At 71.9% G+C, this 55,480-nt stretch carries 41 protein-coding genes and 3 pseudogenes; 31 read left to right on the top strand and 13 right to left on the bottom strand.

Going from position 1 to position 55,480, the window contains the following annotated elements; translation table 11 throughout:
- Positions 1-64: 64 nt before the first annotated feature.
- Complete coding sequence (locus IE294_RS39035; RefSeq protein ID WP_189894129.1) at positions 65-1,159, bottom strand: carboxylate-amine ligase; 1,095 nt, start codon at positions 1,157-1,159, stop codon at positions 65-67.
- A gap of 202 nt (positions 1,160-1,361) precedes the next feature.
- Here IE294_RS39035 and IE294_RS49915 point away from each other — a divergent pair, with 202 nt between their 5' ends.
- A complete protein-coding gene (locus IE294_RS49915; RefSeq protein WP_359836604.1) occupies positions 1,362-1,736 on the top strand; it encodes a multicopper oxidase domain-containing protein in 375 nt (124 codons plus the stop codon).
- 61 nt (positions 1,737-1,797) lie between these two features.
- On the opposite strand, the gene IE294_RS39025 is transcribed toward IE294_RS49915, so the two are convergent.
- Positions 1,798-3,018 (bottom strand): metallophosphoesterase, encoded by a 1,221-nt coding sequence (locus IE294_RS39025; protein WP_189894127.1) that lies wholly within the window; start codon positions 3,016-3,018, stop codon positions 1,798-1,800.
- Between the two features lie 550 nt (positions 3,019-3,568).
- Here IE294_RS39025 and IE294_RS39020 point away from each other — a divergent pair.
- Positions 3,569-4,789, top strand: coding sequence for a cytochrome P450 (locus IE294_RS39020; RefSeq protein WP_189894126.1), 1,221 nt, complete (start codon positions 3,569-3,571; stop codon positions 4,787-4,789).
- Complete coding sequence (locus IE294_RS39015) at positions 4,783-5,445, top strand: TetR/AcrR family transcriptional regulator (protein WP_306433514.1); 663 nt, start codon at positions 4,783-4,785, stop codon at positions 5,443-5,445. Before IE294_RS39020 ends, IE294_RS39015 begins: the two co-directional genes overlap by 7 nt.
- A gap of 20 nt (positions 5,446-5,465) precedes the next feature.
- Here the strand turns inward: IE294_RS39015 and IE294_RS49910 are convergent, their stop codons facing one another.
- The gene (locus tag IE294_RS49910) at positions 5,466-6,107 is read right to left on the bottom strand and encodes an MFS transporter (RefSeq protein WP_373315925.1); all 642 of its coding nucleotides are present in this window, start codon (positions 6,105-6,107) and stop codon (positions 5,466-5,468) included.
- 262 nt (positions 6,108-6,369) lie between these two features.
- On the opposite strand from IE294_RS49910, the gene IE294_RS49170 reads away from it, so the two are divergent.
- Both IE294_RS49170 and IE294_RS39005 read left to right on the top strand, forming a co-directional pair.
- Positions 6,370-6,492, top strand: a complete 123-nt coding sequence (locus tag IE294_RS49170) for a hypothetical protein (protein ID WP_268252837.1) — start codon at positions 6,370-6,372, stop codon at positions 6,490-6,492.
- Positions 6,493-6,626: 134 nt separating this feature from the next.
- On the top strand, positions 6,627-7,304 hold the full coding sequence (locus IE294_RS39005; RefSeq protein WP_189894125.1) for an HdeD family acid-resistance protein: 678 nt from the start codon (positions 6,627-6,629) through the stop codon (positions 7,302-7,304).
- Positions 7,305-7,494: 190 nt separating this feature from the next.
- On the opposite strand, the gene IE294_RS39000 is transcribed toward IE294_RS39005, so the two are convergent.
- Positions 7,495-8,598 (bottom strand): AI-2E family transporter, encoded by a 1,104-nt coding sequence (locus IE294_RS39000; RefSeq protein ID WP_189894124.1) that lies wholly within the window; start codon positions 8,596-8,598, stop codon positions 7,495-7,497.
- A 420-nt stretch (positions 8,599-9,018) separates the two neighbouring features.
- Here IE294_RS39000 and IE294_RS38995 point away from each other — a divergent pair, with 420 nt between their 5' ends.
- On the top strand, positions 9,019-9,972 hold the full coding sequence (locus tag IE294_RS38995) for a diacylglycerol/lipid kinase family protein (protein ID WP_306433513.1): 954 nt from the start codon (positions 9,019-9,021) through the stop codon (positions 9,970-9,972).
- An 801-nt stretch (positions 9,973-10,773) separates the two neighbouring features.
- Here IE294_RS38995 and IE294_RS38990 read toward each other — a convergent pair.
- Positions 10,774-12,360 (bottom strand): Na+/H+ antiporter, encoded by a 1,587-nt coding sequence (locus IE294_RS38990; RefSeq protein ID WP_189894123.1) that lies wholly within the window; start codon positions 12,358-12,360, stop codon positions 10,774-10,776.
- Between the two features lie 235 nt (positions 12,361-12,595).
- Between IE294_RS38990 and IE294_RS38985 the strand changes: the two genes are divergently transcribed.
- Together IE294_RS38985 and IE294_RS48220 are read left to right on the top strand one after the other, a co-directional pair.
- Positions 12,596-15,091, top strand: coding sequence for a sensor histidine kinase (locus IE294_RS38985; protein WP_189894122.1), 2,496 nt, complete (start codon positions 12,596-12,598; stop codon positions 15,089-15,091).
- Positions 15,092-15,438: 347 nt separating this feature from the next.
- Positions 15,439-15,933: a hypothetical protein gene (locus IE294_RS48220; RefSeq protein ID WP_229917773.1), complete on the top strand. Its 495-nt coding sequence runs from the start codon at positions 15,439-15,441 to the stop codon at positions 15,931-15,933.
- 3 nt (positions 15,934-15,936) lie between these two features.
- Here the strand turns inward: IE294_RS48220 and IE294_RS38975 are convergent, their stop codons facing one another.
- Entirely contained in the window at positions 15,937-16,503 is a 567-nt protein-coding gene (locus tag IE294_RS38975) for a hypothetical protein (RefSeq protein ID WP_229917771.1), read from the bottom strand.
- Positions 16,504-16,790: 287 nt separating this feature from the next.
- Between IE294_RS38975 and IE294_RS38970 the strand changes: the two genes are divergently transcribed.
- From IE294_RS38970 to IE294_RS38940, 7 genes are all read left to right on the top strand, one after another.
- On the top strand, positions 16,791-18,632 hold the full coding sequence (locus IE294_RS38970; RefSeq protein WP_189894121.1) for an APC family permease: 1,842 nt from the start codon (positions 16,791-16,793) through the stop codon (positions 18,630-18,632).
- A 257-nt stretch (positions 18,633-18,889) separates the two neighbouring features.
- Positions 18,890-18,979, top strand: a complete 90-nt coding sequence (kdpF, locus tag IE294_RS38965; RefSeq protein ID WP_016434100.1) for a K(+)-transporting ATPase subunit F — start codon at positions 18,890-18,892, stop codon at positions 18,977-18,979.
- 7 nt (positions 18,980-18,986) lie between these two features.
- On the top strand, positions 18,987-20,648 hold the full coding sequence (kdpA, locus tag IE294_RS38960) for a potassium-transporting ATPase subunit KdpA (protein WP_189894120.1): 1,662 nt from the start codon (positions 18,987-18,989) through the stop codon (positions 20,646-20,648).
- A 32-nt stretch (positions 20,649-20,680) separates the two neighbouring features.
- Positions 20,681-22,780: a potassium-transporting ATPase subunit KdpB gene (kdpB, locus tag IE294_RS38955; RefSeq protein ID WP_189894119.1), complete on the top strand. Its 2,100-nt coding sequence runs from the start codon at positions 20,681-20,683 to the stop codon at positions 22,778-22,780.
- A 5-nt stretch (positions 22,781-22,785) separates the two neighbouring features.
- Positions 22,786-23,454 carry a potassium-transporting ATPase subunit C gene (locus tag IE294_RS38950; protein WP_189894118.1) on the top strand — a complete coding sequence of 223 codons (669 nt, stop codon included), beginning with the start codon at positions 22,786-22,788 and terminating at the stop codon, positions 23,452-23,454.
- 133 nt (positions 23,455-23,587) lie between these two features.
- A complete protein-coding gene (locus IE294_RS38945; RefSeq protein ID WP_189894117.1) occupies positions 23,588-24,271 on the top strand; it encodes a response regulator in 684 nt (227 codons plus the stop codon).
- Position 24,272: 1 nt separating this feature from the next.
- Positions 24,273-26,813, top strand: coding sequence for a DUF4118 domain-containing protein (locus IE294_RS38940; protein WP_189894116.1), 2,541 nt, complete (start codon positions 24,273-24,275; stop codon positions 26,811-26,813).
- Positions 26,814-26,818: 5 nt separating this feature from the next.
- Here the strand turns inward: IE294_RS38940 and IE294_RS38935 are convergent.
- Positions 26,819-27,386 (bottom strand): annotated as a pseudogene (locus IE294_RS38935) (universal stress protein).
- A gap of 316 nt (positions 27,387-27,702) precedes the next feature.
- On the opposite strand from IE294_RS38935, the gene IE294_RS38930 reads away from it, so the two are divergent.
- From IE294_RS38930 to IE294_RS38915, 4 genes are all read left to right on the top strand, one after another.
- Positions 27,703-28,041, top strand: coding sequence for an SAV_915 family protein (locus tag IE294_RS38930; protein ID WP_189894115.1), 339 nt, complete (start codon positions 27,703-27,705; stop codon positions 28,039-28,041).
- Between the two features lie 14 nt (positions 28,042-28,055).
- Positions 28,056-29,384 carry a diaminopimelate decarboxylase gene (gene lysA, locus IE294_RS38925; RefSeq protein WP_189894114.1) on the top strand — a complete coding sequence of 443 codons (1,329 nt, stop codon included), beginning with the start codon at positions 28,056-28,058 and terminating at the stop codon, positions 29,382-29,384.
- A 625-nt stretch (positions 29,385-30,009) separates the two neighbouring features.
- Positions 30,010-31,131 (top strand): PP2C family protein-serine/threonine phosphatase, encoded by a 1,122-nt coding sequence (locus IE294_RS38920; protein WP_189894113.1) that lies wholly within the window; start codon positions 30,010-30,012, stop codon positions 31,129-31,131.
- 300 nt (positions 31,132-31,431) lie between these two features.
- Positions 31,432-32,163: a hypothetical protein gene (locus tag IE294_RS38915; protein ID WP_189894112.1), complete on the top strand. Its 732-nt coding sequence runs from the start codon at positions 31,432-31,434 to the stop codon at positions 32,161-32,163.
- Between the two features lie 230 nt (positions 32,164-32,393).
- On the opposite strand, the gene IE294_RS38910 is transcribed toward IE294_RS38915, so the two are convergent.
- On the bottom strand, positions 32,394-32,771 hold the full coding sequence (locus IE294_RS38910; protein ID WP_373315923.1) for a type 2 periplasmic-binding domain-containing protein: 378 nt from the start codon (positions 32,769-32,771) through the stop codon (positions 32,394-32,396).
- Positions 32,772-33,164: 393 nt separating this feature from the next.
- Between IE294_RS38910 and IE294_RS38905 the strand changes: the two genes are divergently transcribed.
- Positions 33,165-34,157 carry a YncE family protein gene (locus IE294_RS38905; protein ID WP_189894111.1) on the top strand — a complete coding sequence of 331 codons (993 nt, stop codon included), beginning with the start codon at positions 33,165-33,167 and terminating at the stop codon, positions 34,155-34,157.
- 244 nt (positions 34,158-34,401) lie between these two features.
- Here IE294_RS38905 and IE294_RS38900 read toward each other — a convergent pair.
- Positions 34,402-35,000: pseudogene (locus tag IE294_RS38900) on the bottom strand (transposase); the annotation flags it as partial.
- 262 nt (positions 35,001-35,262) lie between these two features.
- On the opposite strand from IE294_RS38900, the gene panD reads away from it, so the two are divergent.
- Complete coding sequence (panD, locus tag IE294_RS38895) at positions 35,263-35,685, top strand: aspartate 1-decarboxylase (protein WP_189894110.1); 423 nt, start codon at positions 35,263-35,265, stop codon at positions 35,683-35,685.
- A gap of 38 nt (positions 35,686-35,723) precedes the next feature.
- Positions 35,724-36,068, top strand: a complete 345-nt coding sequence (locus IE294_RS38890) for a GNAT family N-acetyltransferase (protein WP_189894109.1) — start codon at positions 35,724-35,726, stop codon at positions 36,066-36,068.
- 780 nt (positions 36,069-36,848) lie between these two features.
- On the opposite strand, the gene gnd is transcribed toward IE294_RS38890, so the two are convergent.
- On the bottom strand, positions 36,849-38,288 hold the full coding sequence (gnd, locus tag IE294_RS38885; RefSeq protein ID WP_189894108.1) for an NADP-dependent phosphogluconate dehydrogenase: 1,440 nt from the start codon (positions 38,286-38,288) through the stop codon (positions 36,849-36,851).
- A gap of 272 nt (positions 38,289-38,560) precedes the next feature.
- On the opposite strand from gnd, the gene IE294_RS38880 reads away from it, so the two are divergent.
- Positions 38,561-39,745 (top strand): transglycosylase family protein, encoded by a 1,185-nt coding sequence (locus IE294_RS38880; RefSeq protein ID WP_189894107.1) that lies wholly within the window; start codon positions 38,561-38,563, stop codon positions 39,743-39,745.
- Positions 39,746-40,251: 506 nt separating this feature from the next.
- On the opposite strand, the pseudogene IE294_RS49905 reads toward IE294_RS38880, so the two are convergent.
- Positions 40,252-41,376 (bottom strand): annotated as a pseudogene (locus IE294_RS49905) (DMT family transporter); the annotation flags it as partial.
- A gap of 228 nt (positions 41,377-41,604) precedes the next feature.
- Between IE294_RS49905 and IE294_RS38870 the strand changes: the two are divergent.
- The 6 genes from IE294_RS38870 (at position 41,605) to IE294_RS38845 (ending at position 50,491) form a co-directional block, all read left to right on the top strand.
- A complete protein-coding gene (locus IE294_RS38870) occupies positions 41,605-42,381 on the top strand; it encodes a (2Fe-2S)-binding protein (RefSeq protein WP_189894105.1) in 777 nt (258 codons plus the stop codon).
- 40 nt (positions 42,382-42,421) lie between these two features.
- Positions 42,422-43,573 (top strand): glycogen synthase, encoded by a 1,152-nt coding sequence (glgA, locus tag IE294_RS38865; protein WP_189894104.1) that lies wholly within the window; start codon positions 42,422-42,424, stop codon positions 43,571-43,573.
- Between the two features lie 50 nt (positions 43,574-43,623).
- Entirely contained in the window at positions 43,624-44,844 is a 1,221-nt protein-coding gene (gene glgC, locus IE294_RS38860) for a glucose-1-phosphate adenylyltransferase (RefSeq protein ID WP_189894103.1), read from the top strand.
- 126 nt (positions 44,845-44,970) lie between these two features.
- On the top strand, positions 44,971-47,292 hold the full coding sequence (locus tag IE294_RS38855; RefSeq protein ID WP_189894102.1) for a GH92 family glycosyl hydrolase: 2,322 nt from the start codon (positions 44,971-44,973) through the stop codon (positions 47,290-47,292).
- A gap of 147 nt (positions 47,293-47,439) precedes the next feature.
- The gene (locus tag IE294_RS38850; protein ID WP_189894101.1) at positions 47,440-48,771 is read left to right on the top strand and encodes a wax ester/triacylglycerol synthase family O-acyltransferase; all 1,332 of its coding nucleotides are present in this window, start codon (positions 47,440-47,442) and stop codon (positions 48,769-48,771) included.
- Positions 48,772-48,973: 202 nt separating this feature from the next.
- On the top strand, positions 48,974-50,491 hold the full coding sequence (locus tag IE294_RS38845) for an SDR family NAD(P)-dependent oxidoreductase (RefSeq protein WP_189894100.1): 1,518 nt from the start codon (positions 48,974-48,976) through the stop codon (positions 50,489-50,491).
- 60 nt (positions 50,492-50,551) lie between these two features.
- On the opposite strand, the gene IE294_RS38840 is transcribed toward IE294_RS38845, so the two are convergent.
- Positions 50,552-50,947: a hypothetical protein gene (locus IE294_RS38840; RefSeq protein WP_189894099.1), complete on the bottom strand. Its 396-nt coding sequence runs from the start codon at positions 50,945-50,947 to the stop codon at positions 50,552-50,554.
- 453 nt (positions 50,948-51,400) lie between these two features.
- Between IE294_RS38840 and IE294_RS38835 the strand changes: the two genes are divergently transcribed.
- The gene (locus tag IE294_RS38835; protein ID WP_189894098.1) at positions 51,401-51,574 is read left to right on the top strand and encodes a hypothetical protein; all 174 of its coding nucleotides are present in this window, start codon (positions 51,401-51,403) and stop codon (positions 51,572-51,574) included.
- A 146-nt stretch (positions 51,575-51,720) separates the two neighbouring features.
- On the opposite strand, the gene IE294_RS38830 is transcribed toward IE294_RS38835, so the two are convergent.
- Complete coding sequence (locus IE294_RS38830) at positions 51,721-53,094, bottom strand: amidase (protein ID WP_189894097.1); 1,374 nt, start codon at positions 53,092-53,094, stop codon at positions 51,721-51,723.
- Positions 53,095-53,270: 176 nt separating this feature from the next.
- Between IE294_RS38830 and IE294_RS38825 the strand changes: the two genes are divergently transcribed.
- Positions 53,271-55,307, top strand: a complete 2,037-nt coding sequence (locus IE294_RS38825; RefSeq protein WP_189894096.1) for an endo-beta-N-acetylglucosaminidase — start codon at positions 53,271-53,273, stop codon at positions 55,305-55,307.
- The last annotated feature ends 173 nt before the right edge of the window (positions 55,308-55,480 follow it).

The following is a 55,480-nucleotide window of genomic DNA, read 5'->3' as shown; positions in this document are numbered from 1 at the left end:
ACCCGTTCAAGATCCCTCAGCCGAGATCTGGCTCACCCGTCCACAACCTCCCGGCACAGAACAACTAGGGCATGGTGCTCTGGGCGAGGATCAGGTCGATGACTGCGGGCAGACCGCCTTCGGCAAGTGCGGCGCGCTGCCGGTCCGCGCCGGTGCCGCTTTGCAGAAGCCGGTGGACCAGGGCCGTCACCTGCCGGTTGTCGCCCGACGCGTCGAGCGCGGGAGCGACGTGGCGCAGCAGCTCGTACAGCATCTCGCCGGCCCGGCGTTGCTGGCCACCGGGGTCGACCAGGGTGCTGCTCAGTCCGTGGCGGGCCGCGTGCCACATGCTCGCCTGTAGCAGTTCCTGCTCGCAGTCGAGCGCGGGAGCGCCGACGGCGGCCTCCGCCAGCGCGGTCTCCACGAGGGCCCGTACCAGGCCCGTGAGCATCACGGCGTCGTCCGCGCGCAGCTGCACGTCCAGGCACCGGACCTCGATGGTGGGGTACCGCGCCGAGAGCCGGGCCTGCCAGTACAGCTGACCGGTGTCCGAGATCAGGCCGCTGTCCAGCAGCTGTTGCACGCGCCGGTCGTGGTCGGCGATGTCGGCGAAGTGCGGGGGCATGCCGCTGACCGGCCAGCGGCTGAAGATCACGGTGCGCCAGCTGGCGAATCCCGTGTCGTGACCGTCCCACAGCGGGGAGTTCGCGGACAGGGCGGTGAGGGCCGGCAGCCACACCCTGATCCGGTTCAGGACCTGCACGCCGGTCTCCCGGCTGGGGACGCCGACGTGCACGTGCATGCCGTTGACCAGCTGCTCCGCCACGAGCTGGGGCGCCTGGGTGAGCATGGCCCGGTACCGGGCCCGGTCGGTGACGGCCACGGGGTGGCCGTGGCGCAGTGGGGGAGTGGCGCAGGCGGCGATCCGGCAGCCGTGCGTCTCTGCGGCTGCCCCGAGGGCGTGCCGCAGCCGCAGCAGGTGCCCCCCGACCTCCTCCAGCGTGGCGCACACCGGCGTGGCCACCTCGACCTGCGCCTGCAACAGCTCGCACTGCACCTCCCGGTCGGCCACGAGGTGCCCCAGGCCCGCGGCTGCTCGCACCTTGTCCCCCAGAGGGACGGGCAGACCCGTGACCGGGTCGAGCAGCAGGTACTCCTCTTCGACACCGATCGTCGTCATCGATCGCCTCTGTTCCGCCCGGGTGCGCCGCCGGACTGGCTCCCGATGCGCCTGGCCGGTGCATCGCACGGCGATGACTCGTCGGAAGAGTCACTCGCGATGCCCGAGTGCCGCACCCACGTCGCGGTAAACCGTCACTTATCGCCGAGCATCACGACATGAGCGGATATCCCGCCCCAATGCCTCATGCGCCGATCGCTCGGTGGTGGCCCAGAGACCCACTTCCGACGTCGGCCTGTCGCAGCCCTGTCCCGACGCCGGACGGCGTCTTTCGTGCGGTCCACCGGCACGGCATCGCTCGTCGCGACGACATGGACGGTGTGCCCCCCGGCCGCCCAGAGCGCGGTACGGGCCGGGAGCGACTTCCCCTGGCGTTTCCTCGCCGACACCCCCGATACCTGCTGCTTCCACCCGCACGTGGGTACGACGGCGAGTGGGGCGTGGTGCTGGACGACCGGGCGGCGTACCGTGTCGCGCTCGGCCTCGGCGAGGGCGAGCGGGCCAGTGGATGCTGCACTGCCACAACGCCTATCACGGCGAGCCGGGGATGATCGCGCTGGTGGCCTACCAGGCGTGACAAGGCACACCACGTTCGCGCACGTCGTCACGGGCCAGCGGATGTGCTGGTCCGCCCGGTGCTACGGCGCGGTGGCCAGGTGCGGGGAGCGGAGCACGAGCAGGGTGATCTCGCTGGGGGCGAAGACGCGGAACGGCGGGCCCCAGAATCCGGTGCCGCGGCTGGTGTAGAGCAGGGTGCGGGGGCCGTGGTGGCTGAGGCCGGCGAGGGCGGGCTGGTCGAGGCGGACCAGGTGGTGGAAGGGCCAGATCTGGCCGCCGTGGGTGTGACCGGAGAGCTGGAGGTCGATGCCGGCGGCTGCCGCCCGGTCGACGAACTTGGGCTGGTGGGCCAGGAGCAGGACGGGCAGGTCGGGGTCGGCGCCGTTCAGGGCTCCTGCGAGGTGGGCGCGGTGGCCTGCCAGGCCGGAGGACTCGGCGGTGACGTCGTCCACGCCGGCGACCACGAGGGTGTCGCCCCCGCGTTCGAGCAGCAGATGGCGGTTGCGCAGCGGCTCCCAGCCCAGCTCGTCCATCAGGTCGACCCAGCCCTGGGCCTCGCTGTAGTACTCGTGGTTGCCGGTGACGTAGACACGGGCCCGGGTGGCCCGCACGGTTCCGAGCGGGGCGGCCTGGGCGCGGCGGCGCTCGGCCGTGCCGTCCGCGATGTCGCCGGTGTGGCAGACCAGGTCGGCTTCCAGGGTGTTCACCGTCTCGCACACCCGTGCCGACCAGCGGGCGCGGTCGAGGGGGCCGTAGTGGGTGTCGGTGATGAGGGCGACGCGGAGGCCGTCCAACCCGGCACCCAGCCGTGGGAGTTGCACGTCGAGCCGGCGCACGCGTGGCACCCGGCGGGCCTCGGCGTACCCCCACACGAGCAGCACGGTGGTTACGCCGAGGACGGCCCAGGCGACGATTCGGGCCCGGTCCTGGCTCTCGCCGACGCCGGCCACGGTCAGGGCGAACCGCAGGAGGACGCCGAGCAGAACGGACCAGGTGAACAGGACCCAGCTCGTGCCCAGCAGGGTGTCACCGACGATCGCCGCCCGGTCCCGTTGGCGCCGGCCGTGGCCGCGCACCATCGCGAGCGGCATACAGATGAGGCCGAGGACGAACAGGGCGGTGCCGGCCGGCGTGACGGCCGGCGGCCAGTGCTGGCCGGCGTACAGGAGCACCCAGCAGGGCACGGCCCACAGCAGGACGGGGGCGATCAGGGGGATGTAGCGCATCAGGCGGTGCAGTCGGCTCGGCCGCGGCGCTTGCGCTTCGCCCTCGGCGGGCCGGGTGTTGCTGGTGTCGGTCACGCTTCCCCTCCCTGACCGGGCTGCCGTCCCGCGCACTGTATCCGGTCGCCCTCGGGCCGGCCGGACCGGCTTCCATGGGCACGGGTCCTTCAGGCGCAGACCTGCCGCCGACGAGGTCGAGCGTCCGGCCCCGCGCCCCTCCTGCCAGTCACAGGAGGTGCGCGGTCCGCCGCCGAGCGGCTACGCGCAGGTGCCGGCGAACGTCTCGCGGGACACCACGTCCGTCGTGGTGGAGACCTTCACCTGGGCCGGTCCAGCACCATCGGGGTGATCGCCGGTCCCGACGGGACCTGTGGCGGCGGTGCCGGCACGGCGGGACCAGGTGTCATGGACCCAGTCTGGCCGCCACCACTGACGTCGGCCGGGGTTTCCGGGACACGGGCGCGGACGGAAACCAGCACCGTCCGGGGGAATCCGGTGCGTTTTGCGACGCGCCCCCGGTGCACCGCAGGGCCTTTTCAGCCGACCTGCCCACGCGATTAAGTCAGTCAATTGATTTAAATTGTGGGGTGGACTTCAGTGGACCGCAGAGTGATCGAAGGAGACAGCAATGAGCCAGACGCGCTCCGCACAGCCCCCGAAGTACCCGTTCCGCGCCCCGGAGGCGCTCGTGCCCCCGGAGGAATGGGCGGACCTGCGGCAGACCTGCCCACTGGCCCCGGTGACCTTCCCGAGTGGTGATGAGGCGGTGCTCCTGACCCGGTACGAGGACGTGCGGACGGCCCTCGTCGATCCCCGGCTCACGCGCGAGGGTCTGGCCCGGCCGGACGCCGCGCGCATCACCGCCGGAGACGCCGAGGGCATCTTCAGCAGCCCGATGGCGAAGACGCTGAACGCGGAGGGGCATGTGCGGTGGCGCCGGATGGTGGGCAAGTGGTTCACCGCCAAGCGCATGTCCGCTCTCCGGCCGCGCATGGAGGAGATGACCGACCGCCTCGTCGACACCATGATCGAGCAGGGCGCCCCGGCGGATCTGGTGTCCCACGTGGCGTTCCCGCTGCCGGTCTACGTCATCTGCACCATGCTCGGGGTGCCCGAGGGCGACAGGGACCTCTTCAAGGCGTGGTCGGACACCTTCCTGAACATGACGAGGTACACCCGGGAGGAGACGGATGCCGCACACCGGGAATTCGCCGCCTACATGTCCGGCCTGATCGCCGAGAAACGCGCCGCCCCCGGAGACGACCTGCTCAGCCGGCTCATGGATGCCTCCGACACCGAGGGCGAACCGATGTCCGAGGCGGGGCTGGCGGCGACCGGGCAGGCGCTGCTGCTGGCCGGGCACGAGACGACGGCCGGGTTCGTCGCCACGATGACGGCGCACCTGTTGTCCGACCGCAGCCGGTGGGAGCGCCTGCTGGAGGATCGGTCGCTGATCCGGTCGGCGGTGGAGGAGGTCTTGCGGTTCGATCCGAACGGCAGCGGCTTCGGCATGCTCCGCTACGCCCATGAGGATGTCGAACTCGCCGACGGCACGATTCCCCGCGGCGCGACGGTGGTGTGCAGCATGGCCGCCGCCAACCGTGACGAACGAGCCTGGGCGGACGCCGACTCCATGGACCTCGGCCGCAGCCCCAATCCGCACCTCGCCTTCGGGGCCGGCCCCCACTCGTGCCTGGGTCAGCCCCTCGCCCGCACCGAACTCCAAGCCGTCCTCAGCGTGCTGCTGCGCCGCCTTCCCGGCCTGGAGCCGGCCATCGATGCCACGAAACTGCGGCGCCAGGAGGGCATGCTGACCACACCACTGCTGGAGATGCCGGTGACATGGTGAACGACACCGCCCACAGAACGGTACCGAGAGCCGGACGCGGAGCCGGGACCCGCGAGGCCATCATGGCGGCGGCCGAGCGGCTGTACGCCGAGCACGGCCTGTCCGGCGTCTCCAACCGGCAGATCGGTGAGGCCGCGGGCCAGAGCAACACCACCGTCGTCAGCTACCACTTCGGCAGCAAGACGGCACTCGTACGCGCCATCATGACCAAGCACGGCACCCTGGTCGACTCCATCCGCCGACGGCACGTGGCAGACGTCGGCGAGAGCGACGACATCCGGGACTGGGCACGGTGCCTGGTACACCCCGTGACCGAACACCTGGACACGCTCGGTGTGCCGTCCTGGCAGGCGCGCTTCGCCGTGCAGGTGCTCACCGACCCCCTGATGCGGGCCCTGGTCACCGACGAGTCGCTCACCCGCGACAGTCTGCGGCAGACCCTGCGCGGCCTGGGCAGGTGTCTGGAACTCCTGGTGACTGCCGAGGTGCGCCGCGAGCGCGCCGACATGGCCCGTCACCTGATCACCCACACGTGCGCCGAGCGTGAACGGGCCCTGGCAGAAGGAACGGCCGAACCCGGCGGTTCCTGGCAGCGCACCTGCGGAGGCGCTGGAGGACGCGCTGGTGGGACTGCTCACCGCACCATCCACCCATAGGTGAAACGAAGCCGCGCCCCTTACCAGGCTCTGTGCCGATCACACGGGCGGAACCCGGGCTGATCTCCCTCCCGGGTGCGGCCCGCTGCACCCCGAGGTGAGCAGGCCGCTCTCTCGCCCCGCCGTTCGGCGCGCGGAAGCGCGGGAGTCACCTGATCACCGGAGTCCCTGGTCACCGGAGTCCTGGTCGCTCCTGTCCCGCTCGGTGCGGTCGGCGGCCTGGCCGCCGGTCGGCGAAGTCCGGCCGTCACCATCCCCACCTCCAGCGCCTGATCCGGCCGGTCCGGGTGCGGCCCTGGTCCCCACACGCCCCCGTTCCCCCCACCACCGAAAACGAGGCGCCGCCGAGCCAGGCCGACGCCGCCGTCCACGCCGGCGATGGCGGCGAAGATACCGAACGCCCTGGCGCGTTCCCTGGCCTCGGTGAACAGCACCGTGAGCAGGGACATGGCCGACGGGGCAAGGAGGGCGGCGAAGGCGCCTTGCAGGGCACGGGCGCCGAAGAGCATCGGTCCGCTGGCGGCGGCACCGCCCAGAACGGACGCGATCGCGAAGCCGACGAGACCGGTGAGGAAGGAGGGCCGGCGGCCCCACAGGTCGGAGATGCGCCCGCACAGGAGCAGCAGTCCGCCGAAGGCAAGGGCAGCGTGAGAGTGCGCTATGACGACGCGGCCCCGCCGGACCTGCGCGCGCTCGGCGCGGCGACCACCGTCGTCGCCGTGGACACCGACGCCGGCAAGCTGGAGACCGCCAGGCGCTTGGGCGCCGACGAGGCTCTGCTCTCCGGGGCGACGAGGCGATCGCGCGCATCAGGGACCCCTGACATGGTCGGCGTGGACCCGACGCTGCGGATAGCTGCTCAGGTGGCCAGGGTGCTCGGCCACCTGAGCGGCTATCCGCAGCTGGGGCTCCCTCACCGAACTGATGGATGTGATCACGCTCGCCCAGCAGAAGACGATCGAGGTGCTGGTCGAGCACTCCCCCCGCAACGCGCGAACGAGGCGTATCAGCTCCTGCACGATGGCAGGATCCAAGGACGTGTCGTGATCCGACCGGGACACCCGGCAGGCCGCACGGGCCACGGCCCCCCAAGTCCTTCCCGCCGAGCGACATGCCGCTGATCGGGTGACGATGGACAGGTACGGACATGAGCACGCTACTGACAGCAGGAGGCAGGTGCCATGACATCTCCTTCCGATTCTCCCGGCCCCGTTCCGCCGCGCGTCACCGAACCACAAGAGGGTCGCCTGACCGACGGTCTGTCGGCCGTGGCGAACCTGGGCTGGCAGATCCTGCTCACCATGGGCCTCGCCACCCTCGCGTTGGGCGTCATCGCCCTGGTCTGGCCGGGCGAGACGCTCCGCGTCGTCGGAGTGCTCTTCGGTGTCTACCTGCTGGCCACCGGTGTCTTCGAACTCGCCGCCGCGTTCGGCACCCACGTCCCGCGGCATCTTCGGGTACTGCACTTCGTCACCGGTGCGGCCTCCATCCTGCTGGGACTGATCTGCTTCCGGGGCCCCCTGGAGTCGATCTTTCTGCTCGCCCTGTGGATCGGCTTCAGCTGGCTGATGCGAGGCACCTTGGAGACGGTCGCTGCGGCCTCCGATCAGGCAATGCCCGCCCGCGGATGGCACGTGGCCTTCGGCATCATCGGCACCATGGCCGGCATCGTGATGATCATCATGCCGTTCGCCTCCATCGCGACACTCACCCTGGTAGTGGGCGTCATGGCCATAGTCCTGGGCCTGACCGAGGTGGTACGCGCCATCATGACACGCGTCGAGATCGGCCACCTGGCTGCCGGCACGCCCACCGAGCGGCGCCCTCTCTTCCACGCACGTCCGCACCCCCAGCACTGATCCGAGGGCGGATCGGCCGGACGCGGCGAGCGGCAACACCGCGCAACCTCCGGGGGTGTCGGGCGGCGAGCGGTCCTTCACGCCCATCACTGCTCGACGACCAGGCCCGCTTCAATGCTGCCCGTCAGGACGAGTCGTCGACTCAACCAACTCCTTGCTGCCCTTGTGGCGGCTGGTTTCCATCCGGCGGTCATCCGGGATCGTCGGACCGGTCGGCCTTCTCGGGGCTGTTGTCTGCCCGCGACGGCAGCCCCGGCGGCCGACCGCCGCGATGGGTCCAGATGTCTTTGAGGACGATCTGGATGATGCCGGTGACGGGAATCGCCAGCAGGGCACCGAGGATCCCGGCGACTTCTGTGGCGATCAATATGGCCAGCAGCACGGTGAGGGGGTTGAGTTTCACCGTCCGGGACAGGATGACCGGTTGCAGGAGGTGGTTCTCGGCCTGCTGATAGACGATGAAGAAGACGATGGCTCCGATGCCGGCCGGCAGGGAGTGGACGAACGCCACCGTGGAGGCGACGACCGCCCCTATGGTGGCCCCCACCAGGGGAATGAGGTCGGTCAGGGCGACGAAGAGGGCCAGCAGGCCGGCGAACGGCACTCCGGAGACCAGCAGCATGACGTAGGTCAGGAGCCCGCAGACGACGCTGATCAGCACGTTTCCGGTCAGGTAGCCATTGACGGTACGGGCGCACGCGGCGCCGACGCGGCGTATCCGGGCCGCGGGCGCCTCGTCCACGAGGGACAGTGACCGATCTATGGCCTTGGGGCCCTCCAGCACCATCAGATAGGCCAGGACGAAAATGGTGAGAGCGCCTGCCGCGGTGCTCGCGGCACTGCGGATGAACTTCAAGGCAGGCGTGCTCAGCCCGGTCGCGAACGCGCGGATCTGCGCCTGATGCTGATGGACATACCGCAGAGCGTGCGTCCGCTCCAGCAGGCTACCGACTGGCCCGCGGCCGGCCTGGGCGTCCCTGATCATCGTGGGCAGACGACCGGCGAACCGGCTTCCCTCCCGGGCCAGGGGGATGACGAACAGGGCGACCACCGCGCCGACGACCGCGGCCACAGCCAGAAAGACCAGCAAGGTGGCCACCGACCGTCGGCACCGCGGCACCCGTCGCCGCAGCGTTTCAACCGCTGGATGAAGTGAGACGGCCAAGAACACCGCGATGACCGCCCAGATCAAGACCCGGCGAGCCTGAACCACCAACTCGACTAGGCCGTAGGTGGCGAGCACCAGACCGATGGTGGCGAGAATGGTTCGCACCGGAACCGGACGCGTCGCCATGGGCATCGGGTGCCCAGCCCCAGTCACGGGAAAACGAGAAGACCTCCTCGCCGGGTGTGCCCGCGCTGACGTACCCGACGTCCGCCGGCACGTGCTGCGGCATGTCGCCGTGAGCCGCCAGGTAAGTGGCCGCAGACAACCAGCGGATGTCACAGCCCTTTCCGAGGGAACGCCCTCAAGGCGGCCGTGCCCGGCTACGGCGGTGCTCGCGCGAAATGCGGATTCCGCAGCCGAGCCGCAAGCTGATGCCGTAGGTCGTAACTGACGAGGAAGTGCCATGGTTGCAGTGACCGCAGGCGCAATCGCCGGACCATTGGCCCGGCGGGGCGCGGCGCTGTCAACTGCGGGCGTGATCGTGGCAGTCCCCCTGCCGCCAGGGGCGTGCGCCGGGCTGACGCACGCGGCTTTTGAGGATGCATCGTGACCGAGAAGGCGTCGCGGCTGACGACCGGTGCACGGCGGCCCTATCTGATCGTGAATCCGCGTTCGGGGGGAGGGAAAGCAAGCCGGTTTCGCATCGCGGAACGAGCACGTGCGTTCGGAGCTCGGGTTTTCCTGATCGATCATTCCCTGCCCCAGGACCTGGCGACAGTCGCCCGACGTGCCGTGGACGACGGTGCGGATCTGCTGGGGGTGGCCGGCGGAGACGGTACGCAGGCGCTCGTCGCCGAGGTGGCCGCGGAGAGCGGCCTGCCCTTCCTGGTCATTCCGGCGGGTACCCGCAACCACTTCGCGATGGATCTCGGTCTGGACCGTGAGGACCCTTCGGCCGCGCTGGAGGCCCTCACGGATGGCGTCGAGCTGGACGTGGATCTGGGATACGCAGGCCAGCGCGTTTTCGTCAACAACGTGTCGTTCGGCGCCTATGCCGCTCTGGCCCAGGACCCGGCCTATCGGGAGGACAAACTCGGCACGGCAGTGCGCATCCTTCCGGAATTCCTGGCCCGCCACGAGGGGCCGGAGCTGGTGGTGCGCGCCGGGCCGCTCACCGTGGACGGACCGGATGCCGTGCTGGTGAGCAACAATCCCTACCAAGTGGATGACCCCGCCGGGCTGGGCAGGCGTGCAGGTCTCGACTCCGGCCTCCTGGGAGTACTGGCCGCCAGGGCGGAGACGCCGATCGAGACGGCCGCGAGGCTTCGCAGCGGGCAACCGCACGGCCTCACCCGTCTCGCCACGCCCGACGACGTCGTCGTGTACGCCGACGTTCCCGTCCTCCCCGCCGGGCTGGACGGCGAAGCCGTCAGCCTGCCGACGCCCGTGCGGTGCCGCATCAGTCCTCGGGCGCTGCGGGTAAGGGTTCCCCGGCATCGTCCCGGCGCCGGGACCTCCGGGCGACCACCAGGTTGGGCCGCCATCCGGCAGGCGATCTGAGACTCGGGCGCGCTCTGCCCGACCGCCGCACCGGATGAGCCGACCACTCGGCGCCCATCCCGCCGACCGGCGTCGCCGGGCACGGTCGTCCGCCGGCCGAGCACTCGCTCAGTGATTCCGGCAGACGCTGCCGGAACCATTCCAGGTACAGCGCGAATGTCTCGGTGTTCGAGCCGGAGAGGTCCACCGGCTCGGTGGCGGTCGTAGGGAGTTGGAAGGTGTGGTTCCGGTCTGGCGGCCGGAGTGATGAACCGCCGGCCGTGACGCCCGTTTGACGCTCTGGGTGCCCGCAAGAAGGGTTCTTCCAAGGCGGCCCTGACGCTCGCCCTGGTAGGGCTTCCGCATGAGACCAGGGAGCCGTAGGAGAGTCCCGAGGCCCGGAGGACCGCCTGCACGCCTCGTCGTCGATACGGTGGCCCAGCCGTTCCAGAACGTCGGTTCCCCGGCGCATGGTGCCGCGCTCCAGGGAGCGGCGTACGCCCGTGTCGAGTTTCTGCCAGACCAGGGGGTTGGCGGTGAGGACGCGGGGGTCGAGTTCCAGGCAGTGGCCGTGGAGATCCCGCAGGACCCGGTGGGAGGAAATGCCGTCGTACCGCCGTACCGAGGCCAGGGCGTCCGTACGCACGACGTGCCGGCGCCAGCGGTCTGCGGCCGTGGACGGGCGGAGGCGGGGAGCAGGAGCCCTGCGGGCCTGCCCGGACCTGCTCTGCCGTCCTCGTCCGGCCCGCCCTGGGTGTCTTGCCCTCGTCCGGCCTCCCCGTGTGCCTTGCCCGAAGCGCGCCCCCGGGCGGTCGAGTTCCGTCAGGCGTCCGTCAGCCGGGCCTCCTCCAGGTCCAGGGCGCGCTGGAGGCGGCGGCGGGTGGTGTCGCTGATGCGATGGGTGTCGTAGAGGCGCTGGAGTTCGGTTGTCTCGACCGCGACCAGGTCGCGGCGCAGCTGCCGGTAGACCCGGTCGGCGGACACCGTGGCCGTGCCGCCGGTGCCGTTGGTGTCGTCGTTCTCGGCGAGGCGGTCGCGGGCGTCGTCCAGGCGGGCGCTCAGGCCCCGGCGGAGCCGGTCCAGGACGACGTCGGGCACGACCTCCAGCTCCGCCAGCTCCTCCAGGCGGGCGAGCCCGGCATGGGCCAGGCGAGAGCGTGCCTCGGCCTCCTCGCGGGCGGTGTGGGCGGGCTCCAGGGCGATGCCGGAGGCGCGGACGACCGGGGCGAGGGTGAAGCCCTGCACGACGAGGGTGACGACCACGACCGAGGTGGTCAGGACCAGCACCAGCGGCCGTCCGGCGAGCGGGGTGCCGCTCTTCGTCAGCTCGGGGATGGAGAGGGCGGCGGCCAACGGCATCACCCCACGGGTGCCCGCCCAGGTCAGCACGACCGGCATCCGCCAGTTCATGCGCCCGAGCCCGCCCTTGCGCTGCACCAGCGCCGAAAGAGGCGCGAGCCACAGCAGGCGTACGGCGACGAGGGTGGCGGCGACCGCGAGGACGTACAGCGGCCAGGCCCGGTCCCCGGCGGCCAGGGCCCGCACCTGCGCCGGCAGCGCCAGCCCTATCAGGGAGAAGACGACGCTCTCCAGCAGGAACACCACCGTGCCGTACACGGCGTGCAGTTGGAGCCGGATACGGGCGTTGGTGAGCCGGTCGCCCCGCCCGCCCAGCACTACTCCGGCCACGACGCACGACGTCACTCCTGAGGTGTGCGCGGCCTCCGCCAGGAGGTAGGCGGCGTACGGGGTGACCAGGGCGATCACCGTCTCCAGCACCGGGTCCTCGGTACGGCGCCGGATCAGGGTGATCACCCCGGCCACCGCCGCCCCGATCACCGTCCCCCCGCCCGCGAGCAGCAGGAACTCACCGCCCGCCGAGCCCCAGTCGGCGGCGGCCGAGGCGACGGCGACACCCGCAGCCACCCGGACCAGCACCAGCGAGGTCGCGTCGTTGAACAGGCTCTCCGCCTGCACGAGGACCTGCACCCTGGGCGGTAGGGCGAGCCTGCGGCCCAGCGCGGTCACCGCCACCGGGTCGGTACTGGCCAGGACCGCGCCCAGTACGAACGCCATCTGCCAGGACAGGGGAGTGACCAGGCCCGCGACCGCACCCACGGCGGTGGCGGAGGCCAGCACCAGCCCTATGGCGAGGATCCCGACCGGCTTCCACACCGCCCGCAGTTCCCGCCAGGACATGTCCTCCGCGCTGGCGTACAGCAGGGGCGGCAGGACGACGAGCCCGATGATCTCGGGGCTGATCTCGATCCGGGGAGTGCCCGGCAGCAGCGCCACGGCGAGCCCGGCGACGACGAGCAGGGAGGGTGCGGGGATCCGCCACCGGCGGGCGAAGGTGGCGACCACCGTGGCCAGGACCACGAGGGCGAGAACCGTACCGACGCTGCGCATGCCGTCCCCCTGGGGCTTTACGGAAGCCACCCTGGCCTCCGGCCGACCAGACTTCCCGGCACACCTGCCCTCACCCTATCGGCCCAGGTCACGTCAAGGCAGTGTCAAGGTCCCCGGGACCGGCGACAAGGAAGCGCTAACAGCCGCGACGATCGTCCGGTGCAGCGGCTTTCTTGGTGGCAGGAACCCTTCTGCACAACGGAGTTGGATCAGTGAGCGGAGCGCGTCGGCGGCGATGAGTGACGTACGGCCCGGACGACTGAAGGTGTACCTCGGGGCGGCCCCGGGGGTCGGTAAGACCTACCGGATGCTCGACGAGGGGCGCCGGCGTGCCGCTCGCGGTGCGGACGTGGTGATCGGGTTCGCGGAGTGCCACGGGCGTCCGCGCACCGAGGCGATGCTCGACGGCCTGGAGACCGTCCCCCGGACGCCCTGCGCCTACCGTGGCGGGCGCTTCGAGGAAATGGACCTGGCCGCGGTCCTCGCCCGCCGGCCGCAGGTGGCGATCGTGGACGAGTTCGCCCACAGCAACGTCCCCGGTGCCGGCCGCAACCCCAAACGCTGGCAGGACATCGAGCAGCTCCTCACCGCGGGCATCGATGTCATCACCGCGCTGAACATCCAGCACCTGGAGTCCCTCAACGACGTGGTCGAGAAGATCACCGGAGTGCCGCAGCACGAGACCGTGCCGGACGAGGTCGTACGGCGGGCCTGGCAGATCGAGCTGGTGGACATGCCCCCCGAGGGGCTGCGCCGCCGCATGGCGCACGGCAACATCTACGCCCCCGAGAAGATCGACGCGGCCCTCGCCCACTACTTCCGGCCCGGCAACCTCACGGCCCTGCGCCAGCTGGCGCTGCTGTGGGTGGCCGACCGGGTCGACGAGGCCCTCCAGGAGTACCGCTCGCAGCACGGCATCGGAGGCGTGTGGGAGACCCGGGAGCGCGTCGTCGTGGCCCTGACCGGCGGACCGGAAGGCGACACGCTCGTACGCCGGGCCGCCCGCATCGCCGACCGGTCCGCCGGCGGCGACCTGCTCGCCGTGCACGTGGCCCGCAGCGACGGCCTCGCCGCGGGCGTCTCGCACGCCTCCCTGGCCCGGCAGCGCCGGCTCGTGGAGGATCTCGGCGGCAGCTACCACTCGGTGGTCGGCGACGACGTGGCCACCACGCTGGTGGAGTTCGCCCGCGCCGAGAACGCCACCCAGCTGGTGCTGGGCACGAGCCGCCGGGGGCGGCTGGCCCGGTTCCTGTCCGGGCCCGGCACCGGGGAGACCGTCACCGAGCTGTCCGGCGACATCGACGTGCACCGGGTCACCCATGAGCGGGCCGGACGCGGCACCCTGCTCCCGTCCCGGCGGCGGACACTGTCGACGGCCCGGCTGATCGCCGGGCCCGTCGCCGGACTGTTGCTGCCGGTGCTCCTCACGCTCGTCCTCGCCCAACTGCGCGGCACGCTGAACCTGACCAGCGAGGCGCTGCTGTTCCTGCTCGCGGTGGTGGGCGTGGCCTGCATAGGCGGGGTCGCCTCCGCGGTGATCGCCTCCGTGACGGCGTCCCTGCTGCTCAACTACTGGTTCATCCCGCCCGTCGGACACTTCACGCTGAACGATCCGAACGCCCTGGTGGCCCTGGGGGTGTTCGCGGTCGTGGCGGCCACCGTGGCCGCCGTCGTGGACCGGTCCCTGCGCCTGTCGCGCCGCTCGGCGCGGGCGACGGCGGAGGCAGAGACCATGTCGTCCCTGGCCGGGAGCATCGTGCGCGGTGAGGCGACCATCCCGGCCCTGCTGGAGCGGACGCGGGAGACCTTCGGCATGGAGTCGGCGGACCTGGTGGACGAGCCGCCGGACGCGCCCGCCGTGACCGCCGTCCCCGCCGGCCCGGGCGCCCACCTCGTGCTGCGCGGCCGTACCCTCTCCTCCTCCGAGCGGCGGGTACTGGCCGCGTTCGCCGCGCACGTCGGCTCGGCGGTGGAGCGGGCCCGGCTGGCGGAGGCGGCGGCCGAGGTGGAGCCGGTGAAGGCCGCCGACCGGCTGCGCACGGCGCTGCTGCGGGCCGTCGGCCACGACCTGCGCACACCGCTGGCCGCGGGGTGGGCCGCGGTCACCTCGCTCCGCAGCCGGGACGTGGCCTTCTGCGAGGAGGACCGCGACGAACTCCTCGCCACCGCCGACGAGTCCATGGCCAAGTTGAACCGCCTGGTGGAAAACCTGCTCGACCTCAGCCGGCTGGAGGCGGGCGCCCTCACCCTCAACCTGCGGGCCACCACCCTGGAGGAGGTGCTGCCGATGGCGCTGACGGACGTGCCGGGGGCCGTGGTGACGGACGTGGAGGCGATCCCGGCCGTGCTGGCCGACCCGCCGCTGCTGGAACGCGTGATCGCCAACCTGGCCGGCAACGCGGCCCGGCACAGCCCGCCCGGGAAGAAGGTGCTGGTCACCGCCAGCGCCCTGGCCGGGCGGGTGGAACTGAGGGTGGTGGACCGGGGACCCGGCCTGCCCACGGACGGCAGGGACCGCCTCTTCGAGCCCTTCCAGCGGCTCGGTGACACGGACAACACGACCGGACTCGGTCTCGGCCTCGCCCTCGCACGAGGGCTGACCGAGGCGATGAACGGCACCCTGAGCCCCGAGGACACCCCCGGTGGCGGTCTCACGATGGTGGTGTCGCTGCCGTTCGCGGCCCGGACGGCGGGTGCCGAACCGACCGAACACAGCGTGGGAGGTGCGTGATGGGCGCTCTGCCCGGCACCTGGAGACCGCACCGTCGGGAAGGGACCTACGACCAGCCCTGACGTGGGCGCGGCCCGACCGGTTCGCCGTGGCGGTGGGCCTGGCCGTCCCGTTCCTGGTGGCTCTCGCGCTCGTCCCGTCCCGTACGAGCCTGTCGCACACCAACGCGGCACGGATCCTCGTGGTGGTGGTCGTCGCGGTGGCCGCCCTCGGCAGCCGCACCGCGGGTGTGGTCGCGGCCCTGTCGGCGGCGGCCTGGTACGCCCGCGGCGCAGCCGCCAATCGGACCCAGCTTCCGGCCGTACCGGACCTTCGACATCACCACATCTGCCGACATCGAGACGGCGGTGCTGCTGCCGGCCGTCGGCGTGATCGTCTCCCAGCTCGCGGACCGGGCCCACCGGCTGGAGGTCGTCACGGTCACCGACGCGGATCACCTCACCCGTATCCACCGGACGGCGGAACTGGCGAAGTCGGCGGAGTCCGCTCAGACCATCGTCGATCACGTCCGTCAGGAACTGACCGAACTGACCGAACTGACCGAACTGCTCGGGCTGCGCGGTTGCCGCTTCGAGTACGGGATCCTCATGGGGAAGCCGCCATGGCTGCGCAACGACGGCAGCGTGACGGTGGGCCGGCGTTCCTGGGACGCCGGCGCCGCCGGCTGGCCCGAGGGCGGGATCGAGCTGCTCACCTACGGCAACGGCCACTGCCTCGGCCGCTCCCTGCTCACCCCGGGCCCCGGTCCCGTCCCCTCGCTCCAGGCCCGGCTGGTCGCGGTGACCCTGGCCGACCAGACGGGGGCGGCACTGGACACAGCGGGACCGGTCGTGAAGAGCTGACGCTCACTCCAGGCCGGAGGCTTCGAAGACGGCGCGGGCGGCTTCCCGGTCCACGCGCCGGGCGATGCGCTGTAGGGCGGTCGCGCCGCACAGCAGCAAGCCCTCGCCGGCGGCCTTGCGCGCACCCTCGTCCAGGCGAGCCCACAGACGCGGGTTGCGTACCAGCACCTCCGGGTCGATCTGTACCCGGCCACCGAGAGCGTCGCGCAGCAGGAGCCGTTGGGAGATGCCGTCCAGGCAGCGGACCGACACCAGCAGATCGGTCCGCACCCGGTGCACACGCAGCAGCCGGCGCGAGGCCAGCCAGTTCCCGCCCGCGGAGAACCGGGCGGGGTACAGCACGACGAAGAGCAGCCCGGCGAGAGCGCACCACAGGGCGGCGCGCCACGGAGCGATCCGGCCGGAGCCCCAGTCGATCAGGAAGAGCAGAACGAGCAGCACGCCCGCGCAACGGGCGGCGCTCCGCACGTCCCGCGTCCACTCCAGGTCGTTCGTCACCTCACCGGATCCGTCCGGACCGTCCGCGTGTGCGTGGAGCGGTCCTCCGCCCAGGTCGTCACGGCGTCCCATGGCGTCGACGGTAGTGACCCGAGGCATCCGCTCGGTGCCCCTTGATACGGCTCTGACGGAGATCAGGCGGTTCTTTGCCGTCCGGTCATCCAACGCGTCGCCCGGGGCATCGGCACCGGCGGTCGTCCGCGCCGACCCGCCCGTCAAGGTCCCGTCAAGGTCGGACGATCGGGCGCGAAGATGTCGCTAGGAACGGTCTGGTACGGCGGGATCCGGTCAGAACCTGGGTGCACCCGCGCACCCTTCAGTCCTGGTGCGCGCGTTGCAGGAAGAAGGAGCACGCGCCCATGTCCGTTCTGACCACCGAGCCGGATGCCGTCCCCGCCGACGAGGAGCCGCCCGATACCGGTGAACACCACCGGCTGACCGCGGTCACCGGCCTGGCCGCGCTGTCGCTGGACGCGATGGCGTCGGTGGCGTACGGCCCGGAGGCGATCGTCCTCGTCCTGGCCGCCGCGGGCGCCCACGGCCTGGGCTTCACGATGCCGGTCACGTCGGCCATCGCCGCCCTGCTGGCGGTGCTGGTGGCCTCGTACCGGCAAGTGATCGCGGCCTTCCCGGACGGCGGCGGCTCCTACGCGGTCGCCAAGCGACATCTGGGCGCCCGCACGAGCCTGGTGGCCGCCGCGTCCCTGGTGCTGGACTACGTGCTGAACGTCGCCGTCGCCGTCACGGCCGGCGTGGCGGCCCTGACGTCCGCGTTCCCGGCCCTGTACGACGATCGGCTGTGGCTGTGCCTGGCGGTGCTCGCGCTGATCACGGCCGTGAACCTGCGTGGGATCGTGGAGTCGGCGAAGGCGTTCATCGTGCCGACGGCCGTGTTCGTCGGCTCGATCTTCGTCCTCATCGCCGTCGGCCTGTTCCGCTCCCACCCGGTGAGTACGGCGACCGCGGCGGGGCACGCCTCGGTGCTCGCCGACAACGCCTCCACCGTGGGCGCACTGCTCCTGCTGAAGGCGTTCGCTTCCGGTTGTGCCGCGCTGACGGGGGTGGAGGCCATCGCGAACGCCGTCCCGTCCTTCCGGGTGCCGCGGGCCCGCCGCGCCCAGCGCGCGGAGGTCGCGCTCGGCGCCGTACTCGGCCTGATGCTGATCGGCCTGTCGGTGCTGATCGGCCGCTTCCACCTCCAGCCGGTCGAGGGGGTCACCGTTCTCGCCCAGCTGGCGGACGCCTCACTCGGCCACAACTGGGCCTTCTACGTCATCCAGTTCGCCACGATGATCCTGCTGGCCCTGTCCGCGAACACGTCCTTCGGCGGGCTGCCGGTGCTGCTGAAGCTGCTCGCCCGCGACAACTACCTGCCGCACGTCTTCGCCCTGAAGGCCGACCGCCACGTCCACCGGCACGGTGTGCTCGCCCTCGCGCTGGTCTCCGCCGCCCTGCTCCTCTTCTCGGGCGGGGACACCAACACCCTGGTGCCGCTGTTCGCCATCGGTGTGTTCGTCGGCTTCACGATCGCCCAGGTCGGCATGGTCCGGCACTGGCGCCGGGAGCGCGGCCGGGGATGGCGCGGCAAGGCGCTGCTGAACGGCTTCGGCGCGCTGCTCACCGGTGTCGCGACCGTCGTCGTCGCCGCGAGCAAGTTCACCGAGGGCGCCTGGCTGATCGTGATCGCCCTGCCCCTGCTCGTGCTCGCCTTCGAGGCAGTGCACCGTGCCTACGTCCGGATCGGCAACCGGCTCGGGCTCGGCCGGATCCCGGAGAGCCCGCACCGCGAGCGCTCGCTGGTGATCGTCCCGGTGTCCTCGCTGTCCCGGCTCACGTCGGAGGCGCTCACGGCGGCCTCCTCGCTCGGTGACGAGGTGCGTGCGGTGACCGTGTGCCACCCGGACCCGGAGGACCGCGCCCAGTCGCACGCCCTGGAGCGGTCCTGGGCCGAGTGGGACCCCGGGGTGCCACTGGTCCGCCTGTCCTGCACCCGGCGCACGCTCGGCCGTCCCATCGCCGCCTACGTCCGTGAGGTGGCCGCCACCGAGCCCGGCACCCGGGTCACCGTGCTGATCCCGGAGACCGAGCCGGAGCGGTGGTGGCAGCGGCTTCTACAGAACCAGCGCGGGGCGGTCGTCGCGCACGCACTACGCCGGGAGACGGACGCGGTGATCTGCCGGCTGCGCTTCCGGCTGCTGTGAGGCGGGTCACCGACCGCCGTGGTGGCCCACAGGCCGGGACCGGTCAGGGACCGTCAGGGTCCCGTCAAAGCCGGGAGCGTCACCGTAAGGGAGCCGTCAACGGGCGGCCGGATCCAGCCATGGACGCGGTTTCCTCTAACCGTCCGCTTCAACCGAACCTCACTCCAGGAGTTAGCGATGGCCGATCTGGCCTTCGTCGTCACCGTGCTCGCGGCGTTCGCGCTGGTGGCTCTCGTCGCCAAGGGGGTGACCAAGCTGTGACCGCCGAGAACATCGTCGGCCTGGTCGTGGCCGTCGCCCTGCTGGGCTATCTCGTCCTCGCCCTGATCTTCCCGGAGAGGTTCTGAGACAGACATGGGTCCCGTACTGGCCGGCGTGCTCCAGTTGCTCGCCCTGATAGGCGCGCTGGCGCTCGTCTACGTCCCCTTCGGCAACTACATGGCCCGGGTCTACTCCTCGCCACGGCACCTGCGCGTGGAGAGATGGATCTACAAGGGCATCGGTGCCGACCCCGACACCGAGATGACCTGGCCCGCGTACCTGCGCGCGGTCCTCGCCTTCTCGGCCGTCGGCGTCCTCTTCCTCTACCTGCTCCAGCGGCTCCAGGGCGTGCTGCCCGGCTCGCTCGGCTTCTCCTCGGTCAACCCGGCGCAGTCGTTCAACACGGCCGTGTCGTTCGTGACCAACACCAACTGGCAGTCGTACTACGGCGAGCAGACGATGGGTCACGTCGTGCAGACCGCCGGTCTGGCCGTGCAGAACTTCGTCTCCGCGGCCGTGGGTATCGCCGTCGCCGTGGCGCTGGTGCGCGGGTTCGCGCGCTCACGCACCGGTGAGCTGGGCAACTTCTGGGCCGACCTGGTGCGCGGCACGCTCCGCGTCCTGGTGCCGATCGCGGCGGTCGCCGCCGTCGTGCTGGTCGCCTGCGGCGCCATCCAGAACTTCTCCGGCATCCACGAGGTCGGCCAGTTCATGGGCGGCACGCAGCAGTGGAACGGCGGCGCGGTCGCCTCGCAGGAGGCCATCAAGGAGCTGGGCACCAACGGCGGCGGCTACTTCAACGCCAACAGCGCCCACCCCTTCGAGAACCCGACGCCCTTCACGAACCTCCTTGAGATCTTCCTGATCCTGGTGATCCCGTTCTCCCTGACCCGCACCTTCGGCGTGCTGGTCGGCAGCGTGAAGCAGGGCTACGCGATCCTCGCCACCATGGGCGTCATCTGGCTCGGTTTCACCGCCCTGATGATGTGGACCGAGTTCGCCCACCGCGGCCCCGCGCTCCAGCTCGCGGGCGGTGCGCTGGAGGGCAAGGAGGTCCGCTTCGGGGTCGGCGGCTCGTCGATCTTCGCGGTGGCCACGACCCTGACCTCGACCGGTGCGGTGGACTCCTTCCACTCCTCCTTCACCGGCCTCGGGGGCGGCGTCACGATGCTGGGCATGATGCTGGGCGAGATCGCGCCCGGCGGTGTCGGTTCCGGCCTCTACGGCATCCTGATCCTGGCGGTCATCGCGGTCTTCATCGCCGGCCTGATGGTGGGCCGTACGCCCGAGTACCTGGGCAAGAAGATCGGCGCCCGGGAGATGAAGCTGGCCGCCGCCTACATCCTGGTCACCCCGGCGCTGGTGCTCGTCTTCACGGCCGCCTCCATGGCGCTGCCGACCCCGCCGCACTCGATGCTCAACCCGGGCGCGCACGGGTTCTCCGAGGTGCTGTACGCCTTCACCTCCGCCGCCAACAACAACGGTTCGGCCTTCGCCGGGCTGAACGCGAACACCGACTGGTTCAACACCATGACCGGGCTCGCCATGCTGTTCGGCCGCTTCCTGCCCATGGTCTTCGTCCTGGCGCTGGCCGGCTCGCTCGCCGGGCAGAAGCCGGTCCCGGTCACCGCGGGCACCCTGCGCACCGAGAAGCCGCTGTTCACCGGCCTGCTGGTGGGCGCCATCGTGATCATCACCGGTCTCACGTACTTCCCGGCCCTGGCGCTGGGCCCGCTCGCCGAGGGGCTGGCGTGATGACCACCCGCACAGAGAAGTCAGAGGACTCCATGTCCACAGTCACCCCCACCCAGGCGCCGCACAGCGACGTCCCCACCGGACACAAGCCCACCGAGGGCCGTGTCGGCGGCGGCCTGTTCGACCCCGGGCAACTGGTCAAGTCGCTGCCGGAGGCGTTCCGCAAGCTGGACCCGCGGGTGATGGTCAAGTCGCCCGTGATGTTCGTGGTGTGGGTCGGCTCGGTGCTGACCACCGCCTTCTCCTTCACGGACCCCGGTGACTGGTTCGGCTGGACCATCAGCGCCTGGCTGTGGCTGACCGTCATCTTCGCCAACCTGGCGGAGGCGGTCGCCGAGGGCCGCGGCAAGGCCCAGGCCGACACCCTGCGCAAGGCCAAGACCGACACGGTGGCCAGGCGGCTGGTGAACGACCGTGAGGAGCGGGTCCCGGGCACCGAACTGCGGATCGGCGACCTGGTGGTCTGCGAGGCCGGGGACGTCATCCCCGGCGACGGCGATGTCGTCGAGGGCGTGGCGTCGGTGGACGAGTCGGCGATCACCGGCGAGTCCGCGCCCGTCATCCGTGAGTCCGGCGGCGACCGCAGCGCCGTCACGGGCGGTACGAAGGTGCTGTCCGACCGGATCGTCATCAGGATCACGACGAAGCCGGGTGAGACGTTCATCGACCGGATGATCAGCCTGGTGGAGGGCGCGGCCCGGCAGAAGACGCCGAACGAGATCGCGCTGAACATCCTGCTGGCGTCACTCACGATCGTCTTCCTGCTGGCCTGCGCCACGCTGCCGCCGTTCGCCGACTACGCGGGCACCCACCTGACGTTGGTCGTGCTGGTCGCCCTGCTGGTCTGTCTGATCCCGACCACCATCGGCGCCCTGCTCTCCGCGATCGGCATCGCGGGCATGGACCGGCTGGTGCAGCGCAACGTGCTCGCCATGTCGGGCCGTGCGGTCGAGGCGGCGGGTGACGTGTCGACGCTGCTGCTGGACAAGACGGGCACCATCACCCTCGGCAACCGCCAGGCGTCGGAGTTCGTGCCGGTGAGCGGCACGACGGAGGCGGAGGTGGCCGACGCGGCCCAGCTCTCCTCGCTGGCGGACGAGACCCCCGAGGGCCGCTCGATCGTCGTGCTGGCGAAGGAGAGGTACGGGCTGCGCGAGCGCCACCAGGGCGAGTTGGCGCACGCCGAGTGGATCGCCTTCACCGCCCAGACCCGCATGTCGGGTGTGGACGTCGACGGCCGGAAGGTCCGCAAGGGTGCCACGGCCTCGGTCATCGCCTGGGTCGAGGAGCAGGGCGGCAGGGTCGCCGAGGACGCCGGGGCGATGGCCGAGCGGATCTCCGCGGCGGGTGGCACCCCCCTGCTGGTCGCCGTACAGGACGACAAGGGTGCCCGCGTGCTCGGCGTCATCCACCTCAAGGACGTCGTCAAGCAGGGCATGCGGGAACGGTTCGAGGAACTGCGCCGCATGGGCATCAAGACGGTCATGATCACCGGTGACAACCCGCTGACCGCGAAGGCGATCGCGGAGGAGGCGGGCGTGGACGACTTCCTCGCCGAGGCCACCCCCGAGGACAAGATGGCCCTCATCAAGCGGGAGCAGGCCGGCGGCAAGCTCGTCGCGATGACCGGCGACGGCACGAACGACGCCCCGGCCCTCGCCCAGGCCGACGTCGGCGTGGCCATGAACACCGGCACGTCGGCCGCCAAGGAGGCCGGCAACATGGTCGACCTCGACTCCAACCCGACCAAACTCATCGAGATCGTCGAGATCGGCAAGCAACTCCTCATCACCCGGGGCGCGCTGACCACGTTCTCCATCGCCAACGACGTCGCGAAGTACTTCGCGATCATCCCGGCACTCTTCGCGGCGGTCTACCCGGGCCTGGACAAGCTCAACATCATGCGGCTGTCCTCGCCCGACTCCGCGATCCTGTCGGCCGTCGTCTTCAACGCCCTGATCATCATCGCGCTCGTGCCGCTGTCCCTGAGGGGCGTGCGCTACCGGCCGATGAGCGCGGACAGGATGCTCCGCCGCAACCTCGCCGTCTACGGCCTCGGCGGCCTCGTCGCCCCCTTCATCGGCATCAAGATCATCGACCTGCTCATCTCCCTCATCCCCGGAATCGGCTGATCGCCATGAACAACTCGGTTACCCACACCGCCCGGTTGCTCGGGGCGGGCCTGCGCGCCCTCCTCGTGCTGACCCTGGTGACGGGCGTCATCTACCCGCTGGTCGTCACCGGCATCGCCCAGGGCCTGTTCAACAACAAGGCGAACGGCTCGGAGATCAAGGCGGACGGCAAGGTCGTCGGCTCCTCCCTGATCGGGCAGTCCTACGACCTTCCGCTGAAGAAGGGTCAGCAGACGCCGGAGCCCGACCTGAAGTGGTTCCAGGGCCGTCCGGCGAACGGGCTCGGAGCCAACAGCATCAACACGCAGTACCACCTGCTCCTTTCGGGCGCGACCAACCTCGCCGCGGACAACAAGGTCCTGATCAAGCAGGTCGAGGACGCCAAGGCCGCCGTCATCAAGGACAACTCCGTTCCCGGCTACACCGTCAGGCCCTCGGAGGTGCCCGCCGACGCGGTGACCTCTTCCGGCTCCGGCCTGGACCCGGACATCTCCCCGGCCTACGCCGAACTCCAGGCGCATCGGGTCGCCGAGAAGAACAACCTGCCGCTCGTACAGGTGGAGAAGCTGGTCAAGGACCACACGGAGGGCCGCACGCTCGGGTTCATGGGGGAGCCCCGCGTGAACGTCCTGGAGCTCAACATCGCGCTCAAGGACCTCGCAGCGAAGAAGTGAGGGCCCTACGCGACGCACACGGGAGCCGACGGCCCGGGATTCGTTCCCGTTCCGCCGGCTCCCGCCGCCATGAAGTCGGCCGCTCCGTCTTTGGCGCGCTCGGCCCGACGTACGACAGGAGAGGCACACACCCATGACCCGGGTGCTCGTGGTGGAGGACGACCCGCAGCTCGTACGGGCCCTCGTCATCAACTTGCAGGCGCGCCACTACGGCGTTGACGCCGCCCCCGATGGTGCCACGGCGCTCAGGCTTGCCGCCGCGCGTCAGCCGGACGTGGTCCTGCTGGACCTCGGTCTGCCCGACATGGACGGCGTGGAGATCATCAAGGGCATTCGGGGCTGGAGCCGCATGCCGATCCTGGTCCTGTCGGCCCGCCAGGCGTCCGACGAGAAGGTCGCGGCCCTCGACGCCGGCGCCGACGACTACATCACCAAGCCGTTCAGCATGGACGAGCTGCTGGCCCGGCTGCGGGCCGCCGTCCGCCGCACCGAGGACACCCCGCTGGTGCCCGAGACGACGGTGGTCGAGACGGCGGACTTCAGCATCGACCTGCTCGCGAAGAAGGTCCTGCGAGACGGGCGGGACGTGCGGTTGACACCGACCGAGTGGCATCTGCTGGAGATCCTGGTGACCCATCCCGGTCGGCTGATCACCCAGAAGCAGCTGCTCCAGGAGGTCTGGGGCGTCTCGCAGAGCAGCAAGACCAACTACCTGCGGGTCTACATGGCCCAGCTGCGCCGCAAACTGGAGACGGACCCCTCCCACCCCCGCTATCTGATCACCGAGCCCGGCATGGGCTACCGCTTCGAGGGATGACATGGCACGCGGCAAGCTACGGATCTACCTCGGCGCGGCACCCGGCGTCGGCAAGACGTACGCGATGCTGTCGGAGGCCCACCGCCGTATCGAGCGCGGCACCGACTGCGTCGTCGCCTTCGTGGAGCACCACCACCGGCCGCGCACCGAGGTGATGCTGCACGGCCTGGAACGGATCCCGCGTCGTCAGTTGGAATACCGGGGCACCGCGTTCGAGGAGATGGACGTCGATGCCGTACTGGCCCGTCGGCCCCGGGTGGCGCTCGTCGACGAGCTGGCCCACACCAACGTCCCCGGCTCCCGCAACGCCAAGCGCTGGCAGGACGTGGAGGAACTGCTGGCCGCCGGCATCGACGTGGTCTCGACCGTCAACATCCAGCACCTGGAGTCGCTGGGTGACGTGGTGGAGTCCATCACCGGAGTGCGGCAGCGGGAGACCGTTCCGGACGAGGTGGTGCGCCGGGCCGACCAGATCGAGCTGGTCGACATGTCCCCGCAGGCCCTGCGCCGTCGTATGGCCCACGGGAACATCTACCAGCCCGACAAAGTCGACGCGGCCCTGTCCAACTACTTCCGCCCCGGGAACCTCACCGCCCTGCGGGAGCTGGCGCTGCTGTGGGTGGCCGACCGGGTCGACGCGTACCTGAACGAGTACCGCACCGAGCACCGCGTCTCCACCATCTGGGGTTCCCGGGAGCGGATCGTCGTCGGCCTGACCGGCGGTCCCGAGGGACGGACGCTGATACGGCGTGCCGTACGCCTGGCGGAGAAGGGGGCCGGCGGCGAGGTGCTCGCGGTCTACATCTCCCGGAGCGACGGCCTCTCCGCCGCCTCCCCGAGGGAACTCGCCGTCCAGCGCACCCTGGTCGAGGATCTCGGCGGGACCTTCCACCAGGTCATCGGCGACGACATACCGGCTGCTCTGCTGGACTTCGCCCGGGGCGTGAACGCCACGCAGATCGTGCTGGGCGTCTCGCGCCGCAGGACCTGGCAGTACGTGTTCGGACCGGGCGTCGGTGCCACGGTGGCCCGGGACTCCGGCCCCGACCTCGACGTCCACCTCATCACGCACGACGAGGTGGGCAAGGGCCGCGGACTGCCGGTGGCGCGCGGGGCACGTCTGGGACGCTCCCGGGTCGTCGGGGGCTGGCTCGTCGGCGTGCTGGGGCCGGTGCTCCTCACCTGGCTTCTCAACAGCGCGTCTCCGGACGTCGGCCTCGCCAACGACATGCTGCTGTTCCTGACCCTGACGGTTACCGCGGCCCTGCTGGGCGGGCTCTTCCCCGCACTCGCCTCCGCCGTGGCGGGCTCGCTGTTGCTCAACTGGTACTTCACCCCGCCCCTGCACACCCTGACGATCGCGGATCCGCAGAACATCGTCGCCATCGCGATCTTCGTCGGGGTCGCCGTGTCCGTGGCCTCGGTGGTGGACCTCGCGGCCCGGCGCACCCACCAGGCGGCCCGGCTGCGGGCCGAGTCCGAGATCCTGTCCTTCCTCGCGGGCAACGTCCTGCGCGGCGAGACCAGCCTGGAGGAACTGCTGGAACGGGTCCGCGAGACCTTCGGCATGGAGTCGGTGGCCCTCCTGGAGCGCACCGGCGAGACGGCGCCCTGGACCCGCGCCGGCAGCGTGGGACCCGAGCCCGCCGAGGTCCCGGAGGCGGCGGACGTCGACGTACCGGTCGGCGACCACATGGCCCTGTCCCTGCGCGGCCGGGTGCTCCCCGCCACCGACCGCCGCGTGCTCGCCGCGTTCGCCGCGCAGGCCGCCGTCGTCCTGGACCGTGAGCGCCTCCAGCGCGAGGCGGACCGGGCCAAGGACCTGGCCGAGGGAAACCGCATACGGACCGCGCTGCTCGCCGCCGTCAGCCATGACCTGCGCACCCCGCTCGCCGGCATCAAGGCGTCCGTGTCCTCACTGCGCTCCGACGACGTCGAGTGGTCGGAACAGGACCGGGCCGAGCTGCTGGCCGCCATCGAGGACGGCGCCGACCGCCTCGACCACCTCGTGGGGAACCTGCTGGACATGTCCCGGTTGCAGACCGGCACGGTGACCCCGATCGTCAGGGAGACCGACCTCGACGAGGTCGTGCCGATGGCGCTCGGCGGGGTGCCCGAGGACAGCGTGGGACTGGACATCCCCGAGACCCTGCCCATGGTCGCCGTGGACCGGGGGTTGCTGGAGCGGGCCGTCGCGAACGTCGTCGAGAACGCCGTCAAGTACAGCCCGCCGGGGGAGAAGGTGCTGGTGTCCGCGAGCGCCCTCGCCGACCGGGTCGAGGTGCGGGTCGTCGACCGCGGACCGGGCGTCCCGGACGAGGCCAAGGACCGCATCTTCGAACCCTTCCAGCGGTACGGCGACTCGCCCCGCGGCGTCGGTGTCGGGCTCGGCCTCGCCGTCGCCCGCGGCTTCACCGAGGCCGTCGGCGGCACGCTCCACGCCGAGGACACACCCGGCGGCGGCCTCACCATGGTGCTCGCCGTGCCGACGGCACCGAGACGGCGGCAGCAGCCGGAACTGCCGGCGGCGGCCACCTCCTGAGGAACTCAGGCGTCGGGCGGCATGGTCTGGAACTCCCGCTCCAGGTGGCCGCTGTCCAGCCGCAGCCGCCAGGTGTTCCGGCGGTGCACGACCGCCAGCGCCTCTGGAAGCGGAGACGGTGGCACGGCGAGGACGGGGCAGCAGGCGCGGGCGAGGCAGTACCGGCCGACCGACGGCCGCAGGACCCGGCGGAACCTGCCCCGCCGTCCGGCGCCGACCACGAGGAGGTCGTCGGACCGGTCGGCGACGCGCAGCAACGCCGGTCCCGGGGTGCCCCGGACGACCAGCGCCCGTAGCGGCACCTCCGCCGCCGTACTCCCGAACACGTCACGCAGCGCCGTGAGCAGCCGTTCCCGCGCCAGCCGCTCCCACTCCGGGACCGTGAGGGCCGCGGGTGGGGGACCTGCGGGCCGCGAGATCGCCTCCGGGCGGCTCCCAGGCCAGCACCGGCCACAGCCCCGCCCCTCGGCGCCGGGCCTCGCCGGCCGCCCGGGCCAGGGCGGTCAGACCGCCCGGCGAGCCGCTCACTCCCACCACGACGCGAGCGGACGGGGGCGTGCGGGACTCGGACATCGTTCCACCTTCTCCGTACGCCGACCGGAGGTCCCGGACCGGCGATCCTCCTTGGAACCGCCTCCATCCCACCTCCGACCCGGGGTTTCCGAACGGCCCGAACGCCAGTTCCTGACGCCCCTCTGACATGACGCCCCGGGCTCTCTCACCAGGGGCGTCAGCATCCCGTCAAGGTCACCCGCATCCCCGTCAGCGTCCCGTCAGGGGCCCCCGAACCCCCTGGGCACCGGGCATACCGTCGATGGCGAGCCCCGGCCCGCCTCCCCGCGACCGGGGCACCTCGGACCATCCACCCCCCGCCTCCCGGAGGCACACCATGACAGAACCGCTGTACGGCGACGATCCCGAGCCCTCCGATCGGATCCCGGCCGGACCCTTGTACGTCCCGGTCCGGCCGGGCCCCTCCGGCTGTGCGGCCCGGCTCTTCCGCACCCCGCTCGGCGACCGCACCGCCGTGGGCTTCACCTCCGCGAGCCGGCTGACCGCCACCCTCGGCGCCGGCCAGGCGTGGATCGGGCTCGCCGAGCCCGCGCTGCGCGCGCTGACCGCGCCGCTCGGCATCACCACCGTCACGGTGGACCCGCAGCTCACCGCTCCGGCTCCCACGCCGGTCCCGCCGGCCACCACCGCCATCCCCGTACTGCGGACCGTCTGAGAGGGGCAGCACCGATGACAACGGTTCACGAACCCACCACCACCGCGGCCGACCTGTCGGTGTGGCCCGCCTCCACCACCGAGCCCCCGCACGGCGAACTGGCCGTGGGCGGTGTCCCGCTCACCGAGGTCGCCGAACGCTTCGGCACCCCCGTCTACGTCCTGGACGAGGCCGAGGTCCGCGACCGCTGCCGTACCTACCGGGACGCCTTCCCCGAGGCCGAAGTCCTGTACGCGGCGAAGGCGTTCCTGTGCCGGGCGATGGCCCACTGGGTGGCCGAGGAGGGCCTCGGCCTGGACGTCTGCTCCGCCGGCGAGCTGGAACTCGCCGTCACCACCGGCTTCCCGCCCGAGCGGATCGTGCTCCACGGCAACGCCAAGTCGCCCCGCGACCTGGAGACCGCCCTGCGTCTGGGCGTCGGCCGCATCGTCATCGACAGTCCCGCCGAGATCGCCCGGCTGGCCGCCGCCGTCGGCCCGGACGGCCACCAGAAGGTCATGGTCCGGGTCGTGCCCGGCATCAGCGCGGGCGGCCACGAGAAGATCCGCACCGGCACCGACGACCAGAAGTTCGGCCTGTCGATCGCGGACGGCTACGCCCAGCACGCCATCGCCCGCATCCTCGACCAGCCACAGCTCGAACTCACCGGTCTGCACTGCCATCTGGGCTCCCAGATCACCAGCGTCAAGCCGTACCTCGCCGCCGTACGCCGCCTGGTCGGCCTGATGACCCGGCTGTACGAACAGCACGGCCTGACCCTGCCCGAACTGGACCTCGGCGGCGGCCACGGCATCGCCTACCGCCCCGGCGAGGAAGCCCTGGACCTGACCGCGCTGGCCCGCAGGGTCCGCGCGGAACTCACCGACGCGTGCGCGACGGCCGGCCTCCCCGTGCCCCGCCTGATCATCGAACCCGGCCGGGCGATCGTGGGCCCCGCGGGCATAGCCGTCTACCACGTCCTGGCGGTGAAACACACGGGAGACACGGTGTTCGTGGCCGTGGACGGAGGCATGAGCGACAACCCGCGCCCGGCCCTGTACGGCGTCCGCTACGCACCACGGCTGATCGGCCGGGCCGACACCGCGGCCCCGGCCCGGGTGACCGTGGTGGGCCGGCACTGCGAGGCCGGCGACGTCCTGGCCGCAGACGTGGAACTCCCCGCCGACATCCGCCCCGGTGACCTGCTCGCCGTACCGGTGGCCGGCGCCTACCACCTCTCCATGGCCTCGAATTACAACCTGGTCGGCCGCCCGCCCGTGGTCGCCGTGCGCGACGGCCTGGCCCGCCTGCTGGTCCGCCACGAGTCCCTGGCGGACATCCGCAGCCGCGACGTGGGCCTGTGACCCGCACCCCCAGTCTCCGGGCGGGCCGGCCCATCCTCCCTCGCCGACCGGCCCGCCCGGACTCCAGCACCGGAACCTCACCGTCACGGCTACCTGAGCGGCTGTGCTGCCCGGTGGCGGCGGGGCCGGAACAGCCGAGGGCGCGGGCCGGCGCTGTCAGCAGTCCGCGCTGTCTCGCTGCCTCCGTCGACTTCGGCAGTCCGGACGATCCGCGGAAACCGCTCACTGGCCGTTCTTGTCTGTCAACGTCCCGGTGACCGCGGCGCGAATTCCTCCCCGCCCAGGCGGCCAGTACCGACTTGGTGCAGCACGCCGCCGATCAGCCACACCGTTGCGGCTACGCGGCGACTGCGGGCAGTGAGGTATCTATCGGTCCGTGGTCGACAGTGGTGGGAGGGTCCTGCACGCGGGTGGTCACTCCCATGTCGGTGAGCTCGCCGGCCGGATCCAAGGGCGCGGCCGGTCCGCTGCGGAGACATCGAGTCCGGGGCCTCGTGCAGCGACCCGTCCCTGATCGCTGTCGGTGACCTGTCTGGCCTGAGCGTCCGAGGGACGACGTATCGCACGGCCATGGTTCTCGGAGCGGCGCATTTCCGTACGCGGAGGTGCGTGGAAGGCTTGCGGTATGGCCTTTCGACCGTGGGCGGATTTCCGGCGTTCGTGGCGACCGGATCACGCATTCGCGCTGATGGTGATTCCACTGGGGCTGATTGTCACGGTCTGTGTGGTGGACGTGTTGACTCCGCCGCACATCCACCTCGGGCCGCTGCTGGTGGCGGCACCGGCCATCACGGTGGCGTTCGCCGGGGCCCGCGTGACGGCACTGATGGGAGCGCTCGCGGTGGCGGCCCAGGTGCTGATCGGCGTGCTCGGAGGGGGCCTGTCCACCGCCAACATCCAGGCGCAGATCAGTGCTCTCATCGTCGTCTCTGCCATCTGTTCCGGCATCTGCGTCGTGCGGGACCGGCGCGAGCGCCAGTTGCACCAGGTGCGGTCGGTGGCCGAGGCGGCGCAGAGCGTGCTGTTGCAGCCACTGCCGGCCCGCAGCGGCCCGCTGAGGATCGCCGGGCTGTACATCCCCGCCGAGGAAGAAGCCGCTCTGGGCGGAGACCTGTACGCGGCCGCACGCACCGATCACCACAGCACCCGGCTCCTCATCGGCGATGTGCGTGGCAACGGGCTGGCCGCGATCAGCAACGCCGCCCTGCTGCTCGGCGCCTTCCGCGCAGCCGCCCACCGGCAGGCCACCCTGCCCCGCCTCGCCGTCCACCTGGACGCCGCGTTCCGCTGGGACACCAGCCAGTGGCGGCCACAGGCAGAGCAGGACACCAGCGAGGACTTCGCCACCGCCATCCTGCTGGACATCCCCGACCACGATCCGGTCGTCCACCTCATCAACTGCGGCCACCCGCCGCCGCTGCTCCTGCGCGCGAATCACATCACCCCCCTCGTGCCCGAGGCGAGCCACCTTCCGATCGGACTCGGCGGTCCCTTCGGTATCGCCGCCTACGACGTCCAGACGTTCCCGTTCGAAGTCGGCGACCTTCTGCTTCTCCACACGGACGGCGTCATCGAAGCACGCAATGCCGACGGCGTCTTCTACCCGTTCACCGAACGGGCGCCCGAGTGGACCAAGGACGACCCCGACGAACTCCTGCGCCTTCTCCAGGAGGACCTACTGGCCCACGTCCACGGACACCTCGAGGACGACGCGGCCGTGGTCGTCGTCCGCCGCCTGGCAGTCTGATCCCCGGCCACCGGACGACTCCTCACGGGTCGTCCCGACCGACGGTCCGCATATGACAGTCCCGTGCGCAAGTCTGGCGCAACCAGCCAACTGCGGTGGTGAGGTCGCGGCAGGCGTCGGGCGGAACGTTGATGCCAGGCTTGCCGGACTGCCGCGGGTCAGCCGTGGGCGGTGGACCCCCTTGATTGTTCCAGCGGCTAAGGACTCGCCTATAGTCGCGGCTGCACGTGATGGGACAGTAAGGGTGGGTTTGTGGTTTCGGGCAAGGCAAGACGGCTGGCAGTACTCGGTGCGGTGGGAGTGGCGCTGGGGCTGACTTCTTGCGAGAGCGGGACGGGGGACGCGGGCAAGGACAGGCAGGGCACGGACGGTGAGCTGCTGTCGCGATCCGTTCGGTTGTTCGAAGACGCGTCATCGGTGCGGGTGACGGCCAGGGCCGCGGTGGCCATGGGGAGCAGTGTCGAGATCAGTGCCGACCGTAAGGCGAACTGCCGCGTTGATGCCCAGAACGAAGCCTTCCACGTCGCCGTCCGGAGTGGTGGTCGTACCTGGATGCGCTGGAGTGACAGCCTCCTGGAACGGAGCAGCGCCCTGGGCGCCGAGGAGCAGGAGCTGTACCAGGGGCTCCACGGCAAATGGCTGGAGCTGGACCGGGACGGCAGGATCCGCAAGAGCATGGTCGACTTGTGCGCGCTGAATCCTGTGCGCACGATCGCCGAGCAGCTGTCGGCACCCGGCCAACGCGCCTCCCGTGGGCCCGCGGTCACGGAAAACGGTGAGCGCCTCATTCCTCTGCGCCAGGGCGAAGAGGGGAACTCGCTGACCGTCTTCGTCAAGGCCGACGGCAAGCCCTATCCGCGCAAGCTTGTGGTGGACATGCCCACCTTCGCGTCTGAACCGGTCGACTTCCAACTCGACGCCTACGGGGATCACGTCTCGGTGGAGCCGCCGAAAGCCGCCGAGACCGTGCGCTCGGCGCGCATCGAAGCCCTGGCAGAGAGGCACCTCGCGGCGGGCTTGCCCAGCCGCTGATCGTACGAAGTCGTGCGACTCTACGGCGAAAGGGGGCGTGGGTCGGATCGAACCGACCCACGCGTGCTGTGCGCATCCTCCCAACGAGCGGCTACAGCACCCGTCACACCTCCTGGCGCGGACTCGAGATGTGTGCCACCGTGCGACACACGTGGCCACTTCGTGCAGGGCCGCAAGCCGCGTGAGCTGACAGGGCGATGGCAAGCAGCGGTGTGCGTCGGTCCGCCGGCCTATGCGGGGGGCGCGACCAAGGTGTCGGATCGGCCCGCGCGGCGCAGGGAGTCGGCGACGAAGCCAGTGGCTTTCAGCTCTTCCACGATGTAGCTGAGGAACCGGACCGTGTCCGGCTGCCGACTCCTGGTGGTGCCGACCGCCTGCTGGATCTGCATGAACCGGCCCTCGACGAGACCGTTTTCGGGATGTCTCGCGACGAACTCGGTCATCGGCCGCCGGAGGCCGGCCGCTACCTCCAGCGCCTCGGCGCGGAACACCTCCGTGCCTTCGTCCCCGCGCACCACACGCGCGTGCCGGAGCGTACGGGTGAGGAACAGATCGTAGGCTGACCCGCGCTTCACCCCGATCCGTACACCCGCGCGGTCGACATCCACGACCGAGGTGATGGGCGAACCGGCGGGGACTGAGAAGACCCCTTCGATGATGACGTAGGGAGGGGTGAAGGCGAGGTGCCCACATTGATCGCGGCCCGCAGTGTACCGGTGGGCGCCAGGTCCTCGGTGATGGCAACGGTCGGCTCCTCAACGGCGCGCGGCGTAGACCACCACCCTCGCCCTCACCAAGCAGCTGGCCAACGCTTCCCTGGACACCGACCGCGCCGCCGCCGTCGCGGCGGCGGCGCAGGACCCGTGCACGACGACGCGGGACGCGCGGGAGGGCGTGGCGGTGTTGCGCAGCGGCGGACGCCGGCGTACGAGGGGCGTAGCTGAACTCCGCTTGCAGGCACTGCTGAGCGCGGCATCCTGGAAGAGGGGCAGGAGGCGCCCATGAGTTCCCGCTCAAGGATCCGGTACGGCCTTGCCGCAGCTCTGCTTGCTCTGGTGGGTCTGTTGGTGCAACCGTACGCCGAGGCGTCGACCGAGCCGCCCCCTTCGCCCCGCTCTTCCGTCCACGTCTACGGCAGGCCGTACGGCGTCGCGATATCTCCGGACGGCGGCCACGCGTATGTCACCAGCGGCTGGTTCGGCCGGCTGTGGGTGATCGATACGCACACGCAGCAGCGGACCGCCCGCATCCAGGACGGTGAGTCGCAGGACGTCGCGATCAGCCCCGACGGACGCCGGGCCTACGTCACCAGTCTCTCGACGGTCTTTCCCGCGGTGCGTGTGATCGACACGGCCACGAACATGGAGATCGGCCATGTCCCCGTCGGCCACGGTCCGTTCGGCCTGGCGGTCACCCCCGACGGCCGCCGCGTCTACGTCGCCAACTCCTACTCCGACTCCCTGTCCGTGATTGACACGGCGAGCGACAAGGTCGTCGACGAGATCAAGGTCGGCAGCGCCCCGGTCGACGTGGTGATCTCCCCCGACGGCCGCCGGGTGTACGTCGCCAACTCCGGCTACGGGACCCCCACCTCCCTGTCCGTGATCGACACGGCCACGGACAAGGTCGTCGGCCGGCCCGGCCGCCTCGGCAACTTCACGCACGGCCTCGCGGTGACACCCGACGGACGCCGGCTATACGTCACGGACCTGCTGGGCACCGTTTCCGTCGTCGACACGGCGACCGGCAAGGTGACCGGCGGCCCCATCCCCGTCGGCTCGTACCCGAAGGACGTCGTGGTGAGCCCCGACGGCCACCGCGCCTACGTGACCAACGAACACTCGGACAGCCTGTCCGTCATCGACACGAGCACGAACAAGGTGACCGACACCATCCGCGTCGGCGGGCCGACCCGTATCGCGCTGACGCCGGACGGCCGCCACGCCTGGATCACACAGAACTGCTGCGGGTCGGTGCAGGTGATCGATTTCTGACAGGGCGGTTCGTGATGTCTGCTTGACCTGGCGTTCCAGTTTGGCGCGGGTGCCTTCAATGTCCTTCGGCAGCAGTTCGTGGTCGCGGGCTTCGCAGACGTCTCGGGCCCGCGGCGGGCCGGTGACATCGGTGAAGATGCCGAGATGCGGGGGTAGTCCGGGTGCTCGGGCAGGTCCGGCGGGGCGGCCGGGAGCCGGTCGGCGTCCTCCTGGATGCCGAACGCGTCGAGCAGGGGCTGGACGCTCACGTGCTCACCGTCTGCGGTCCGCGCCAGGTGGGGGTGTTCTCGCCGGTGAGGCGGCGGGCCATGACCCGGGTCATGGTCCAGTAGACGCGGGAGGCGGGCGAGGCCGGGTGGTACGCGTAGTCGCGGACCGGACGCCGGTGCAGTGCCAGGATCCCGTAGGTCTGCTCGACCCCCACCGCTTCGGCTGCGGAACGAACCCCCTTTCCTGCGGGTTGCGCGCGACGGTCTCGACGTCGATGCCTGCGCTACGACCTGGTTCTTGAAGCCCTGATCGACCAGGGCCTTCCCAACGGTTCCGCCGGTGTGTTCGGCGACCTGGCACAGCAAGGCGACGCCCGCGGCGTTGTCGTGCGCGCTCGCGGCGAGGACGACCACCGCGATGACCAGGCCGAGCACGTCCACGGCCAGGCCCCGTTGGCGGCCCGGGACCCGCTTCGACGGATCCCGGCCGGTCGTGGAGGCCGGGACCCGGCAGCCGCGTGGACACTCTGGGTGTCCAGGACACCGGGGTCGGGTCCTCTGATCGGCGGGCCTTCTCGCGGACCTGGCAGCGCAGTAGTTCGTGGACGACCTGGTCGGTTCCGTCGTTCCGCCACTCACCCGACCTGATGTGTCATCAGGTAAGTCAGCATCTGATCAGCGTCGGTCCCCGCATGTTCCGAGACGGCTGTCCGAGCAGGCGCCTGGTCGACGGCGTCACAACAGCCTGGTTCGCGCGAAAGTGCGGGCGGGGAGCCTTCTCCCCAGAGTGAAGCGACGTTCCTCACGATCTTCGAGTCCGACGCGTGCCCGTGTACAGTGAAGAACGCCCTTGACCTGCACAAAGCAGGCAGGGAGCCGTCTTTCAGGAGTCCAAAGTGCTGCGTACTCTGTTCAAGTCCAAGATCCACCGAGCCACCGTCACCCAGGCCGACCTGCACTACGTGGGATCGGTGACCATCGACGCCGATTTCCTCGACGCCGCCGACCTGCTGCCCGGGGAACTGGTGCACATCGTGGACGTCACCAACGGCGCCCGGCTGGAGACGTACGTGATCGAGGGTGAGCGTGGGTCCGGGGTCATCGGGATCAACGGGGCCGCGGCCCACCTCGTCCACCCCGGCGACCTTGTGATCATCATCAGCTACGCTCAGGTCACCGACGCGGAGGCACGCGCGCTGCGGCCCCGGGTCGTGCACGTCGACGCCGGCAACCGGATCGTGTCCCTCGGCGCCGACCCGTCCGAACCGGTGCCCGGCTCGGACCAGCAGCGCAGCCCGCAGGCCGTCGGGGCTGCCTGACCGGCTGATCAGGACCGGGACCAGGAGCGTGCGTGCCCATGAGCGAGACCGAGATCCGTGACGACCGGGCGGCGGGCCGTCTGGAGGCCGTCGGCGACGGTGAAGTCGTCGGTCGCATCGAGTACTTCGTCCTGGAGGCGCCCGAGCGCGCCCTGGTCCCCGTCCACACGATTGTCGAGCCCGCCCACGAGGGCAAGGGCATCGCCGGATCGCTCGCCCGTGAGTTCTACGCCCTCGCCGAGCGCGAGGGCGTCCCGGTGGCCCCGCTCTGCCCGTACGTCGTGAAGTGGGCCGAACGCCACCCCGAGGCGGCCCCGCCGGCCGACCCCCGACTGCTGTCGGCCGCGAAGGACTGGCTGCGCGCCCACCGGGACCGCTTCTGATCGAGCGGCGGTCCGCCCGGGCCGGTTCGAGGGTGCCGTCGCTCCTCGGTCGCGGTTCGAGTCTGCGGTCGGTCGGGGGCGGTCCGGATGTGAGGCCGCCCCTCGGAGCCGTCTTTCCGTGAGCATCCGCCCTCGGCCGTCTGTCAGCGAGCACCCGCCCCCGGCCGTCTCCCAGCGAGCCCCGCCCCCGGCCGTCTCTCAGCGAGTGCCCGCTCAACATCCCGTCGGCCACCCGCCTGGTCCCGTTCGGTGCTGCCGTCGGGTGAGTGGCCGGGCGGCCGTCGGGTAGGCGGGGGAGTAGTCCAGAGGCGACGTCCCGTGACTGCCCGGAGGACACCATGACGAACCCGCACCCCGACCCGGTACCGCCGGGCCCGACACCGGGTCCGGGCCCGACCCCGCCGGATCCGTACCCGAGCCCGGTCCCGACCCCGGAACCGGTCCCGCAGCCCACGCCACCCCCGCCGGGCCCCCACCCGAGCCCGCCCCCGCCCCATCCGGGCCCCCCGGAGCCGTCCCCGTCCCCCATCCCGCCGGGCCCGGAGCCCGTACCGAACCCGGAGCCGGGGCCTCCGCTCACCTGAGACACGACAGGGGCCCGGCGCCTCGGACAGGAGAGGCGCCGGGCCCCTCCGAGGGGCGCGGGGCGGTACCCGGATGCGAGTCAGCCGCGCCGCGCGGGTGCGACCAGCCACGCACCGCCCGCACCCGCGCCCCGACCGAACCGACCAAGGCGGCCAAGGCGACCGAGACGGCCGAGCCCCTTCGAGCCGGACCGCGCTACGCGGTCACCTCGCTCCGGTCCCCGCCCCACAGCGTGTGGAACGAGCCTTCCCGGTCCACCCGCCGGTACGTGTGGGCACCGAAGAAGTCCCGCTGCCCCTGCGTCAGCGCCGCCGGCAGCCGCTCCGCCCGCAGCGCGTCGTAGTACGCCAGCGCCGCCGCGAATCCCGGCGTCGGCACCCCCTGACGGGTCGCCGCGACCAGCACCTCCCGCCAGTCGTCCTGCGCCTCGGCGATCTCGCGGGCGAACGTCTCGTCCGACAGCAGGCTCGGCAGGTCGGCCCGGGCGTCGTAGGCGGCGCGGATGCGGTCCAGGAACGCGGCGCGGATGATGCAGCCGCCCCGCCAGATCGACGCCACCGCGCCCAGGTCGATGTCCCAGCCGTACTCCTCGCTGCCCGCGGCGATCTCGTGGAAGCCCTGCGTGTACGACACGATCTTGGACGCGTACAGCGCCTGCTCCACCCGGTCGGCGAAGGCGGCGGCCTCCGACTCGCTCAGCGGGGACGGCTTCGGGCCGGCCAGGTCCCGCGACGCGGCCCGCAGCGGCGCGTGGCCGGACAGCGAGCGGGCGAAGACGGCCTCGGCGATGCCGGACACCGGAACGCCCAGGTCCAGCGCGATCTGCACCGTCCAGCGGCCGGTGCCCTTCTGCTCGGCCTGGTCCACCACGACGTCCACGAACGGCTTGCCGGTGGCCGCGTCCACGTGGGACAGCACCTCGGCGGTGATCTCGATCAGGTACGAGTCCAGCCGGCCGGTGTTCCAGGTGCGGAAGATGTCCGCGATCTGCGCGGGCGCGTACCCGGCGACGTCGCGCAGCAGCTGGTACGCCTCGCCGATCAGCTGCATGTCGGCGTACTCGATGCCGTTGTGGACCATCTTCACGAAGTGCCCGGCGCCGTCGGGGCCCACGTGCGTCACGCACGGCGCCCCGTCCTTCGCCTTCGCGGAGATCTTCTCCAGCATCGGACCCAGCGACCCGTACGACTCCTTCGAACCGCCCGGCATGATGCTCGGGCCGTGCAGCGCGCCCTCCTCGCCGCCGGAGATGCCCGTGCCGACGAAGTGGATGCCCCGCTCGCGCAGCTCCCGCTCCCGGCGCCGGGTGTCCGCGAAGTGCGCGTTGCCGCCGTCGATGATCATGTCGCCGGGCTCCAGCAGCGGGGCGAACTCCTCGATCACCGCGTCCGTCGGCTGGCCCGCCTTGACCATGATGACCAGCCGGCGCGGACGCTCCAGGGCCGCCACGAACTCCTCGGCGGTCTCGGCCCCGACGAAGTCGCCCTCGTCCCCGAACTCCTCGACCAGCGCCTTCGTCCGCGACACCGTACGGTTGTGCACGGCGACCGTGTAGCCGTTGCGCGCGAAGTTCCGCGCGAGATTGCGGCCCATGACCGCAAGGCCCGTGACACCGATCTGCGCTGAAGTGCTCATACCGCCTGCTCCCTGGTTGCCTCGTGTACTACGGCTCCGTCAGTACGGGCCCTCGCCCATCCTGACGTGCCGCTACGGCGAGCGCACATCCGACCCGCCACGCATGTGTACGCAGCGGAGCCGCCGGCCGCCTCACTGACCGGCCCGTCGGATCAAACAGGGGCCGTTCCCGGCCACTTGGGTCGCACAGGAGGCCGATTTCCTGTCTTGTCATGGCCTGTTCGTGGCGCTTACTTTTGCCGCTCCTGACGCATGGCGAGGGGATTTCGGACATGGCCGTACGCGGCCGGCACCGCCGGTACCAGCCGAACAGGATCAACCGCGCCTCACTCACCGTCACGGCGGGCGGCGCCGGCCTCGCGATCCCGCTGGTCGCCGCCGGCACCGCGGACGCCGCCGACGTGGCCACCTGGAACAAGGTCGCCGCCTGCGAGTCCAGCGGCAACTGGACCGTCAACACGGGCAACGGCTACTACGGCGGGCTCCAGTTCACCCAGTCCACCTGGGAGGCCTACGGCGGCATCCGGTTCGCGCCGCGCGCCGACCTGGCCACCAGGGCGGAGCAGATCGCCGTCGCCGAGAAGGTCCTCGACGGGCAGGGGCCGGGCGCCTGGCCGGTGTGCTCGGTGCGGGCCGCCCTGACCCGGGGCGGACCCGCCCCCGACGTCCACACCGAGACCAGCTCCACGCGCCCCGCGAAGACCGGTTCCGCGCGCTCCGGCCTCGCGCACTCCGGCTCAACCCACTCCGGCTCCGTCAAGGACGTGCAGCCGCAGACCACCCCGCAGTCCCGGGCCGGCCGTGCCGAGATGTACACAGTGGTGCACGGCGACACCCTCTCCGGCATCGCCGGCGACCACCATGTGACGGGCGGCTGGCGCACGCTGTACGCGGGCAACCGCGCCACGATCGGCACCGATCCCGACCTGATCATTCCGGGGCAGCGGCTCAGCGTGAACGGCACCCCGACCCGCTCCGCACCCCCCAAGGCACCGAAGAAGAAGGCCCCTTCGGAGCATCCCACCACCCACCGCACGACACCCCCGGCCCGGCACGCGCTCGTCGCCCCGGTGACCGCGTCCGTCGGCACCGGCTACCACGTCGCGGGCTCGCACTGGTCGAAGGGCTACCACACCGGCGTCGACTTCCTCGTGCCGACCGGCACCTCCGTGAGGGCGGCGGCGGCCGGACGCGTGGTGGCCGCAGGCTGGGGTGGCTCGTACGGCTACCAGGTCGTGATCCGGCACGCCGACGGCCGCTACACCCAGTACGCCCACCTGTCGGCTATCGCCGTGCGGAACGGCCAGGGCGTCACCGCGGGCCAGCGCATCGGCCGCTCCGGCGCCACCGGGAACGTCACGGGCCCGCATCTGCACTTCGAGGTGCGGACGGGGCCCGGATTCGGCTCGGACGTCGACCCGCTCGCCTACCTCCGGGCAGGCGGCGTCAGGATGTGACGCGGGTACGGGTGCAGGTCCAGCAGCGGCAGCGGTACGGCGACGCCCGCGGGCAGCGGGGTGTACGACACCGGGAGCACGGCGTCGCCGGTCGGCCCGGCCCCGTCGGCGCCCGCCGCGCCGCTCCCGGACACCACCAGCCCGGACACGACCGACTCGGCCGCCCCGGCGCGCACCACCCGCTCGACCGGCCCGGCGCGGCCGACTGGTTCGGCGACCCCAGCGCACACCACCGCTTCGGCCGCCCCGGCGTGCAGGATCGCCTCGCTGGACTCGGCGCGCGCGACGGCCTCGGCCGTCCCGGCGTACACCACCCGCTCGACCGGCCCGCCATGGCCAACCGACTCGACCGGCCCGGCGTGGCCAACCGGTTCGGCCGCCCCGGCGTGGACGACCGCATCGCTGGATTCGGCGCGTGCCACGGCCTCGGCCGCCCCGGCGCGGACCGTCGGCGCGGCCACCTCCGCGAGCACCACCCGCTCGACCGGCCCGCCATCGCCAACCGACTCACCCGCCTCGGCGCGCACCCCCGACTCGGCCACCCCGGCGCCGCTCTCCGCGCGCCCGCCCCGTTCCGTCCCCGTACCCACGGCCTTGCGCTGGTGCGGCATGGCGAGACGCGTGTTCTCGGCGCCCCGCGCCGCCGGCTCGGCGGTTCGCGTCGGCTCCGCGGCGACCGGCACACCCTGCGCGGAGGGCACCTCGGCCGACGACCGGACGGCCGGCGCCGGAACAGCGGACACCGGCTCGCCCCAGGCCGCCGCCGAGGAAGGCGCAGGCTCGTCCCAGGCCGGCGCAGGCTCGCGGGTCAGCCGTTCCGTCGTCAGCATGATCAGTCCGCCCGCCGCCACCACCCCGCAGCCCAGGGCGAGCACGGTGCCCGTGGTGCCGTAGCGGAACGTCTCGCCGAACATCAGGATGCCGACCGCGGCGGCCAGCACCGGATTGACCACCGTCAGCGTGGCCAGCGGGGCGGCGAGGCCGCCGCCCCGGTAGGAGGCCTGGGACAGCAGGACGCCGGCGGCCGAGAACAGGCCGATCACCGCGAGCGAGGGCAGGTCGCCCAGTGCGATGCCGTGGCTCCAGTCGACGGCCACGGTCTTGGTGAACACCGACGCCATGCCGAACGCGATGCCGGAGGCGGTGGCGAGCAGCACGCTGCGCACGGCGGGATGCCGGTGCGCGGCCAGGCCCGCGAACATCAGCGCCACCACCGCCCCGCCGGTGACCACCGCGACCGCCAGCCGCTGGGCCGGGGTGAGGGAGTGCGCGGAGGAGGAGCCGACCAGGGAGAGCAGACCGGCGAGGCCCACCGTGGCCATGAGGGCGCCGCGCCAGGCGGTCGCGCCGGCCCGGCGGCCGACGCACAGCGCCGCCATGGGCAGCGCGAAGACGATGGTCAGCGCGCCGAGCGGCTGGACCAGGCTGAGCGGACCGTAGGCCAGCGCCACGACGTGCAGCACGCCGCCGAGGCCGTTGAGCGCCAGCGCGCCCCACCAGCCCGGCCGGCGCAGCGGCAGGTACCCGCTGTCGGGGGAGGACACCGCGACCTGCTCCTGCACGATCGCTCCGCCCGCGTAGGCCAGGGCGGAGACGACCGACAGGAGCACGGACAACGCCAGGGCGCTCATCGGTGTCTCCTCTGCGTGCGACGGGCGTCCTGGGCCCGGCGCGGCGTACGGTCGGCTTCCATGGCCAACACTCTGCCCGCCCGGGTGCTTCCCGTCGTCGTACCTGAGCACGCAATGCGTCCTACTGCCGATGGAGTACACCAGCGGCCTGATCATCCCCTGGACGGGTGAGGGCGGGCGGACACCCGCCCGATCACCCCCGCGCCGCGCCTGGTACGAGTGTCTGTCGTGGACCTGGACCCCGCTCTCTCAGCCCTGCGCGCCCTCGGCGGCTTCTTCCCCCTGCGCACCCTCCCGGAAGCCGCCGACGGCACCGGGGCACGACGGCTGCCCACCCTCGCGGAGGGCTACGCGGGGGCGACCACGGAGACCGGCCGCGACCCTCTGACGCTGCGCGTCGCCACCGTCGGGGACCGGCTCGGGACCGGCGAGGTACGGGTCGCCGCCTCCCTCGCCCAGCAGGGACTGGCCGCCCGGCTGTGGTCGGTGGCCCTCGGCTGTGCCGTCCTGTACGGCCGGCTGCCCGACCTGGACCCGCGCCTGCTGCACTGGGACGCCCGTGCCGCCGTCCCCGACGATCTGTGGCTCGCCGAGCTGCGCCCGCTGCCCGGGGACGCGGCCACGCTCGCCGGCACCGTGCTGCACGGCCATCTGGAGCCCCTGACGGCGGTCCTGCGGGCCCGCTACGGCGTCGCGCCGGGCCTGCTGCGGGGCAACGCGGGCTCCGCGCTCGCCGCGACCGCCCGGGAACTGAGCCGCTGGGCGCGCGCCCACGGCCGTACCGACGTCGCGGCCCGCGTCCGGGCGCTCACCGGTGAACTCTTCGCCCACCCCCTGCTGAGCGCCACCGGCACCCGCACCGGCACGGCGTTCCGGCGCCGCAGCTGCTGTCTGTACTACCGGGTGCCCGGCGGCGGGCTCTGCGGCGACTGCTGCCTCACCAGAGCGCCACGCTCGTCCCCGTGCTCGACCCCGCGCTCTTCCCCGGGCGCCGCATCTGGGTGACCATGAGGGGAACCTGCCACCGAGACCAGGGGGTTGTCGGGTGCGAGTGGGACTGCTGACCCGGGAGTACCCCCCGGATGTGTACGGCGGCGCCGGTGTCCATGTGGAGTTCCTCGCGCGCGAGTTGACCGCCCTGGTGGACCTGGAGGTGCACTGCTGGGGCGAGGGGCGCGGCGTCGGCGTCGTACGCCACCGGCCCTGGTCCGTCCTCGACGGCTCCAACGACGCGCTGCGCACCTTCTCCGTGGACCTCGCCATGGCCGCCGCCCTCGAAGGCCGCGAACTCGTCCACTCCCACACCTGGTACGCCAATCTCTCCGGCCATGTCGCCAAGCTGCTGTACGGCATCCCGCACGTGGTCACCGCGCACTCGCTGGAGCCGCTGCGCCCCTGGAAGGCCGAGCAACTCGGCGGCGGCTACGCGCTCTCGGGCTGGGCCGAGCGCACCGCGATCGAGGCCGCCGACGCGGTGATCGCCGTCTCCGGCGCCATGCGCGACGACATCCTCGCCTGCTACCCGGCCCTCGACCCGGCCCGCGTCCACGTCGTCCACAACGGCATCGACACGCGCCTGTACCGGCCCGACCACGGCACCGACGCGCTCACCCGGCACGGCATCGACCCCGCCCGCCCGTACGTCCTGTTCGTCGGCCGGATCACCCGGCAGAAGGGCGTGCCCCATCTGCTGCGCGCGGTACGGGACATCGAGCCCGGCACCCAGGTCGTGCTGTGCGCGGGCGCGCCCGACACCCCCGAGATCGACCGGGAGTTCCGGGAGCTGTTCGAGGAGCTGCGCGGGGTGCGGGCGGGCGTGTTCTGGATCCCGCAGATGCTGCCGCGCACGGAGGTGATCCAACTCCTCACCCACGCCACGGTGTTCGTCTGCCCGTCGGTGTACGAGCCGCTGGGCATCGTCAACCTGGAGGCGATGGCCTGCGGCACGCCGGTCGTCGCGTCCCGGGTGGGCGGCATCCCCGAGGTCGTGGACGACGGCCGTACCGGTCTCCTGGTCGACGTGGACGACGGCTTCGAGTCCGGGCTCGCCCGGGCGCTGGACGCCGTCCTCGGCGATCCGGACGCGGCCCGGCGGATGGGCGAGGCCGGACGGGCCCGCGCGGTGGGGGAGTTCGGCTGGGACGCGGTGGCCCGCCGCACGGCGGGGCTGTACGAGGAGATCCTCAAGCAGGCTTAGTCCGGTCTGCTCGGGGCAACCATGGTTCAACCACGGTGAGGGGAGCGGCCATGCGTCGTGGAGGGCCTTCCGTACTCGGGATCGTGCTGGCCGGCGGCGAGGGCAAACGCCTGATGCCGCTGACCGCGGACCGCGCCAAACCAGCCGTCACCTTCGGCGGCACCTACCGGCTCGTCGACTTCGTCCTGTCCAACCTCGTCAACGCCGACGTGCTGCGCATCTGTGTGCTGACCCAGTACAAGTCGCACTCGCTGGACCGGCACATCACCACCACCTGGCGGATGTCCAGCCTGCTCGGCAACTACGTCACCCCGGTCCCCGCCCAGCAGCGCCTCGGCCCGCGCTGGTACCTGGGCAGCGCCGACGCCATCCTCCAGTCGCTGAACCTGGTCCACGACGAACAGCCGGAGTACGTGGCCGTGTTCGGCGCCGACCACGTGTACCGCATGGACCCGCGGCAGATGCTCGCGCAGCACATCGAGGGCGGCGCCGGGGTGACGGTGGCCGGCATCCGGGTGCCGCGCGCGCAGTCCTCCTCCTTCGGGGTGATCACGCCGGGCTCGGACGGCCGTACCGTCGAGCGCTTCCTGGAGAAGCCCGCCGACCCGCCGGGCCTGCCGGACGACCCGGAGACGGTCTTCGCCTCGATGGGCAACTACGTCTTCACCACCAAGGTCCTGGTCGAGGCACTGCACCGGGACGCCGAGGACAGCCAGTCCGTGCACGACATGGGCGGTTCGATCCTGCCCCAGCTGACCGCGCGCGGCGCGGCGCAGCTGTACGACTTCAGTGACAACCACGTGCCCGGCGAGACCAGCCGCGATCAGGGCTACTGGCGGGACGTGGGCACCCTGGACGCCTACTACGAGGCGCACATGGACCTGATCGCCGAGCGCCCGGCGTTCAACCTCTACAACCGGCAGTGGCCCATCTACACGCACTCCTACCAGCTCTCCCCGGCCCGCTTCAACGCGGGCGGCATCGCGAGCGAGTCCATCATCAGCGCGGGCTGCCTGATCCGCGGCCAGGTCACCCGGTCGGTGCTCTCCCCGGGCGTGCGCGTCGACCCCGGGGCGGTCGTGCAGGGCTCGGTCCTGCACGACAACGTCCACATCGGCCGGGGCGCGGTGGTCCGCGGCGCCGTGCTGGACAAGAACGTCGAGGTGCCGCCCGGCGCGACGATCGGCGTCAACCCGGAGCGGGACGCCGAGCTGTACACCGTGTCCAAGGGCGGGGTCATCGCGTTGGGGAAGGGGCAGCGGGTGCCCTGACGGACAGGGCGTCAGCGGCCCCCACGGCGCGACGCGTTCGACATCACCCTCTCGGAATGCCCAGGTTTGCACCGTCGGCCGTCCAGGATGCAGGCAACGATGTCCAACCTGCGGAGGTCATCCGACATGAGAGGGACCCGGCGCACGCGGCTGTGCCTGGCCGGGGTGATGGCAGCGTCCGCGCTGATCGCCACCCCCGCCGCACGCGCCGCCGAGCGGACCGACGGCCGCCTCACCGACCTGGTCAACCCGTTCATCGGGAGCCAGGACGAGGGCAACACCTTCCCCGGCGCTGCCGTGCCCTTCGGCATGGTGCAGCTCTCCCCGGACACCGGGCACAGCACCGGGTACGACTACGCGCAGAACCGTATCCGCGGGTTCTCGCTGGTCCACCTCTCAGGCGTCGGCTGCCGGATCGGCGGCGACCTGCCCGTGCTGCCCACCACGGGCGACGTCACCCAGACGGACTACGCCCAGTACGCGGCGGCCTTCTCGCACGACGACGAGGAGGCGAGCCCCGGCTACTACCGGGTCGGCCTCGCCTCCGGCATCCGCGCCGAACTCACCGCGACCGCCCGCACCGGCGTGCAGCGCTACACCTTCCCGGCCACCGGCAAGGCCAACGTCCTGCTGAACGCGGCCCAGTCGCTGCACAAGGCGGTGAGCAGCGCGGTGCGGATCCTGGACGACCGCACCGTGCGCACCGAGATCACCGGCCACGGCTTCTGCCGGGACACCGGCCCCTACACGGTCTACACGATCACCCGCTTCAGCCGGCCCTTCACCGCCTACGGCACCTGGGACGGCGGGACCGTCACCCCGGGCGCCCGCAGCGGATCCGGCGGCGCCTACGTCCGCTTCGACACCACCCGGGACCGCACGGTCGAGGCGACCACCGCCCTGTCGTACGTCGACTCACGCGGCGCCGCCGGCAATCTGCGCGCCGAGGGCGGCCAGGCCTTCGACGCCGTACGCCACCGGGCCCGCGAGGAGTGGGAGCGCCGGCTCGCCGCCGTCCGGGTGCGCGGCGGCACGCCCACACTGCGCCGGACCTTCTATTCCTCGCTGTACCGCTCCCAGCTCGCGCCCAACGTCGGCAGCGACGCCGACGGCCGCTACTTCGGCTGGGACCGCCGGACCCATCGCGCCCGCGGCTTCACCTACTACCAGAACTGGTCGCTGTGGGACACCTACCGCACCCAGGCCCAGCTGCTCGCGCTGCTCGCCCCGCGCGAGGCACGGGACATGGCCCGGTCGGTGGTCGCGGTCGACGAGGACGGGGGGTGGCTGCCCAAGTGGGGCTACGGGCCGGTCGAGACGAACATCATGAGCGGCGACCCGGTCACCCCGTTCCTGACCACCGCCTACCGGATGGGGCTCCTGAAGGGGTTCGAGGAGCGGGCCTACCGCGCGCTGAAGAAGAACGCCGACGGCGTGCCGCCCGCCGAGCACCCGGGCATCGGCCGGGAGGCCAACACCGAGTACATCGCCGAGGGTTTCGCGCCCTACGTCAAGGACCGGCCGTACGCCAAGATGGGCGACTCGGACTACCACCACGGCGCCTCCGTCACCCTGGAGTACGCGCTCGCCGACGCGATGCTCGCCCAGATGGCCCGCGGTCTCGGCCACGAGGACGACGCCGCCCGCTGGGCCGCCCGCTCGCGCAACTACCGCAACGTCTTCGACCCGGGCACCGGCTTCTTCCGCGCCCGTGACGCCTCCGGCGCCTTCACCGGCTCGCCCGACCCGGCCCGCGGCACCGGCTTCCACGAGGGCACGGCCTGGCAGTACCAGTGGCTCGTGCCGCAGGACGTCCCGGGCATGGTCGGGCTGATCGGCGGCACGCGCGCGGCCAACGCCCGGCTGGACGCCTTCTTCGCCTACGACCGGCTGCTCGCGGACCCGGAGGGGACCGCCCGCGAGGTGTGGGTGCACGGCGACCCGTACGCCTACTACAACGCCGCCGTCTACAACCCGATGAACGAGCCGGACCTCATCGCGCCCTACACCTACCTCTCCACCGGCCAGCCCTGGAAGACCACGGACGTGGTGCACGCGGCGCTCACCCTGTTCACCGACAGCCCCACCGGCATGACCGGCAACGACGACCTCGGCACCATGTCCGCCTGGAACGTCCTGTCGTCCATCGGCCTCTTCCCGGTCCAGCCCGGCTACGACACCTGGGGCCTGACCACCCCGGTCTTCGACCGCGTCGACCTCACCCTGGACCGCCACTACTGGCCCGCCGGCCGGCTGACGGTGACCGCGCCCGGCACCTCGGCCGCCGACCGCTACGTCCAGGCCGTGCACACGGACGGCAGGCCGCACGGCCGGACCTATCTGACGACCGGCGCGCTGCGCTCCCTGCGCTCCCTCGCCTTCACGGTCGGCCCGCGCCCGTCGGAGTGGGGTACGTCACCCGAAGCGGCGCCGCCCGTCCTGAAATGACCTCAGACGTCGCCTGCGTCCCGCCGCTCGCACCGGTGGCGGGACTTAACCTGGCCTTAACTGTGCGTAGCCTGATCGTACTTGACCGTAATCGCCCAGCAGGGATTGACTGCTGATCCACCCCTTGTCGACGCGTGAGGCAAGCCCTTGACTTCCGACCTGCTCGCTCCACTCGACCTGGCCTTCTGGAACATGGAGTCCGACCGGCACCCGATGCACCTCGGGGCGCTCGGCGTCTTCTCCGCGCACTCGCCCACCGCCGGGGCCCACGCCGCCGACCTGCTCGCCGCCCGGGCCGCCGCCGTACCCGGCCTGCGCATGCGCATCCGCGACCTGTGGCAGCCGCTCGCCTTCGGCGGCGCCGCCCGCGAGACCGACCCGGACTTCGACCCCCTGAACCACGTACGGCTGCACGCCCCGACCGACGACTTCCACGCGGACGCCGGGCGGCTGATGGAGCGCCCGCTGGAACGCGGCCGGCCGCCGTGGGAGGCACATGTGCTGCCGGGCGAGGACGGGGTGTCCTTCGCCGTGCTCTTCAAGTTCCACCACGCCCTCGCCGACGGGCTGCGCGCGCTGAAGCTCGCCGCCGGCGTCCTGGACCCCGTCGACCTGCCCGAGCGCGCGCCCCGCGCGACCGAGCCGCCGCGCGGCCTGCTGTCCGACGTGCGCCGGCTGCCCGCGCGGATGCCCGGGCTGTTCCGGGACGCGCTGTCCGACGTGGGCCGGGCCCTGGACATCGGCGCCTCGCTCGCCCGGTCCACCCTCGGCATGCGGCCGTGCGCCGCGCTGACCTGCGCGCCCAGCGGCACCCGCCGTACCGCCGGGATCGTCCTCGACATCGACGACGTGCACCGGGTGCGCAAGAACGCCGGCGGCACCGTGAACGACGTCCTCATCGCCGTCGTCGCCGGCGCGCTGCGCCGCTGGCTGGACGAGCGGGGCGACGGCAGCGAGAACGTGGCGCCCCGCGCCCTGATCCCCGTCTCCCGGCGCCGTCCGCACACCGCCCAGCCGCAGGGCAACCGGCTCTCCGGGTACCTGATACGGCTTCCGGTCGACGAGCCCGACCCGCTCGGCCGTCTGGAGACGGTGCGGACCGCGATGATCCGCAACAAGGACGCGGGTCCCAACCGGGGGGCCGGCGCGGTCGCGCTGCTCGCCGACCACGTGCCGGCGTTCGGGCACCGGCTGGGCGGGCCGCTGGTCGGCCAGGCGGCCCGGCTGTGGTTCGACATCCTGGTCACCAGCGTGCCGCTGCCCGGGTTCGGGCTCCGGCTCGGCGGCCACGAGCTGACCGAGGTGTACCCGCTGGCGCCGCTCGCGCCCGGCCAGGCGCTGGCGGTCGCGATCTCGACGTATCGCGGGCGCGTGCACTACGGGCTGGTCGCCGACGCGGCGGCCGTGCCGGACCTGGACCGGTTCGCCCACGCGGTGTCGGCGGAGGTGGAAACGCTGCTGACCGTCTGCGACGGCTGAGCACCGGGCACGGCACCCCTCGGCCCCGGCACGGGTCCCCGCAGGCACCAGTCGCGGGTGCGGGGCCGTGCGGCCGGCCGGGTGCGGTACCCACCCGTCCGGGCAGCGGTTTGGTGCGTCGGGCCGGGCTCCGTAAAATTCGCTGTTCGAAAGCGGGCGCGAGTCGGAGCGCCGCGCGGGTGATCAGGGAAGCGGCAGCGCGATGACGGTGACAGACGACGGCTCGGCGGCGATGGACGTGCCCACGGACGCCGCCATGGACGAGGTGGTCCACGGGCCCGGTATCGACCCGGAGCGGCTGGCCGTCTGCCTGAGCGTGCTGGAGGAACTGGACCGGATCGACGTCGACCACCCCGACGCCATCGCGGTCCGCCGTGCCACCTCGCACATCTACCGGACGGTGAAGCAGCGCCGCCGCCAGGAGCGCCGGGCCGCCAAGACCGCGCACGACCGCTCCGTCACCGAGGCCACCGCCACCGGCTCCGCCGAGCGCATCGACGACGAGACCGAGGGCATCCTGCCCTCCTCGAAGGTCGAGCCCGGCCGGATCGCGGGCATACTCCAGCGCCCGCGCTCCTGCTACATCTGCAAGCAGCGCTACGTGGAGGTCGACTACTTCTACCACCAGCTGTGCCAGAAGTGCGCCGCCGAGAACCGCGCCAAGCGGGACGCCCGCGCCGACCTCACCGGCAAGCGCGCCCTGCTCACCGGCGGCCGGGCCAAGATCGGCATGTACATCGCGCTGCGCCTGCTCCGTGACGGCGCGCACACCACCATCACCACGCGCTTCCCCAAGGACGCCATCCGCCGCTTCAAGGCGATGGAGGACTCGGCGGAGTGGATCCACCGCCTGGAGGTCGTCGGCATCGACCTGCGCGACCCCGGCCAGGTCGTCGCGCTGGCCGATCAGGTCGCCGAGGCCGGCCCGCTGGACATCCTGATCAACAACGCCACGCAGACCGTGCGCCGCCTGCCCTCGGCCTACGCCGCCCTGGTCGAGGGCGAGAGCGCCCCGCTGCCCGCCGGGGAACTTCCCGCCCACCACGTCATCGGCGCCTTCAACTCCGGCGCGGTCGACGGCCTGGCCGCGCTGCCCGTCGGCACCAGCGGCCTCGACGCGCAGAAGGTCGCCGACCTCGCCCTGGTCGCGGGCAACGCCAGTGTCGCCCGGCACCTCGACGGCACCGCCATCGACGCGGGCGGCCTGCTCCCCGACGTCGTGGAGTCCAACACCTGGGTGCAGTCGATCGAGCAGATCTCCCCGGTGGAGCTGCTGGAGACCCAGCTGTGCAACTACACGGCGCCGTTCATCCTGATCAGCAAGCTCCGCCCGGCCATGGCCGAGGCCGCCAGGAAGGCGGCGAGCGGACGGGCGTACGTCGTGAACGTCTCGGCCATGGAGGGTGTCTTCAGCCGGGGCTACAAGGGCGCGGGCCACCCGAACACCAACGCCGCCAAGGCCGCCATGAACATGGTGACGCGGACCAGCGGCCACGAGATGTTCGAGACCGACCGCATCCTCATGACCTCGGTGGACACCGGCTGGATCACCGACGAGCGCCCCCACTACGACAAGCTGCGCCTCGCCGAGGCGGGCTTCCACGCACCGCTCGACCTGGTGGACGGCGCCGCCCGCGTCTACGACCCGGTCGTGCGCGGCGAGGCGGGCGAGGACCTGTACGGCGTGTTCCTGAAGGACTACGCGCCCGGCAAGTGGTAGACGACGGGCGCAGCCGCCGCGCATGACACCCGCGCGCGGGCCACGGCCGCCGCCGTGTCCTCAGTCGACCGCGCCGAGTCGCGCGTGGCGGGCCGCCACCAGTTCCAGCACCGTGCGCCAGTCCTCCAGCACACCCGCGTCGAGGCCGGCCGTGCGGCTCTCCTCGCCGGCCTGGCGCAGCCGCAGCGCATCGTCGTCCGCCGGGTCCGCGTCCCCGCGGACCAGCCGGAACACCCGCTCCCCGAGCAGGGCGCGCACCGCCTCGGCCGCGCTGCGCGCCCGGGCCGCCTCGTCCCCCGGGCAGAGCACCGGCCCGATGCCCAGCACCAGCCCGGCCACCTGGAGTTCCTTGTCGGCGGGACGGCCGCGGCGCAGCAGCGCCGCGGTCCGCAGCGCGTGCTGGGGCCGGCCGGCGTGCAGCAGATCCATCAGCTCCTCGACACTGCGCAGCTCCATGCGTCAGCCCTTCCGCGAGACAGCCGTTGCCGCGTCAGCACACCATGACGAGCTTGCCGCCGGACCAACAGCACTTGAAGAGGTGTTCGCCCCTGTAGGCCACACGGGTGATTCGCCGCGTCGTCCGAGTGAGCGGCCTGTTACAAAAGGCCCCATATTAGGGGGTATTGAGGAGCCGCAGGAAGCATATCCGTTACAGCTTGTTTGCACTCCCTATCGAGCGGATGCCCGCTCATTTGGTTAATCTGGAGCCGACGGACACCAGCACCGGGGTTCCACCCACACCCACCGTCCGTCCTGGGGCGAGCCGGCGGACAACGGCCTGCTCTGACAGAGGAACCGGCGCCACCGCGTCCGAACTGGCCTTCCATCCAGACCCGAGCGGGCGTCGAGCACCGGAGCGCAGACTGTCCGGTACGCCCCGAGGGTGACCCGACACATAAGGAGTGCGCGGTGACACCGGAGAAGACGAATCGCGAGCAGCGCCCCAAGGAACACACGGAGCGCCCGGGCCGCCGGCCCGGAGAAATCGGCAGCCTCGACGTGTGGGCCAGGTCCGCCCCGATCCGCCTCGCGGGTTACGAGGACGACCTCGCCGAGCCCCACATCCTGCCGAGCGTGGACTGACCCCGGGTCGGTCCCGTCGCGATCGCCGCCCGCGTGGGCGTGACAGACGCACGCCCACGCGGATCACAGAAGCCGCGGCCCGAACACCGCCCGCCGATCCGGCCCCCCGCACCTTTGACGCCGGCCGCCGGTCCGGCCACCGCGCATCACCTGCCGGGCGCCGGCCCCTCGCCCGGCTCCGCCACCGGTGCCGTCCGCCGCCACGGACTCAGCTCCTCCAACTCCCGCGCCAGTTCCAGCAGCACGGCCTCCGTGCCCGGCCGGCCCACCAGTTGAACGGCACAGGGGGCGCCCGAGGGCAGACCGCCGGCCGGCACGGACATCGCCGGCCAGCCCGTCAGGTTCCACGGCGGGGTGAAGGGCGAATACGCCGTGTCGGCCAGCACGTTGCGCAGCCAGCCGCGCTCGTGCCACGGCCCGGCCTGCGGGGAACGGCGGGCGAGGGCCGGGGTGAGCAGCACGTCGTACTCGGTGAAGAACGGCGTCAGCCGGGCGCGCAGCCGCTCGCGCGCCGCGCCGGTGCGGACCTGCCGGACGAACCGGCTGCCCACGGCCGCGTGCACCCGGGTCCGGCGGGCCAGCCGCGCCCGGTCCAGGCCCTGGGCGTCCACCGCCGTACCCGCCGTCCAGTGCTGGAGCGCGGTCACGCCGAGGGAGAGCGGATACGGCGGCTCGGCCCGCCGCACCTGGTGCCCAGCCCGGGCCAGCGCCCCGGCCGCCTGCCGGACCGCGGTCGTATACGGCCTGCTCACGCTGACCCCCGCGAGCGGACTGCGCAGGCCGACGGCGATCTTCAGGCGCGTCCCGTCCCGCGGCCGTTCGAACTCCGTGTCCGCGAGGACCCCCAGCATCAGTCGCAGGTCCTCGACCGTCGTGGCCAGCGGGCCGTTCTCCGACATGCCGAACCAGTCGCCGTCACCGATCCCCGCCGGCACCACCCCGTGCCCCGGCTTCAGCGTGACCAGACCGCAGTTCGCGGCCGGGATGCGCAGCGAGCCCATCCCGTCGTTGCCCAGCGCGAGGGGCACGAGCCCCGCGGCCACCGCCGCCGCGCTGCCCCCGGAGGAGCCGCCCGCCGTGCGGGAGGGGTCCCAGGGGTTGCGGGCGATGCCGTACGGGCCCTCCGTGGTGCCGAAGACGCACAGCTCGGGCACGTTCGTCAGCCCGACGACGATCGCGCCCGCCGCCCGCAGCCGGGCCACCGTCACATGGTCCTCGGCGGCCGGGACGTCCGGGGTGGCGGCGGAGCCGTTGCGGCACGACTCGCCGCGCACCGCGAGATTGTCCTTCACCGCCAACGGCACGCCCGCGAGCGGCAGTCCGGTCAGACCGGCGCGGGACGCCAGCTCGTCGGCCTCGGCGAGCGCCGCCTCCGCCCGGACCGTGCGGAACGCCCCGATCCGGCCGTCGAGCCGCTCGATCCGCGCGAGGTGCCCGGCCACCACCTCCCTCGGCGTCACCCGCTTCTCGCGGACGGCGGCGGCGATCTCGGTGGCACTCCGGCCGGCCCAGCTGCTCACGGGCACTCCTCGTTACTCATGGGTACGGAAGGCGGGCAGGGAGAACTGTGCCCGCTCACGCGGTCGCACGTCGAGAGGCCGTGCACCGTCATTGACTTCCACCGAAGATCCCGACAACGATGTCACGGCGCAGTCGTCACACAGGTACGTTCCGTCCCTCATGGAGGCCTCCGCTCGTGAACCCCACCAGACGCACGGTCCTGATCGCCGCCGGTGCCGCCGCCCTGACCCCCGCGCTGCCCGTGCTGTCCGCGCAGGCGGCCCCGCGAGCCGCCGCGGCGACCCCGCCGTACGCCTCCTACTGGTACCCGGACTCGCTGCCCGCCGGCAGCCCCGGCCCCGGCATCACCTGGCGCAGCCTGAAGAGCTGGCGCGCCGCCGACGACCCCGACCTCGCGTTCAACGCCGCCTCCATACCGCTCGCCGCCCGCTTCACCCCGACCCCGGCCAACACCACCGCCCGCTCCGGACAGGCCCGCGTCCAGGCCCTCGTCTCCTTCGGACCGACCTCCGCCAACCCCTCCCAGGGCTCGGCCACCGCCGACTACTACGCCCTGACCCACTGGGCGTACATCGACGAGCTGGTGTTCTGGGGCGGCTCGGCCGGCGAGGGCCTGATCCTCGCGCCGAACGCCCCCATCGTGGACGCGGCCCACCGGCACGGCGTCCCCGTCCTCGGGAACGTCTTCCTGCCCCCGGTGGCCTACGGCGGACAACTCCAGTGGACCCGGGACCTGGTCCAGAAGGACGCCACCGGTCACTACCCGCTCGCCGCGCAACTCGTCGCGGTCGCGGCGGCGTACGGCTTCGACGGCTGGTTCGTCAACGCCGAGACCAGCGGCGGCAACACCGCGCTGGGCACGGCCATGCTGGGCTTCCTCAAGGAGCTGAAGTCGCTCGCGGCGGCCAAGGGGCAGCGGGTGACCTGGTACGACGCGATGACCGTGAACGGCACGGTCAGCTGGCAGGGCGCCCTGAACAGCCAGAACCAGGCGTTCTTCCAGTCCGCCGACGACATGTTCGTGGACTTCAGGTGGAGCGCGGCCACGCTCGCCGCCTCCGGCACGCAGGCGGACGGACTGGGGCGCAGCCGCTACGAGTTGTGGGCGGGCGTCGACGTCGAGTCGAACGGGTCCGGTACGTCCGTGAACTGGGACGCGATCGTGCCGACCGGCAAGCCGCACGTCACCTCGATCGGCTTCTACCGGCCCGAGTGGACCCGCAACCACCTGCCCGCCGACCAGCGCGCCCCCGAGGACTTCCACGCGGCCGACGACCGGTTCTGGACCGGGCGGTCGCTGGACCCGTCGCGGCCCGACGCGAGCGATCCGTGGCGGGCGCCGGCGGTGTCCGTGGCGGACCGGTCGACGGTGACCTCGGTGCCGTTCGCGAGCGTGTTCAACACCGGGCACGGACTGCGGTGGTACGAGGAGGGGGCCGTCACCTCGGAGGCCCCCTGGAACCACCTCGGGCTCCAGGACCGGTTGCCGTCGCGGCGGTGGGCGGTCCGCACGGCGGGGGAGCGGCCGGCCGTGTCCTTCGACTTCACCGACGCCTGGCGGGGCGGGAGCAGTGTGCTGGTCGCCGGTGAACTGGATCAACCAGCGGTGGTGGACCTGTACGCGACCCGGCTGCCGATCGGTGTGAACACGGTTGTCGAGCTGACCTTCCGCGGCGAGTCCGGGGAGGTGAACGTCGAGCTGGCGGTGGCGACGGCCGAACCGAGCGCGCCGGGGGCGACACCGCCGTACACATATCTGGCTGTGAACTCGGTCAACAACGGAGTACGGGTTCGGTCGGTCAACGGCTGGCAGACCGTGACCGTACCGCTCACAGGTCTTGCCGGCACCGTCCGCGCGCTCGGCGTACGGCTCACCGCGACCGAGGGACCGGTCCGCTGGCGGCTGGGCGGCCTGGCCGTACGCGACAGCGTCACCGCACCCGCCGCCCCCTCCGGCGCCCGCGTCACCGCGGCGAACGGCGGCGACCTCCGCCTCGCCTGGACCGCCGCCCCCGGCGCTGTCCGCCACTACACCCTGCACCGCCTCCTCCCCGACGGCACCCGCCGCTTCCTCGGCGCCACCGGCCAGCTCGCCTACTTCGTCGCCGGCCAGCGGCCCGAACAAGGGGAGACGGCCGCACGGTTCGAACTGCGCGCGGTGGGGGAGCTGTACAACGCCTCGGCCGCGGTGACCGTGACCCACCCCTGGTAGGCGCCCGAACCCGGAACCGCGGGGAGTGGCGTCGGGGTCGTCAGGACTCCGCCCAAGGCCACGACGCCACCAGCGGGGCCGTCAACGAACACCCCTGGCCGACGGGCGGGCTAGGGTCTGTTGCGAAAGTGGATCTTGTTCGTTGATGATCACGTCCTGTGGGACGTGGGGAT

The organism is Streptomyces canarius (assembly GCF_014650735.1).
Classification (GTDB): domain Bacteria; phylum Actinomycetota; class Actinomycetes; order Streptomycetales; family Streptomycetaceae; genus Streptomyces; species Streptomyces olivaceoviridis.
Note: the sequence above shows the minus strand (reverse complement) of the source record. Positions and strands in the feature narration are given on the sequence as shown.

Bases quoted from the DNA above. Each gene is read 5' to 3' on its own strand.
- IE294_RS38950 (WP_189894118.1), top strand. From the start codon at position 22,786: ATGAACAACTCGGTTACCCACACCGCCCGGTTGCTCGGGGCGGGCCTG.
- IE294_RS39005 (WP_189894125.1), top strand. From the start codon at position 6,627: ATGACATCTCCTTCCGATTCTCCCGGCCCCGTTCCGCCGCGCGTCACC.
- IE294_RS38985 (WP_189894122.1), top strand. From the start codon at position 12,596: ATGAGTGACGTACGGCCCGGACGACTGAAGGTGTACCTCGGGGCGGCC.
- IE294_RS38905 (WP_189894111.1), top strand. From the start codon at position 33,165: ATGAGTTCCCGCTCAAGGATCCGGTACGGCCTTGCCGCAGCTCTGCTT.
- IE294_RS38920 (WP_189894113.1), top strand. From the start codon at position 30,010: ATGGCCTTTCGACCGTGGGCGGATTTCCGGCGTTCGTGGCGACCGGAT.
- IE294_RS38940 (WP_189894116.1), top strand. From the start codon at position 24,273: ATGGCACGCGGCAAGCTACGGATCTACCTCGGCGCGGCACCCGGCGTC.
- kdpB (WP_189894119.1), top strand. From the start codon at position 20,681: ATGTCCACAGTCACCCCCACCCAGGCGCCGCACAGCGACGTCCCCACC.
- IE294_RS38840 (WP_189894099.1), bottom strand. From the start codon at position 50,947: ATGGAGCTGCGCAGTGTCGAGGAGCTGATGGATCTGCTGCACGCCGGC.
- IE294_RS38990 (WP_189894123.1), bottom strand. From the start codon at position 12,360: ATGCGCAGCGTCGGTACGGTTCTCGCCCTCGTGGTCCTGGCCACGGTG.
- kdpA (WP_189894120.1), top strand. From the start codon at position 18,987: ATGGGTCCCGTACTGGCCGGCGTGCTCCAGTTGCTCGCCCTGATAGGC.
- IE294_RS39035 (WP_189894129.1), bottom strand. From the start codon at position 1,159: ATGACGACGATCGGTGTCGAAGAGGAGTACCTGCTGCTCGACCCGGTC.
- IE294_RS38890 (WP_189894109.1), top strand. From the start codon at position 35,724: ATGAGCGAGACCGAGATCCGTGACGACCGGGCGGCGGGCCGTCTGGAG.
- IE294_RS39020 (WP_189894126.1), top strand. From the start codon at position 3,569: ATGAGCCAGACGCGCTCCGCACAGCCCCCGAAGTACCCGTTCCGCGCC.
- IE294_RS39015 (WP_306433514.1), top strand. From the start codon at position 4,783: ATGGTGAACGACACCGCCCACAGAACGGTACCGAGAGCCGGACGCGGA.
- gnd (WP_189894108.1), bottom strand. From the start codon at position 38,288: ATGAGCACTTCAGCGCAGATCGGTGTCACGGGCCTTGCGGTCATGGGC.
- IE294_RS38975 (WP_229917771.1), bottom strand. From the start codon at position 16,503: ATGGGACGCCGTGACGACCTGGGCGGAGGACCGCTCCACGCACACGCG.
- lysA (WP_189894114.1), top strand. From the start codon at position 28,056: ATGACAACGGTTCACGAACCCACCACCACCGCGGCCGACCTGTCGGTG.
- IE294_RS38880 (WP_189894107.1), top strand. From the start codon at position 38,561: ATGGCCGTACGCGGCCGGCACCGCCGGTACCAGCCGAACAGGATCAAC.
- IE294_RS38945 (WP_189894117.1), top strand. From the start codon at position 23,588: ATGACCCGGGTGCTCGTGGTGGAGGACGACCCGCAGCTCGTACGGGCC.
- IE294_RS39000 (WP_189894124.1), bottom strand. From the start codon at position 8,598: ATGGCGACGCGTCCGGTTCCGGTGCGAACCATTCTCGCCACCATCGGT.
- IE294_RS49170 (WP_268252837.1), top strand. From the start codon at position 6,370: ATGGATGTGATCACGCTCGCCCAGCAGAAGACGATCGAGGTGCTGGTC.
- glgC (WP_189894103.1), top strand. From the start codon at position 43,624: ATGCGTCGTGGAGGGCCTTCCGTACTCGGGATCGTGCTGGCCGGCGGC.
- IE294_RS38970 (WP_189894121.1), top strand. From the start codon at position 16,791: ATGTCCGTTCTGACCACCGAGCCGGATGCCGTCCCCGCCGACGAGGAG.
- IE294_RS38855 (WP_189894102.1), top strand. From the start codon at position 44,971: ATGAGAGGGACCCGGCGCACGCGGCTGTGCCTGGCCGGGGTGATGGCA.
- IE294_RS38930 (WP_189894115.1), top strand. From the start codon at position 27,703: ATGACAGAACCGCTGTACGGCGACGATCCCGAGCCCTCCGATCGGATC.
- IE294_RS38845 (WP_189894100.1), top strand. From the start codon at position 48,974: ATGACGGTGACAGACGACGGCTCGGCGGCGATGGACGTGCCCACGGAC.